This is a genomic window from Caballeronia sp. 11_S32 (assembly GCF_056930355.1).
The window spans coordinates 905850-963520 of the sequence record NZ_JBXOWH010000004.1; the positions used below are offsets into that span (position 1 = coordinate 905850).

At 64.1% G+C, this 57671-nt stretch carries 51 protein-coding genes (2 of these 51 cut by a window edge); 17 read left to right on the top strand and 34 right to left on the bottom strand.

All coding sequences use genetic code 11. From position 1 onward, the window contains the following. A protein-coding gene (locus tag AC1Z32_RS30280) for an amino acid permease (RefSeq protein ID WP_483483346.1) crosses the window boundary here: on the top strand, positions 1 to 1487 show its 3' portion. 22 nt of this gene lie to the left of the window's left edge; 1487 of the gene's 1509 nt are visible here — the last part of the coding sequence; its start codon lies off the left edge, out of view; the stop codon is at positions 1485 to 1487. 55 nt (positions 1488 to 1542) lie between these two features. Here AC1Z32_RS30280 and AC1Z32_RS30285 read toward each other — a convergent pair whose 3' ends face one another. The 9 genes from AC1Z32_RS30285 to AC1Z32_RS30325 all read right to left on the bottom strand — a co-directional run bounded on the left by AC1Z32_RS30285 (position 1543) and on the right by AC1Z32_RS30325 (position 14758). Further along, positions 1543 to 3543, bottom strand: coding sequence for an acyl CoA:acetate/3-ketoacid CoA transferase (locus AC1Z32_RS30285; RefSeq protein WP_483482516.1), 2001 nt, complete (start codon positions 3541 to 3543; stop codon positions 1543 to 1545). A gap of 97 nt (positions 3544 to 3640) precedes the next feature. Continuing rightward, positions 3641 to 5566, bottom strand: a complete 1926-nt coding sequence (locus AC1Z32_RS30290; RefSeq protein WP_483482518.1) for a potassium transporter Kup — start codon at positions 5564 to 5566, stop codon at positions 3641 to 3643. A gap of 99 nt (positions 5567 to 5665) precedes the next feature. Further along, complete coding sequence (locus AC1Z32_RS30295; RefSeq protein ID WP_483482519.1) at positions 5666 to 6502, bottom strand: shikimate dehydrogenase family protein; 837 nt, start codon at positions 6500 to 6502, stop codon at positions 5666 to 5668. A 98-nt stretch (positions 6503 to 6600) separates the two neighbouring features. Then, positions 6601 to 7335 carry an ABC transporter ATP-binding protein gene (locus tag AC1Z32_RS30300; protein ID WP_062604561.1) on the bottom strand — a complete coding sequence of 245 codons (735 nt, stop codon included), beginning with the start codon at positions 7333 to 7335 and terminating at the stop codon, positions 6601 to 6603. Positions 7336 to 8026: 691 nt separating this feature from the next. Then, on the bottom strand, positions 8027 to 9970 hold the full coding sequence (locus AC1Z32_RS30305; RefSeq protein ID WP_483482520.1) for a branched-chain amino acid ABC transporter ATP-binding protein/permease: 1944 nt from the start codon (positions 9968 to 9970) through the stop codon (positions 8027 to 8029). A 10-nt stretch (positions 9971 to 9980) separates the two neighbouring features. Beyond that, positions 9981 to 10853: a branched-chain amino acid ABC transporter permease gene (locus AC1Z32_RS30310; RefSeq protein WP_483482521.1), complete on the bottom strand. Its 873-nt coding sequence runs from the start codon at positions 10851 to 10853 to the stop codon at positions 9981 to 9983. Between the two features lie 894 nt (positions 10854 to 11747). Continuing rightward, complete coding sequence (locus AC1Z32_RS30315) at positions 11748 to 12959, bottom strand: ABC transporter substrate-binding protein (protein ID WP_483483347.1); 1212 nt, start codon at positions 12957 to 12959, stop codon at positions 11748 to 11750. Between the two features lie 397 nt (positions 12960 to 13356). After that, a complete protein-coding gene (locus tag AC1Z32_RS30320) occupies positions 13357 to 14097 on the bottom strand; it encodes an anti-sigma factor family protein (RefSeq protein WP_483482522.1) in 741 nt (246 codons plus the stop codon). Continuing rightward, positions 14087 to 14758, bottom strand: coding sequence for an RNA polymerase sigma factor (locus AC1Z32_RS30325; protein WP_483482523.1), 672 nt, complete (start codon positions 14756 to 14758; stop codon positions 14087 to 14089). Before AC1Z32_RS30325 ends, AC1Z32_RS30320 begins: the two co-directional genes overlap by 11 nt. 307 nt (positions 14759 to 15065) lie before the next feature. Between AC1Z32_RS30325 and AC1Z32_RS30330 the strand changes: the two genes are divergently transcribed. Together AC1Z32_RS30330 and AC1Z32_RS30335 are read left to right on the top strand one after the other, a co-directional pair. Next, positions 15066 to 16055, top strand: a complete 990-nt coding sequence (locus tag AC1Z32_RS30330) for a metallophosphoesterase family protein (protein ID WP_483482524.1) — start codon at positions 15066 to 15068, stop codon at positions 16053 to 16055. After that, on the top strand, positions 16052 to 16474 hold the full coding sequence (locus AC1Z32_RS30335; protein WP_483482525.1) for a cupredoxin domain-containing protein: 423 nt from the start codon (positions 16052 to 16054) through the stop codon (positions 16472 to 16474). Before AC1Z32_RS30330 ends, AC1Z32_RS30335 begins: the two co-directional genes overlap by 4 nt. A gap of 24 nt (positions 16475 to 16498) precedes the next feature. Here AC1Z32_RS30335 and AC1Z32_RS30340 read toward each other — a convergent pair whose 3' ends face one another. The 3 genes from AC1Z32_RS30340 to AC1Z32_RS30350 all read right to left on the bottom strand — a co-directional run bounded on the left by AC1Z32_RS30340 (position 16499) and on the right by AC1Z32_RS30350 (position 18562). Beyond that, complete coding sequence (locus AC1Z32_RS30340) at positions 16499 to 17596, bottom strand: 4-hydroxyphenylpyruvate dioxygenase family protein (RefSeq protein WP_483482526.1); 1098 nt, start codon at positions 17594 to 17596, stop codon at positions 16499 to 16501. A 179-nt stretch (positions 17597 to 17775) separates the two neighbouring features. After that, positions 17776 to 18024, bottom strand: a complete 249-nt coding sequence (locus AC1Z32_RS30345) for a hypothetical protein (protein ID WP_483482527.1) — start codon at positions 18022 to 18024, stop codon at positions 17776 to 17778. A gap of 37 nt (positions 18025 to 18061) precedes the next feature. Continuing rightward, the gene (locus AC1Z32_RS30350; protein WP_483482528.1) at positions 18062 to 18562 is read right to left on the bottom strand and encodes a lecithin retinol acyltransferase family protein; all 501 of its coding nucleotides are present in this window, start codon (positions 18560 to 18562) and stop codon (positions 18062 to 18064) included. 448 nt (positions 18563 to 19010) lie between these two features. On the opposite strand from AC1Z32_RS30350, the gene AC1Z32_RS30355 reads away from it, so the two are divergent. Then, positions 19011 to 19340, top strand: a complete 330-nt coding sequence (locus AC1Z32_RS30355; RefSeq protein WP_483482529.1) for a hypothetical protein — start codon at positions 19011 to 19013, stop codon at positions 19338 to 19340. Between the two features lie 104 nt (positions 19341 to 19444). Next, positions 19445 to 20215: a PP2C family protein-serine/threonine phosphatase gene (locus AC1Z32_RS30360; RefSeq protein WP_483482530.1), complete on the top strand. Its 771-nt coding sequence runs from the start codon at positions 19445 to 19447 to the stop codon at positions 20213 to 20215. A 6-nt stretch (positions 20216 to 20221) separates the two neighbouring features. Here the strand turns inward: AC1Z32_RS30360 and AC1Z32_RS30365 are convergent, their stop codons facing one another. The 11 genes from AC1Z32_RS30365 to AC1Z32_RS30415 all read right to left on the bottom strand — a co-directional run bounded on the left by AC1Z32_RS30365 (position 20222) and on the right by AC1Z32_RS30415 (position 33496). Beyond that, the gene (locus tag AC1Z32_RS30365; RefSeq protein WP_483482531.1) at positions 20222 to 20479 is read right to left on the bottom strand and encodes a BrnA antitoxin family protein; all 258 of its coding nucleotides are present in this window, start codon (positions 20477 to 20479) and stop codon (positions 20222 to 20224) included. After that, complete coding sequence (locus AC1Z32_RS30370) at positions 20457 to 20735, bottom strand: BrnT family toxin (protein ID WP_483482532.1); 279 nt, start codon at positions 20733 to 20735, stop codon at positions 20457 to 20459. The genes AC1Z32_RS30365 and AC1Z32_RS30370 overlap by 23 nt, the downstream gene beginning before the upstream one ends. 78 nt (positions 20736 to 20813) lie before the next feature. Further along, positions 20814 to 22127, bottom strand: coding sequence for a sigma-54 interaction domain-containing protein (locus AC1Z32_RS30375; RefSeq protein ID WP_483482533.1), 1314 nt, complete (start codon positions 22125 to 22127; stop codon positions 20814 to 20816). Continuing rightward, the gene (locus tag AC1Z32_RS30380) at positions 22124 to 25183 is read right to left on the bottom strand and encodes a peptidase domain-containing ABC transporter (protein ID WP_483482534.1); all 3060 of its coding nucleotides are present in this window, start codon (positions 25181 to 25183) and stop codon (positions 22124 to 22126) included. The genes AC1Z32_RS30375 and AC1Z32_RS30380 overlap by 4 nt, the downstream gene beginning before the upstream one ends. 22 nt (positions 25184 to 25205) lie before the next feature. Next, on the bottom strand, positions 25206 to 25958 hold the full coding sequence (locus AC1Z32_RS30385) for a peptidylprolyl isomerase (RefSeq protein ID WP_483482535.1): 753 nt from the start codon (positions 25956 to 25958) through the stop codon (positions 25206 to 25208). A 73-nt stretch (positions 25959 to 26031) separates the two neighbouring features. Beyond that, positions 26032 to 27405: a beta-barrel domain-containing protein gene (locus AC1Z32_RS30390; RefSeq protein ID WP_483482536.1), complete on the bottom strand. Its 1374-nt coding sequence runs from the start codon at positions 27403 to 27405 to the stop codon at positions 26032 to 26034. Beyond that, the gene (locus AC1Z32_RS30395) at positions 27383 to 29911 is read right to left on the bottom strand and encodes an FHA domain-containing protein (RefSeq protein ID WP_483483348.1); all 2529 of its coding nucleotides are present in this window, start codon (positions 29909 to 29911) and stop codon (positions 27383 to 27385) included. Before AC1Z32_RS30395 ends, AC1Z32_RS30390 begins: the two co-directional genes overlap by 23 nt. A gap of 230 nt (positions 29912 to 30141) precedes the next feature. Then, entirely contained in the window at positions 30142 to 31590 is a 1449-nt protein-coding gene (locus AC1Z32_RS30400) for an efflux transporter outer membrane subunit (protein ID WP_483482537.1), read from the bottom strand. Positions 31591 to 31906: 316 nt separating this feature from the next. Further along, positions 31907 to 32206, bottom strand: a complete 300-nt coding sequence (locus tag AC1Z32_RS30405) for a hypothetical protein (protein ID WP_483482538.1) — start codon at positions 32204 to 32206, stop codon at positions 31907 to 31909. 339 nt (positions 32207 to 32545) lie between these two features. Beyond that, complete coding sequence (locus AC1Z32_RS30410) at positions 32546 to 32947, bottom strand: DUF4399 domain-containing protein (RefSeq protein WP_374729460.1); 402 nt, start codon at positions 32945 to 32947, stop codon at positions 32546 to 32548. 111 nt (positions 32948 to 33058) lie between these two features. Then, a complete protein-coding gene (locus tag AC1Z32_RS30415) occupies positions 33059 to 33496 on the bottom strand; it encodes a DUF4399 domain-containing protein (RefSeq protein ID WP_483482539.1) in 438 nt (145 codons plus the stop codon). Positions 33497 to 33836: 340 nt separating this feature from the next. Between AC1Z32_RS30415 and AC1Z32_RS30420 the strand changes: the two genes are divergently transcribed. Then, a complete protein-coding gene (locus tag AC1Z32_RS30420) occupies positions 33837 to 35792 on the top strand; it encodes an SUMF1/EgtB/PvdO family nonheme iron enzyme (protein WP_483482540.1) in 1956 nt (651 codons plus the stop codon). Between the two features lie 6 nt (positions 35793 to 35798). Here AC1Z32_RS30420 and AC1Z32_RS30425 read toward each other — a convergent pair whose 3' ends face one another. Further along, positions 35799 to 37670, bottom strand: a complete 1872-nt coding sequence (locus AC1Z32_RS30425; RefSeq protein ID WP_483482541.1) for a DUF3857 domain-containing transglutaminase family protein — start codon at positions 37668 to 37670, stop codon at positions 35799 to 35801. Between the two features lie 207 nt (positions 37671 to 37877). Between AC1Z32_RS30425 and AC1Z32_RS30430 the strand changes: the two genes are divergently transcribed. The 8 genes from AC1Z32_RS30430 (at position 37878) to acuI (ending at position 44733) form a co-directional block, all read left to right on the top strand. Continuing rightward, positions 37878 to 39032 carry an HPP family protein gene (locus AC1Z32_RS30430; protein ID WP_483482542.1) on the top strand — a complete coding sequence of 385 codons (1155 nt, stop codon included), beginning with the start codon at positions 37878 to 37880 and terminating at the stop codon, positions 39030 to 39032. A gap of 34 nt (positions 39033 to 39066) precedes the next feature. Beyond that, positions 39067 to 39477: a MarR family winged helix-turn-helix transcriptional regulator gene (locus tag AC1Z32_RS30435; protein ID WP_483482543.1), complete on the top strand. Its 411-nt coding sequence runs from the start codon at positions 39067 to 39069 to the stop codon at positions 39475 to 39477. An 18-nt stretch (positions 39478 to 39495) separates the two neighbouring features. Beyond that, complete coding sequence (locus tag AC1Z32_RS30440; RefSeq protein ID WP_483482544.1) at positions 39496 to 41277, top strand: chloride channel protein; 1782 nt, start codon at positions 39496 to 39498, stop codon at positions 41275 to 41277. A gap of 155 nt (positions 41278 to 41432) precedes the next feature. Then, the gene (locus AC1Z32_RS30445; RefSeq protein WP_483482545.1) at positions 41433 to 42350 is read left to right on the top strand and encodes an aldo/keto reductase; all 918 of its coding nucleotides are present in this window, start codon (positions 41433 to 41435) and stop codon (positions 42348 to 42350) included. Between the two features lie 11 nt (positions 42351 to 42361). Next, the gene (locus AC1Z32_RS30450; protein ID WP_483482546.1) at positions 42362 to 42784 is read left to right on the top strand and encodes a DUF1810 domain-containing protein; all 423 of its coding nucleotides are present in this window, start codon (positions 42362 to 42364) and stop codon (positions 42782 to 42784) included. A gap of 55 nt (positions 42785 to 42839) precedes the next feature. Then, positions 42840 to 43055, top strand: a complete 216-nt coding sequence (locus AC1Z32_RS30455) for a hypervirulence associated TUDOR domain-containing protein (RefSeq protein WP_483482547.1) — start codon at positions 42840 to 42842, stop codon at positions 43053 to 43055. 155 nt (positions 43056 to 43210) lie between these two features. Beyond that, the gene (locus AC1Z32_RS30460; RefSeq protein WP_483482548.1) at positions 43211 to 43648 is read left to right on the top strand and encodes a PRC-barrel domain containing protein; all 438 of its coding nucleotides are present in this window, start codon (positions 43211 to 43213) and stop codon (positions 43646 to 43648) included. A gap of 92 nt (positions 43649 to 43740) precedes the next feature. Continuing rightward, positions 43741 to 44733 (top strand): acrylyl-CoA reductase (NADPH), encoded by a 993-nt coding sequence (gene acuI, locus AC1Z32_RS30465; RefSeq protein ID WP_483482549.1) that lies wholly within the window; start codon positions 43741 to 43743, stop codon positions 44731 to 44733. Positions 44734 to 44742: 9 nt separating this feature from the next. Here the strand turns inward: acuI and AC1Z32_RS30470 are convergent, their stop codons facing one another. Next, a complete protein-coding gene (locus AC1Z32_RS30470; RefSeq protein WP_483482550.1) occupies positions 44743 to 46401 on the bottom strand; it encodes a methyl-accepting chemotaxis protein in 1659 nt (552 codons plus the stop codon). Positions 46402 to 46653: 252 nt separating this feature from the next. Here AC1Z32_RS30470 and AC1Z32_RS30475 point away from each other — a divergent pair, with 252 nt between their 5' ends. Then, positions 46654 to 47910, top strand: coding sequence for an aminotransferase class V-fold PLP-dependent enzyme (locus tag AC1Z32_RS30475; protein WP_483482551.1), 1257 nt, complete (start codon positions 46654 to 46656; stop codon positions 47908 to 47910). A gap of 3 nt (positions 47911 to 47913) precedes the next feature. Here the strand turns inward: AC1Z32_RS30475 and AC1Z32_RS30480 are convergent, their stop codons facing one another. Beyond that, complete coding sequence (locus AC1Z32_RS30480; protein ID WP_483482552.1) at positions 47914 to 48744, bottom strand: NAD-dependent protein deacetylase; 831 nt, start codon at positions 48742 to 48744, stop codon at positions 47914 to 47916. A gap of 185 nt (positions 48745 to 48929) precedes the next feature. On the opposite strand from AC1Z32_RS30480, the gene AC1Z32_RS30485 reads away from it, so the two are divergent. Further along, positions 48930 to 49940, top strand: coding sequence for a zinc-binding alcohol dehydrogenase family protein (locus AC1Z32_RS30485; RefSeq protein WP_483482553.1), 1011 nt, complete (start codon positions 48930 to 48932; stop codon positions 49938 to 49940). 16 nt (positions 49941 to 49956) lie between these two features. On the opposite strand, the gene AC1Z32_RS30490 is transcribed toward AC1Z32_RS30485, so the two are convergent. From AC1Z32_RS30490 to AC1Z32_RS30500, 3 genes are all read right to left on the bottom strand, one after another. Next, positions 49957 to 50355 carry a GFA family protein gene (locus AC1Z32_RS30490; RefSeq protein WP_483482554.1) on the bottom strand — a complete coding sequence of 133 codons (399 nt, stop codon included), beginning with the start codon at positions 50353 to 50355 and terminating at the stop codon, positions 49957 to 49959. Between the two features lie 22 nt (positions 50356 to 50377). Beyond that, a complete protein-coding gene (locus AC1Z32_RS30495) occupies positions 50378 to 50938 on the bottom strand; it encodes a hypothetical protein (protein WP_483482555.1) in 561 nt (186 codons plus the stop codon). Between the two features lie 201 nt (positions 50939 to 51139). After that, positions 51140 to 51757: an OmpW/AlkL family protein gene (locus AC1Z32_RS30500; protein ID WP_483483349.1), complete on the bottom strand. Its 618-nt coding sequence runs from the start codon at positions 51755 to 51757 to the stop codon at positions 51140 to 51142. A gap of 228 nt (positions 51758 to 51985) precedes the next feature. Here AC1Z32_RS30500 and AC1Z32_RS30505 point away from each other — a divergent pair, with 228 nt between their 5' ends. After that, positions 51986 to 52279 carry a hypothetical protein gene (locus AC1Z32_RS30505; protein WP_483482556.1) on the top strand — a complete coding sequence of 98 codons (294 nt, stop codon included), beginning with the start codon at positions 51986 to 51988 and terminating at the stop codon, positions 52277 to 52279. 22 nt (positions 52280 to 52301) lie between these two features. Here the strand turns inward: AC1Z32_RS30505 and AC1Z32_RS30510 are convergent, their stop codons facing one another. The 5 genes from AC1Z32_RS30510 to AC1Z32_RS30530 form a co-directional block, all read right to left on the bottom strand. Beyond that, a complete protein-coding gene (locus AC1Z32_RS30510; RefSeq protein ID WP_483482557.1) occupies positions 52302 to 52835 on the bottom strand; it encodes a hypothetical protein in 534 nt (177 codons plus the stop codon). A 118-nt stretch (positions 52836 to 52953) separates the two neighbouring features. Beyond that, the gene (locus AC1Z32_RS30515) at positions 52954 to 53664 is read right to left on the bottom strand and encodes an extensin-like domain-containing protein (RefSeq protein ID WP_483482558.1); all 711 of its coding nucleotides are present in this window, start codon (positions 53662 to 53664) and stop codon (positions 52954 to 52956) included. Positions 53665 to 53673: 9 nt separating this feature from the next. Continuing rightward, positions 53674 to 54726 (bottom strand): NAD(P)/FAD-dependent oxidoreductase, encoded by a 1053-nt coding sequence (locus tag AC1Z32_RS30520; RefSeq protein ID WP_483482559.1) that lies wholly within the window; start codon positions 54724 to 54726, stop codon positions 53674 to 53676. Positions 54727 to 55764: 1038 nt separating this feature from the next. After that, positions 55765 to 56574 carry a c-type cytochrome gene (locus AC1Z32_RS30525; protein ID WP_483482560.1) on the bottom strand — a complete coding sequence of 270 codons (810 nt, stop codon included), beginning with the start codon at positions 56572 to 56574 and terminating at the stop codon, positions 55765 to 55767. Then, positions 56571 to 57671 carry the 3' portion of a cbb3-type cytochrome c oxidase subunit I gene (locus tag AC1Z32_RS30530; protein WP_483482561.1) on the bottom strand. Its footprint extends 525 nt past the window's final position, so only the last 1101 of its 1626 coding nucleotides appear in the window; its start codon lies beyond the right edge, outside the window; the stop codon is at positions 56571 to 56573. Before AC1Z32_RS30530 ends, AC1Z32_RS30525 begins: the two co-directional genes overlap by 4 nt.

Here is a 57671-nt window from a genome sequence, read left to right on the forward strand (position 1 = left end):
CGCTGCAAAGCGAAGCGGCCGAGACCGAGGAAGTTCTTCAGGAACACGGCGGCCACGCGCTGAAACGATCGCTCTCCGGGCTCGATGTCGTGTTGCTCGGCATCGGCTGCATCATCGGCGCGGGGATTTTCGTGCTGACCGGCCACGCGGCCGCGACCAACGCCGGACCCGCGATCATCCTCTCGTTCGTGCTGGGCGCGATCGTCTGCGCGCTCGCGGGCCTTTGTTATGCCGAAATGGCTTCCACCGTGCCGGTCTCGGGCAGCGCGTACACGTACGCCTACGCGACGATGGGCGAGCTGATCGCGTGGCTCATCGGCTGGGACCTGATTCTCGAATACGCGGTCGGCGCGACGACGGTCGCGATCGGCTGGTCGGGCTATGTCGTGAGCTTTCTGCATTCGCTCGGCATCGACATACCCGCGCAGCTTTCCCAGGCGCCCTTCGCCTATGAGCCGGGTCACGGCTGGAGCCACGTCGGCGCGATTCTCAACGTGCCCGCCATGGTCGTCGTCGGGCTCATCACGATGCTGCTCGTGATCGGCATACGCGAATCGGCGCGCGTGAACAGCTTCATCGTCGTGATCAAGGTGCTGATCGTGCTCGCGTTCATCGCGGCGGGCATCGCCTATGTCGACACGAGCCACTGGGTCACGGCGCAGAACCCGACGGGCGCGTTCATTCCGCCGAATACCGGCGAATCGGGCGTGTTCGGCATGAGCGGCGTGCTGCGCGGCGCGGCGGTCGTGTTCTTTGCCTATATCGGCTTCGACTCGGTGTCGTGCGTCGCGCAGGAAACGCGCAACCCGAGACGCGACATGCCGGTCGGCCTTCTCGGCTCGCTCACCATTTGCACGATTCTCTATGTGCTCGTCTCATACGTGCTGACAGGCATCGTGCCTTACGACAAGCTCAACGTGGCGGACCCGATCGCGGTCGGCGTCGATGCGATCGGCATGCGCTGGCTCTCGCCCATCGTGAAGCTCGGCGCGATCTTCGGCCTCACGTCGGTGATACTGGTGCTGCTGCTGTCGCAGCCGCGCATCTTCTATTCGATGGCGAAGGACGGCCTGCTGCCGCCGTTCGCATCGAAGATTCATCCGCGCTTTCATACGCCGTATATCACTACGATCATCACCGGCGTCATCGTGATGATTCTCGCCGGGCTGCTGCCGATAGGGCTAGTGGGCGAGCTCGTGAGCATCGGCACGCTGTTCGCTTTCATGGTCGTGTGCATCGGCGTGCTGGTGCTGCGCATCACGCAGCCGGATCTCGAACGCGCGTTCAAGACGCCGGCGGTATTCATCGTCGCGCCGCTCGGTGCGCTGTCGTCGCTCTTTCTGATGTCCGGCTTGCCCGCCGATACCTGGATACGGCTCATCGTGTGGATGGCGATCGGCGTCGTCATCTACTTCGTGTATGGCATACGCCATAGCAGGCTGCGCAATCAGCGCGAATCCGCCCCGGGCCGCGCCGCCCGCGGATGACATGCGAACGGGCCGCTCTCACTGAGGCGGCCCCTCCCGTCACTCCGTCACTTCGTCATTCCGACGCGCGCTTCGATTCGTGCTCGCGCGCTTCTTCCGGACTTTCGTAGATATAAGGCGCCACGCCGCGGCGCTTCAATGCGTCGCCGAGTTTCAGGCGCAGGAAACTGCTCGTCGTATAGCGCGTGACGCGTTCGTAATGGCCATCCACCAGCTTCGTGACCATTTCCGAATAGGCATCCAGCATATCAGGGCGAATCGAAAAGTTATCATAATTGACGATGGCGTGCGGCTTCGTCGTCACGCCCGACAACTGCTTCTCCACTTCGCGGCGTATCGCTTCGACATCGCTCAGGCTCTTTACTTCGTGCCCTTCGAAGTTGATGAAGAAAAGATTCTTCTCCGGGTCGTAGCTGAAGCGTTCCGACAGGTCGAGCCGCAGCAGGATATCGCGCAGCCCCATCGGCGCGTCGCGGAAGATGCGCTCGTCCATCAGGCGCGGCGGCGTGTCCATGATCGGCGCGAAACCCATCTGCCCGACGATGTCCCGCTCGATATCGATGCCCGGCGCCACTTCCGTCAGCGCGAGCCCCTTTTCCGTGAGCTCGAACACGCAGCGCTCGGTGACATAGAGCACGGTTTGTCCGCGCTCGGCCGCATAACGGCCGCTGAACGTGCGATGCTCGACCGCATCGACGAACTTGCGGCAATCGCCTTCGCGGCGGATTTCGAGCTTGCCGTTCCTGATCGCCACATCGAGCTTGCCCGCGTTGAACGTGCCGACGAACACGACCTTCTTCGCCGCCTGGCTGATATTGATGAAGCCGCCCGCGCCCGCGAGCTTCGGGCCGAACTTGCTCACGTTGAGATTGCCTTCGCGGTCGGCCTGGGCGAGACCGAGGAACGCGATGTCGAGACCGCCGCCATCATAGAAGTCGAACTGATATGGCTGGTCGATGATCGCCTGCGTGTTCGTCGCCGCGCCGAAGTTGAGGCCGCCCGCCGGAATGCCGCCGATCACGCCGGGCTCGGTCGTCATCGTGAAGAGATCGATCACCTGCTCCTCGTTCGCGACGCTCGCGATGCCCTCCGGCATGCCGATGCCGAGATTCACGACGCTATTGGCCATTAGCTCGAAGGCGGCACGCCGCGCAATGATCTTGCGCTCGGTGAGCGACATCGGCTGCACCGAGCTCGCGGCCACGCGCAACTCGCTGGAGAACGCCGCGTTGTATTGCTCGCCGAAGGTCTGCCAGTGATTGTCGGGCTTCGCGAGCACGACGCAATCGACCATCACGCCCGGTATCTTCACTTGCCGCGAGTTGAGCGTGTTCGATTCGGCAAGGCGCTCGACCTGCGCGATCACGATGCCGCCCGAGTTGCGCGCGGCCATTGCGATGGAGAGCGCTTCGAGCGTCAGCGCTTCCTTTTCCATCGTGACGTTGCCGTTGAGATCGGCGGTGGTGCCGCGCACGATCGCGACATCGATCGGGAAGGTCTTGTAGTACAGATAGTCCGTGCCGTCGATCGGCATGAGGCGCACGATATCTTCCGTCGTGCGCGGGTTGAGCTTGCCGCCGCCGTTGCGCGGATCGACGAAGGTGCCGAGTCCGACCGTCGACAGTTGCCCCGGCCGATGCGCGGCGATATCGCGAAAGAGCTGCGAGATCACGCCTTGCGGAAGGTTATACGCTTCGATGCGGTTGTCGATCGCCATCTTCTGCAGGCCCGGCACGAGTCCCCAGTGCCCGCCGATCACGCGCTTGATGAGCCCCTCATGCGCGAAATGATTGAGGCCTTTGGCGCGGCCGTCGCCCTGGCCCGCGGCGTACACGAGCGTCAGATCCGCGATAGGATCGGTGCCTTCGACAAAGCGCTCTTCCAGCGCGATCGCCACTTCCTCCGCGAAGCCGATGCCGACGAAACCGCTCGTCGCGATCGTGTCGCCGGAGCGGATGAGGCGCACGGCCTCGCGCGCGGACACGATCTTGCCGCGCTCGACGAGGCGCACGGTCGATGGAAACGGATGGCGGGTCGGCGTGCTGCTGGCGGTCATGGCGTCTCCTGGTTTGCCGCATTTCTTATCGTGAGTCTTGCTCAATCCTCTGCCGCTTGCTTGCGTCGAATGCACGTCCATCAGTTCAATTGCGCCGTCATATCTCGACTCGCGCGCCGAGCTCGATCACGCGATCGGCCGGCAATCGCAGATAGGCCGCGACGTTGCCCACATTGTGCAGCATGATCGCGAACAGCCGTTCGCGCCAAAGCGCCATGCCCGTGCCCGGCGTCGGCACGACGGTTGCGCGCGAAAGAAAATATGAAATGGTCGCGCGATCGAACTTGAGGCCCGACGAGCGGCATTTTTCCAGCGCCGCGGGCAGATCGACTTCATCCTTGAAGCCGTAGTTCACGGTCACCTGGAAGCAGCCGTTTCCGAGCGTTTGCAAGGTCACGCGCCGCGCTTCCTCGACCCACGGCACGGGCTCGGTCGCGACCGTCAGAAAGACCGTGTGTTCGTGCAGCACACGGTTATGCATGAGATTGTTCAGCAGCGAATGCGGCACGCCATTGGGATCGTTCGACATGAAGATCGCCGTGCCTTCCACGCGCGCGGGCGAACGCGCGAGCAGGCTCGTGAGGAACGGCTTGAGCGGCGTCTCGCCCGCGCGCACGCGCGCTTCCTGGATCATCATCTGCGCGCCGCGGCCCCACGTCGCCATGATCGTGAACATCACGAGGCCGATCGCGACCGGGAACCAGCCGCCGTCCGCGATCTTCAGGCAATTCGCGGAGAAGAACATCGCATCGATCACGAAGAAGAACGCCGTCGCGAAGACGCACAGCGCCCAGTTGTAATGCCATGCGTAGCGGATCACGAAGAAGGTCAGCACCGTCGTGATCAACATCGTGCCGGTAACCGCGATGCCGTATGCGGAGCCGAGCGCCGTCGACGAGCCGAAGCCGAGCACGGCCGCGACGACCGCGAGCAGCAGCGTCCAGTTGATGCCGGGCACATAGATCTGCCCGATCTCCTTCGCCGACGTGTACACGACACTCATGCGCGGCAGAAAGCCGAGTTGCATCGCCTGCTTGGTCATCGAGTAGGTGCCGGAGATCACGGCCTGCGATGCGATGACCGTCGCGATGGTGGACAGCACGACCATTGGATAAAGCATCCACGATGGAAAGAGCCGATAGAACGGATTCTGCAGCGCGGTCGGATCTGCGATCAGGAGCGCGCCCTGGCCGAGATAGTTGAGCGCGAGCGCGGGAAAGACGATTGCGAACCACGTGAGGCGGATCGGACGCGAGCCGAAATGGCCCATGTCGGCATAAAGCGCTTCCGCGCCCGTCAGCGACAGCACGACGGCGCCGAGCGCGACGAACGCGAGCCAGCGATGATGCAGGCAGAACGCAAGCCCTTCGATGGGATTGAGCGCCGCGAGAATATGCGGCGCGTCCTTGATGTTCATGATGCCCGACACCGCGAGCACGATGAACCACAGCACCATCACCGGCCCGAACACCGCGCCGATGCCGGACGTCCCGTGCTTCTGCATCACGAAGAGCGCGATCAGCGCGACGAGCGTCACGGGCACGACATAGGGCTGCAACATCGGCGCTGCCACTTCCAGCCCTTCGACCGCGCTCAGCACGGAAATGGCCGGCGTGATGACGCCGTCGCCGTAGAACAGCGCCGCGCCCATCACGCCGATCATCAACAGCACGTGTTTCAGCCGCTTTTTCGATTCGACCGATGACGCCGCGAGCGCGAGCAGCGCCATGATGCCGCCCTCACCGTGATTGTTGGCGCGCAGGATCAGCGTCACGTACTTGAGCGAAACGATGACGGTGAGCGACCAGAAGATCAGCGACACGATGCCGATCACGTTCGCGGGCTGCAGGGGCAAACCGCCTGCGGGATCGAACACGGTCTTGAGGGTATAGAGCGGGCTCGTGCCGATATCGCCGTAGACGACGCCGAGCGCCGCGAGCGAGAGCCCGAGCAATGCCGGATGGCCGTGCGGTTCGGGCGCGTGCTTGTCGTCCGCCGGAACGCCCGGTGCAGTCGATCCCATGATTCCTCCCTGCATTTTCCAGGCCGCCGCTTCTGCGCGCGGCCTATTTGTCAGAGGATGAGCGTCTGCCTTGCTGTGTCGATTGAAGTATAGGAACGGTTACGCGTACTTGATCTGGGCGACCGCGCGCAATTCGTCGGCGGTGGCGGTGCCGTAGCCGAAAAACTCCAGATACGCCGGGATCATTTCGAAAAGCATATCCGTGCCGACCTGCACGGCGCAGCCCTTGTCTTTTGCCGCGCGCAGGAGCGGCGTGTACTCCGACTTCATCACCACCTCGCCGACGAACGTGCCGGGCGCGATGCGCTCGATATCGAACGGCAGCGGGTCGGTGTCCTTCATGCCGAGCGGCGTCGCGTTCACGATGACGTCGAAGCCCGCGGGATCTTTCGTGTCGGTTCTGACGACGAGCTTCGAATAGTGCTCGCGCAGACGCGACGCGAGCCCTTCGACGGAGGCCGTATTGGTATCGAAGACCGCGAGCTCGGCGACGCCCGCCGCCGCGAGCGACGCGGCGATCGGCGAGCCGACGCCGCCGCTGCCGAGCACGAGCACGCGCGCGCCCGCGAGCTTGCGGCCCTTCCGCTCGACGCCGCGCACGAAGCCCGCGCCGTCGAACTGATCGCCGACCAGCGTGCCGTCGTCGCGCTTGAGGATCGCGTTGCAGGCCCCGGCGATGCGCGCGGTCGGGCTCACTTCGTCCATCAGGCCGACGGTCGTGATCTTGTGCGGCATGGTGACGAGCGCGCCGCGGATGTTCGTGAGCTTGAAGAGATGCGGCAGGAACGCGACGTAATCCTCGGGTTTGACGCCCATCGGCACGACGACCGCGTCGATGCCCTGCTTGTCGAACCACGGGTTGTAGATCATCGGCGCCTTGAACGCTTCGGTCGGGTAGCCGATGTGAGCAATCAGAGTGGTCTTGCCGCTGATCATGGCAGCTCCTTGTGAGGATGTCGGAGGCGCGCGTGTGTACGCACGCCGTAACCATGATAGTTCGGCCTGGCTTTCCGCACTGCGGCAATTGCCTCGGGCTAGTGACTCGCGCCCAGATAGGCTGCCTTCACCGAGGGATCGTTGCGCAACTGCTCGGCCGGGCCGTGCGTCGCCACGCGGCCGTTTTCGAGCACGTAGCCGTAATCGGCGACATTGAGCGCGGCGGCCGCGAATTGCTCGACGAGCAGCATCGTGACGCCATCGGCCTTGAGGCGCTCGATGATGCGGAACACTTCGTCGACGAGAATGGGCGCGAGGCCCATCGATGGTTCGTCGAGCAGCACGAGGTCGGGGTTGAGCATGATCGCGCGGGCCATCGCGAGCATTTGTTGCTCGCCGCCTGAGAGTGTGCCCGCCAGCTGGTTGCGGCGCTCTTTCAGGCGCGGGAACAGTTCGATCGCGCGTTCCAGGTCGGCGTTGACATCGCCTTTCGGTCTTGACCACGTGAGGCGCGGGAAGGCCCCTAGCAGCAGGTTGTCGGTCACCGACATTGTCGCGAAGACGCGGCGGCCTTCAGGGGAATGCGCTAACCCTAAGCGCGCGATCTTGTGCGAGTCCAGCGAGTCGATGCGCTTGGCGTTGCTTCCGACGCCCATCGTGATCTCGCCTTCGGTCGCTTTGATCATGCCGGAGATCGCGCGCATCGTCGTGGTTTTGCCTGCGCCGTTCGAGCCGATCAAGGTTACGACCTTCGCCTTCGGCACGTTCAGTGATATGCCATGCAGGACTTTGACTTTGCCGTAGCCGGCGTGGAGGTTTTTGATCGTCAGCATTATTGTCTTCCGCTTGCGCTTCGGTGATGTCTCTCGCTTGCGCTTCTATAGAAACCTGCTTTCGTGTCGGTCTATTTGCTCTGCCCCTATGCGGGGCGGCAGTCACTTTCTTTGCTGCTGCAAAGAAAGTAACCAAAGAAACAGCTATCCCCATCCAAAGTACTTCACACCGGCCCCGGCACAGAACTGCGCAAGTGGTCCGGCAGTAGCGAGTGCCCTCACAAAACTCACCGGGCTTGGATCGCGCACGGTCCGTCACATCGCACCACTCAACTGACTGGTAAGGCGCCAAATAGCTCCGGCCCGCTTCGCGGCCGACCGGTCCATCGGGTCCGCACGCGAATTCTTGCTAACGCTTCTATCTCTGCGCATTCGCCGCAAGTTGGTTTCCCTTGCAAACCCAGCGGCAGCGCGTAGCGCTGTGCCGGAACTCTTTGGTGCTGAACCAGCGCGCTTAGTGTTCTGGCTTGTCAGACCGTGCGCGGTCCACGCCCGGCTAGACCTACGAGGGCACTCGCTACTGCCGGACCACGTGCCATCTTCTGTGCCGGGGCCGGCATGAAGCACTTTGGATGGGGATAGCTGTTTCTTTGGTTACTTTCTTTGCAGCAGCAAAGAAAGTGACTGCCGCCCCGCATAGGGGCAACGCCAATAGACCGACACGAAAGCAGGATTCCACGTAAAAAAAGCCTCAAGCAGCCTGCTCAGTCTGCCCTCCAAGATAAGCCTCGATAACCTTCTCATTAGCCTGAATCTCGGCAGGCTTGCCTTCAGCAATCTTCTGCCCGAAGTCCAACACAGAAACGGTGTCACACACACTCATGACCACATCCATGTGATGTTCGATCAACACAAGCGTGATCCCATGGTTACGCACCTTGCGAATGATCGCGACAAGCTCGCGAATATCCGGCGCGGTCAAACCGGCTGCCGGTTCATCGAGCAGAAGCAACTGGGGATCCAGAGCCAAAGCCCGAGCGATTTCGAGCAACCGCTGCTTACCGTAAGGCAGGTTACGCGCTTCCTCCCCCGCGACACTTTCAAGCCCAACGAAACGCAGCATGTTGAAAGCCCGCTCGCGCGCCGCGCGCTCTTCACGCCGATAACGCGGACTCATCACCCCGACATCCGCGAAATTGGACTTGAACGTGTGATGCAACCCAACGAGCACATTCTCGAGCGCAGTCATCTCACCAAAAAGCTGCACGTTCTGGAACGTCCGCGCGATGCCCGACAGCGCAATCTTCGACGAGGTGCGTCCCGCGATCGAATGCCCTTCGTACTCGATCGCGCCGGCGGTCGGCACATAGATGCCCGTCAGCACGTTCATCATCGTGCTCTTGCCCGAGCCGTTCGGGCCGATCAAGCCGTGAATGGTGCCGCGTTTCACCGTCAGGTTCACATCGTTCAACGCCTTCAGGCCGCTGAACTGCATCAGCACGCCGCGCACATCGAGGATCGTGTCCGCGCCTTGCGTTCCGACGGCCGCGACCGCGTCGTCCTGACGCGTGTGGCTCGCGAGCTCATCGGTATCGACCTTGGTCACGCGCACGCGACCCAGATGGAGCGTCTTGCGCACGAAGCCGACAATGCCGTCCTGAAGGTAATACACGACCAGCAGAATCATCAGGCCGAAGATGGTCAGACGCCAGTCCGTCAGCGCTTCGATCCAGAACGAGAACACGGCGAGACCCGCCGTGCCGATGATCGGCACCGCGACACGCTGCGGCGTCGTGGTCTTGCGCACAAGCGCGAGCACGGCCCCCGCGACGACGACCGCCGCGAGCGCGGTCGCAACGACGCGGAAGTTCGAGATGTCGTCGAGCAGCTTCGGCAACAGCACGATGACCGTCGAGCCGATGATCGCGCCCATGCGCGTCTTGCGCCCGCCCATGATGATCGCGAGCAGGAACAGAATCGTCAGCTCGAAGTTATACGTGTTCGGCGAAATGTACTGCTCTGAGTACGAATAAAGGCAGCCCGCGAGCCCCGCGAAGCCCGCGCTGATCACGAACGCATACACCTTGTAGCGATACACCGACACGCCCATGCAGTCCGATGCGATCGGGCTGTCGCGCAATGCCTCGAACGCGCGTCCGAGATGCGACTTCAGCACGCGATGCACGACGATCAGCGACACGACGAGCAATGCGGCAACGAGCCAGTAATACTCCACTTCGTCGAGCCTGTGACCGGCGAACATCGGCTTCGGGATCTTCAGTCCCATTGGGCCGTTCGTCAGGAAATCCATCTCGTTGATGAGGATCTGGATGATCGTGCCGAACGCGAGCGTCACCATCGCGAGATAAGGGCCGGACACGCGCAAGGCGGGCAATGCGAGGATCGCGCCGAAGCCGGCCGTCACCAGAATCGCGAGCGGCGCGGTCACGAAGAACGGCATGCCGAGCTTCGCGAAGAGCACGCCCGCCGTATATGCGCCCACGCCGAACAGGCCCGCATGGCCGAGCGAAACCTGTCCGGTATAACCCACCACGATATCGAGCCCGAACAGCAGGATCGCGTAGATCATGATGGTTTCGACGAGGTGGATGTAGTACGGATTGCCCGACACCACCGGAAAAATTGCGAGTGCGGCGAGCCCGACCAGCGCCGCGATCCAGTTCTTTGCTTTCATCGTCGCCGCCTCAGACTTTCTTGATCGCCGTCTTGCCGAAGAGACCTGCGGGCTTGACCGCAAGCACGATCAAGAGCAGCACGAGCCCCGGCACATCCTTGTAGCCGGTGGAAATATAGAAGCCGGTCGTCGTCTCCGCGATGCCGAGAATCATCCCGCCAACGATGATGCCCATGCCGCTCGACAGGCCGCCGATGATCGCCACCGCGAATGCCTTGAGGCCGAGTACCGCGCCCATCGTCGCGCCCGTCAGCGTGAGCGGCGCGATCAAGACCCCTGCAAATGCAGCGGTCAACGATGAAAGCGCATACGAGAACGTGATGACGAGCCCCGTGTTGATGCCCATGAGCGAGGCCGCATCGCGATCATTCGCCGTGGCGACCACGGCCTTGCCGAAGATGGTCTTGCGGTTGAAGAACTCGACCGCGAGCATCATCACGAGCGCGCCGCCGACGACGAGCAGTTCCATCGGCAGCACGTTCGCGCCGAAGACCTGCAGCGGCGCCTCGGGCAACGGCGACGGAAAGCGCAGATCGTCGCGGCCCCAGATGTTTTCAGCGACGTTCTTGAAGATGATGCCGAGCGCGATCGTCGACATGATCCAGCCGAACTCGGACTTGATCTTGATCGCGGGGCGCACGCCAATGCGCTCGACGAAGGAGCCCTGCACCAGCCCGAAGAGGCACACGAGCGGAATCATCAACCAGTAATTGACACCCGCCGATACGAGCGTGAGGCCCACGAGCGCGCCGAGCATCAGCGCATCGCCCTGGCCGAAGTTCAGCGTGCCGGATGTGGCGAACGTCAGTTGGTAGCCGAAGGCGATCACGGCGTAGATCATGCCTAACGCGATGCCGCTGTAGATGAGTTGCAGGAGAATCATCGTGCGTGCTCTTCTCTTTTATTGCTCTTTTACGTGGAATCCGGAATTCGTTTCGGTCTGTTTGCTCTGCCCCTGTGCGGGGCGGGCCGGTAGTCGCTTTCTTTGCTGCTATGGAATCCTGTTTTCGTGTCGGTCTATTTGCTCTGCCCCTGTGCGGGGCGGGCCGGTAGTCGCTTTCTTTGCTGCTATGGAATCCTGTTTTCGTGTCGGTCTGTTTGCTCCGCCCCTGTGCGGGGCGGCAGTCACTTTCTTTGCTGCTGCAAAGAAAGTAACCAAAGAAACAGCTATCCCCATCCAAAGTACTTCACACCGGCCCCGGCACAGAAGAAGTCTCGTGGTCCGGCAGTAGCGAGTGCCCTCATAGGCCTAACCGGGCTTGGATCGCGCACGGTCTGTCACATCGCACCACTCAACTGACTGGTAAGGCTCCAACTAGCTCCGGCCCGCTTCGCGGCCGACCGGTCCATCGGGTCCGCGCGTGCTTCTTTACTTACACTTCCATCTCACTGCATTCGCCCACCGTTGGTTTCCCTTGTAGACCCAGCGGCAGCGCGTAGCGCTGTGCCGGAACTCTTTGGTGCTGAACCAGCGCGCTATAACTTCTAGCTTGTCAGACCGTGCGCGGTCCACGCCCGATTAGGCCTATGAGGGCACTCGCTACTGCCGGACCACTTGCGCAGTTCTGTGCCGCGGCCGGCCTGAAGCACTTTGGATGGGACAAGCTGTTTCTTTGGTTACTTTCTTTGCAGCAGCAAAGAAAGTGACTGCCGCCCCGCACAGGGGCAGAGCAAATAGACCGACGCGAAAACAGGATTTAACGAAAACCGAAGCGAAAGCAAACAAACCTTCGACGAAGCCGAAGAACCCGAAGGCTCTCCGGCCCAAGCAATAACCTCAGTTAGAAGCAGTCGTAGTCTGCTTGGCACGCAGCGTACTGCCACCCTTCTTATCCGCGTCGTACGCGTAAATCACGCGTCCACTCTTCACCTCACCGATCACCGGCACATTCGGCGTAATCGCCTCATGATCCGCCTTCGTGAAAGGCTTGTCGTAGACCATCACAACGCCCTCCACCTTCGTGTTCAGGCTCTCGAGTGCTTCCTTGACCTTCGGGCCATCCGTCGTGCCAGCCTGCTTGATCGCCGCCGCGAGCAGATATACCGAGTCATAACCTTGCGCCGCCGACACCGGCGAATCGATGCGATCGTTCTTCGGCTTGAACTCCTTCACGTAGGCATCGATGAAAGCCTTGCGCTTCGGCGTATTCGCTTCCTGAATGAAGGTCTGCGGCATGCGCGCGCCCTCTCCGTTCGTACCCGCGTTGTCGATGTAGTTCGCCATCGAAAGCGTCCAGCTGCCGATCAGCGGCACCTTCCAGCCAAGCTTGGCCATGCCGTTCGCGACCTGCGCGAGTTCCGGCCCGATGCCATACGTCAGCACCGCTTCGGCACCAGCCTGCTTCGCCTTAAGCAACTGGGCCGTCATGTCGACGTCCTTGATGTTGAACTTCTCGACGGCAACAGGCTTCACGCCCTTCGCGGCCAGCGCCTTCTCCAGATCCTCGCGGCCAAGCTGGCCATAGTTGGTCGAATCGGCCAGGATCGCAACCTTCTTGAAACCACGTTTGGCAACGGCTTCCTCGACGATCATCGGTGCCTGGATGCGGTCGGCGGCCGCGTTGCGGAACACGTAGTTATCGGGCTGATCGTCGAACTGCTTCGTCACCACCGTGCCGGTCGCGACATTGTTGAACACGGGAATCTTCGCTTCCTGGAAGAAGCGCTGCGACGCGAGCGCGACACCGGTATTGATATAGCCGACGACCGCGACGACCTTCTCCTTGTTGATGAGCTCCTGCGCGATCTGCACGCCGCGCTCGTTCTTCGCTTCGTCATCACGTTCGACCAGCACGATCTGACGGCCGAGCACGCCGCCCGACTTGTTGATCTCCGCGGTCGCGAGACGCACCCCGTCGCGCATGCTGACACCCATGGAAGACGAACCGCCCGTGAACGGACCATCGACGCCGATCTTGATCGGGTCGGCCGCGTGCGCCAACGAGAAAACGCCAAACGCGAGCGCGCTCGCAATGAGGTTCATCTTCATACCCATGTGTGTCTCCGTCGCCTGATTCGTTATTTGAAAGCCCATGCAACGCGGGAAATGCTTGCAATGCCTCTTTTAAGTGCACTGTGCGTTATCGATTACATAGGTTGTGAGCGAGTGTAGAAAAATGTAAGGATATGACCATATTCGGACATACCCGAAGAGCACGAGCGTTAGCGCACACCTGACGCATCGTAAGTGTGCAAGGCATGGAATAAGGCCGAAAACATGGATTACCAAGGCGGGATTTAGACAGCATCCCAAAGCGTTTTTTCAGGCTAGGGAAAGCGGAGAGACAGCGGGTATACGCGTAAAGAAGCGCGCGGCATCCCCTTGAGGACGACCGCGCGCAATCTTCATCTTTCCAGTCATGTAAAGCGTTTGCGCGATGCGTTTTTCAGCGCGGCGCGCCGGTTTCCATCGCATGCGCGAACTGGCGCAGCACCGCGCCGGATGCATCGGTGACGGCCCAGAACGTCATGCCATCGTGATTCCAACGCGCGAGCGCGTAACCGTCGTCGGATTGCGTGACGACCGGCGAGAACGCCTTGTCGTTCGTCCCGCTCTTCCCTTCGCCCTTGCGCTCGGGAAACACGTACACGTCGATCGGATGCTTCAGATAGCGATAGACGACGACCGCCACCGGCCGATGATCGATGTAGTCCAGCCGCCCGCCGACGAGCGCGAAGCCCGGCCCCGCCGGATCGATCACCGGCGGCGCATAGTCGATGCGGCCGTTGAACCACGGCTTCACGGTGTGCTTGTCGCTCGACAGCACATCGATCGGACGGTCCGACATCAACGCGCGCACGTGGCTCGACACGATTTCCTGCGCGATGGGCGAACCCGTCGATACAGTCGACATGAGCGGCACGGCCTGAAACCACAGCATCGTGCCGAGCACGAGCGCGGAAAGGGTCGCGCCCGCGAACGCGCCGCCGAAGAACGGCCACGGCGCGGCGAACGGATTGCGCGAGCCGCGTTTCGGGCGTCGTGCCGGCTCATGCCTGCGTGCTTCTTCTTCCGTTTCCGCGCGCACGCGCGCGAGCACCTGCGCCCGCAAATGAACCGGCGCACGCTGATACAGCGAGCCATCGGCGAGCCTCGTATCGAGCGAGGCGGTGTCGTTATTTTCCATTTCCCGACTCCTCTGAATGACCCGGTCCCGCGCGTCGCACGAGGCGCACGCTCGGCTTGTCCTGCCCGCCTTGCGCCGCGCGCACCGCCCCCGCCAGCATCTTGCGGCCGCGCGCGAGCCGCGACATCACCGTGCCGATCGGCACGCCGGTCACGGATGCCACTTCCTTGTAACTCATGTCTTCCAGCTCACGTAACACCAGCACCTCGCGAAAGGCGATCGGCAGCGCCTCCAGCGCGCGATGCACCAGATGAATCTCGTCGCGGCGCACGGCGAGCGTTTCCGGGTCGGCCGCGCCTTCCTCCGACCAGCCGGGCAAGGCTTCGTCGCCGCCCAGTTCCTCGTCGTAGGGCGTCGCGTCCGCGAGTTGCACGCGCCGCCGCCATTCCGTGAACCACGTGTTGCGCACGATCGCGAGCAGCCACGCCCGCGCGTTCGCTTCCTCGCCGCCCTCGAACCCGCCGAAGAACCGGAACGCGCGCAGATAGGCTTCCTGCACGACATCGTCGGCATCGCTCGCGCTGCCCGACAGCCAGCGCGCGAGGTTGTAGGCGGCGTCGAGGTGCGGCATCACCGTCGCCTCGAAGCGCGCGTGAACCGCCTCGGCGTCCGCCTGGCCGCGGCGCCCGGACCGGTCTTCTTTCGACTTGCCTGGCCACATCACGCGGGTCTCCTTTGGACAACCACGTTCGGGGAACATCGCCCGGGCGCAGCCGGATGCTGCTTTGCCGCGCCTTCCCCACCGATACTCCCGGCGCACCCGGTTTATTCCCGTTCGTGGCGGCGACTCAGAAAAATATAGCGGGAATAACGCACAGCCTTCACCGGTTCGATGAACGGATGCCGCAGCGACTGAGCCCTTCGGGACGATGTCGCGCCGGCCTCGCGCCCATGCATCGAGCCGCCATGCGCGTTTCTCGCCGACTAGAACGACACGAACCGCGGCCGCAATCATCAAAGGAACCGCCATGAAATCCGATCCCACTCTCCCGCCTCCCGCGCAGGAACGCGACGAACTCGACGATCACGGCAAGCGCCGCCGCACCGCACTTTCGTGCATGGCATGGGCGGGCGCGGGCGTGATCTGGACCGTGAGCGGCGGCGTGCCCGTGTCGCGCCTGATCTCGTCGGCGCAAGCTGCCGAGAAGACCAGCTCGTTCAGCTTCGTGCAGATCAGCGACAGCCATATCGGCTTCAACAAGGACCCGAACACCGAGCCTGCGAGCACGCTCGAAGAAGCCATCGGCCGCGTGGGCGCGATGGGCAAGCGTCCCGCCTTCATGATCCATACCGGCGACATCACGCATCTGTCGAAGCCCGCCCAGTTCGATACGGCAATGCAGATCATCGGCAAGGCGGGCATGGACGTGCACTACGTGCCCGGCGAGCACGATGTATTGGTCGAGGACGGCAATGCGTTCTTCGATCGTTTCTCCGGGCAATACGGCAAAGGCAGCAATCGTCACTGGTACAGCTTCGATCAGGGCGGCGTGCACTTCATCGGCCTGACCAACGTGATCGATCTGAAGGGCGGCGGCCTCGGCTTTCTCGGCGATGCGCAGCTCGCATGGCTCAAGGCCGACTTGCAGGACAAGTCGAGCAGCACGCCGATCGTCGTGTTCGCGCATATTCCGCTGTGGGCGCTCTATCCCCAATGGGGCTGGGGCACCGACGACAGCGCGCAGGCGCTCGCGCTCCTGAAGCGCTTCGGTTCGGTGACAGTGCTGAACGGCCACGTGCATCAGGTGGCGCAGAAGGTGGAGGGCGAGATGCGCTTCTATTCCGCGATGTCGACGGCGTTTCCGCAGCCCGCGCCCGGCGCGGCGTCCGGCCCCGGGCCGATGAAAGTGCCCGCCGAGCAATTGCGCACGATGCTCGGCCTGCGCGAAGTCACGCACATCGCGGGGCGCGGACAACTCGCGGTGACGGACACGTCGCTCGCCGGGGTGCAGTCATGATCGCCGCCCTCGCCCGCCGTGCTTCGCTCATCGTTACGCCCGCGAATCTGCGCCCGCTCGCCGGCAGGTTTCTGCGCAAGGCCGCGTTCGCGCTCGTCGTGAAGGGCATCGTCAGCGCCGCGATCCCGAGCGCGTGCGCGCAGGAACCCGCGCAACAGGTCGCGGCGGCGAGCGCGCCGACCATTTCCATCGACAACTTCTCGTTCAACCACGCGACGATCACGGTGCCGGCCGGCACGAAGGTGACATGGGTGAATCACGACGACATGCTGCACACCGTCACAGATGAGGGCAAGACCTTCAAGTCCGATCCGCTCGACAGCGGCGAAAGCTTCTCGCATGTGTTCGACAAGCCGGGCACGTACAAGTACTTCTGCTCGCTGCATCCGCACATGACCGGCACGGTCGTCGTGCAATGAGGCCGCGAGCGAAGGCGTGCCGGTTCAGCCGCGCGCCTTCGCGATCGCGGCGAGATTGCCCTCGCCGAACCCATGATGCCCGCGCCGCTCGACGATCTCGAAGAACATGTCGCCGGGCTTGCGCTCGACGAATGTCTGCAGGAAAAGCTGCGGCGTGCCATCCGGGAGAATTTCACCGTCGACGAGAATGCCGCGCGTGCGCAATTTCCCGATGTCGAGCCCGTGGCCGGGAAGCCGCTCGTCGATTTCATCGTAATAGCGCGGCGGCGGCTGCAGGAAGCGCACGCCGCGCGCCAGCAACGCATCGACGGAAGCGAAGATATCCGCCGATGCCAGCGCGATATGCTGCACGCCCTCGCCTTCGTGATCGGGCAAATACTGCTGCATCAGGTCCGTGCGATACGTGCCCTCCTCATACACCGGAATGCGGATCGAGCCGCACGGCGAGAGCGTGACGGCCGAATCCTGCGACACGTGCCAGTCCGGGTGCACCTGATGAATCTCCGAGAAGTGCAGCACCTCGCGGTAAAAGTCGAGCCATTCCTGGATGCGGCCCGCGCCGACCGTCTGCGTGAAGTGGTCCACCTCGAGCAGACCCGTGTCTTTCTGGTCCGCGCCCGCACCGGGAATCGGACGGAAATCGATATCGTAGATCGACGCCTCGCTTCCGCTGCCTTTGCCCGGCCAGTGATCGACGAAATAGATATGTGAATCGCCGATGCCCTGAATCGCCGGGATTGCCAACTCGTTCGGGCCGATCTTCTCGCCCTCGAAATCCCACGCGCCGTATTCGAGCGCGCGCTCATGGGCGACCTGCGCATCGAGCACGCGGATGCCGATCGCCGCGATGCCGACGCCGTGCGACTCGGCGAAGCGCGACGCGAACGAATCCGGCTCCGCGTTCAGCAGAAAATTCATGCTGCCCTGGCGAAACAGCGTCACCGCCTTGCTGATATGCCGCGCGGCGGGCACGAAGCCGAGCGTCTCGAACAGCCGGGCGAGCCCTTCGGGATCGGGACTGGAAAACTCGACGAACTCAAGCCCCGCGATGCCGAGCGGATTGTCGCCGAGGTTCGGATCGGGCGTCGCGCGGGCGGAGGAAGAGGAGTCGGGCTGGGTCATCGGCAATACCTCGAAAATGTACGATCTGGTTCACGGACGCCAAACTACCACGACCTGCCGCATCCGTGCGACCCGGCGACTTCATCGAACAGCCGGAAATGTTGCACCTAGAGTAGCGGCAGCGGGATCGCCGTGTCAAAGCCGGGGCGGCCCGACGCCCCCCGGCTGATCGTAAAGCCTCAGGCGGCGAGGCGTTCCGCGCTCATCGACGGACGCCTGGCTTGAGGCGGAAACACGTTCCAGGTGCCGTCGTCGTGGCGGAAGAAGATGATCGCGAGCGGGCCGCCCGGATGCTGCGCCTCGATGCAGACATAGCGCGCGCCGGTGACATGCGAGCGGCATAGACGCACGACGCGTGCCGGATGCGCGGGTGTCGGGGCGAGCCATTTGTCCACGGCCCAGTGCAGCGAATTTTCGGTGGTTTGCATGATGGTCTCCTCGGGATGCGGCTTCCTGGCGTGGGGTTCAGGCGGCGAGCGCCGCGTTCATGCGGCGGCGGCGCTCGGCGGCGACATAGGCGCGAAACAGTCCGGTCACGGCGCGCAGCGCTGCCTGCGGATGCACGAAGCAGGCTTGCACCTGACGGCTGCGGGCACGGCCGTCGATGCACCATGTGACGAAGTGCTCGCAATTGTTGGTGAGCAGGCGATACTGGTCTTCGCCGAGGCGGCTGCGCGCGCGGCGCACTGCTTCCATGCCGACGAACTTCGCGGCCGGGTTCTGGCGGATCGTGACTTCGTGGCCGGCGGCGAACTGCTCGATGGTGACTTCCTCGACCGGGCCGCGATGCAGCGACTTCGCGAAGCCCGCATAGTGAATGACCATGCCGTTGCCGGCGTAGAGGCCGTGATGTTCGTAACCCGAGCGGCGCGTGACGAGTTCGGTGCCGAGCGCCGGTTCGTCGTCGAGCGAGAAACCGCACACGGCGGCTTGCTGGTCGATCAGTCCGGATTGGTTGGTTGACATGGCTGGCTCCGATTTTTTGCTGCTTGGCGCGATGTGTTTGTTTGGCGCCGGGTTGCCATGCCTTTTGCATCTTTCTTGCCAGCTTCTTTAAGCCATTGAATTTGTTGAGTTTCAGTCGACTGGCGAGCCCTTCGCGACCAATTGATGTTTTTTCTGGACCAACAGTTTTCCGATGTGTTTGTTGGGTTCGATGCGCCAGATTCGGAGTCGCCGCCATCCCACGGATCGATGGCCAATGTGTTGGTTCTTCCGCGAGGCGCCGACATCGCTTGTTGGCGCCGATCCAACTGATGCGGGAGCGGGCGCTTCGCCGCTGGCATCGGCCGATGCCGCCGAAACCCCGCCAGATCGGCCACGCGGCGAAAAGCGCGAGCCGGGCGTGCGCATCGGCACAGGCCTTGCATTGACTCCGGGCGTCCTGCTCGCAGGCCATCCACGGAGAAACGACATGTGCGCTCTCAGCGTCACCGATCTCGACTACGACCGCGAACTCGATCACGCAGCGATGTCGGCCATCAGCGGCGGAGGCGGCGCGCCATGGATATTCGGCTGGATCACGCCGTTCATCGACCGTCCGCCGGTCAGCGCCGGTGGCGGCGTCGGCGTGGTGAATCTCATCGATGTGACCAACAACATCTACGAGGTCACCAACAACATCACCAACATCACGGTCGGCCAGATGATCAATCAGTTCCAGAGCGTCGCGGTCAGCAACACGGGCAACGGCGCGACGCTCACCGTCAGTCCGAACTCGGTGGCGGGGAATCGGGCGGGCTGAGCGTGCACATCAAGATTCGATTCGGACGCGCGCGGGTACACAATGAGCGGGATCGCCCGCCTTGTCCGCCCGACGCCGCGCCACCCAGAACGCCGGAGGTTGCCGTGACCTTCACCACTGAGTTTCGATGGACTTCCGCCGCCCGCACCGACACCGGCTGCGTGCGGCAGATCAATGAAGACGCATTGCTCGATGCGCCCGAGCGCGGCCTGTGGGCCGTCGCGGACGGCATGGGCGGGCATGCGGTCGGCGACCTCGCGAGCCGGATGGTGATCGACGGTCTCGCGAAGGTGCCAGGCACGAACGGGCTCGCGAGCGTCATCGCCGATGCGCGCGCGCGGCTCTTCGAGGTGAACGAACAGTTGCGCGCGGAAGCGGCGCGGCGACAGGTATCGCGCATCGGCAGCACGGTGGTGGTGCTCGCGGCGCGTGACCGCGCGTGCGCCTATCTTTGGGCGGGCGACAGCCGCATCTATCTGTTCCGGCACGGCCGGCTCATGCAGATCACGCGCGATCACAGCCATGTCGAAGAACTGAAGGCGCGCGGGCAACTCACGGCGGAGGAAGCGCTGCATCATCCGGCGCAGCACCTGATCACGCGCGCGGTCGGGGCGCTTGATGTGCTCGAACTCGACGAAAACACGCTCGAGCTCAACGACGGCGATACCTTCCTGTTATGCAGCGACGGGTTGTCGAACGAAGTGAGCGAAGCGGAGATGGCGAACGAGCTCGCGCCGGGGAATTGCGAGGCGGCGGCGCAAAGGCTGCTGGAGATCGCGCTGGCGCGCGGCGGGCGCGACAACATTTCGGTGGTCGTCGCGCATGCGGAGGATCTGGTGGCGAGCGATAAGACGCAGGTGAATCCAGGGGTGTAGCGTCGCTTAGGAATGACGGCGCTGTTGCGTCTGCATATAGGCGCGCAGAAGCCGGTTGATTCGCGTCTGGTAACCCTTTCCTTGTTGGCGAAACCATTCCAGTACGTCGGCATCCAGGCGCATCGTCACAGCTTGCTTCGGCGGCACGTGTAGTTCCGCGTTTTCGAAGAAGGCGTCATCGAGTTCCGGGATATCCGAAAAATCGATCTCGGTGTCCTTCATCTTGGCCAGCCGCTTCCAGTCAGTTCCCGATTTCTTGCTCATATCGTCTTGCCTCGTGTCTCGCTGCCTTGCGCGCCGATACGACCCGGATCACATCCGCATATCGCTCGACATACACCACGACGCCGATCAACTCCTTCATCCAACCCAGCGCTATCCACCTTTCCTCTCCATACGCTTCCCGCGTATCCGGCCACATCAATACCGGGTGATTGAATACGTCGACTGCATCTCGAAAATCGATTCCGTGCTTTCGAATGTTGGTTTGATTTTTCTTTTCATCCCACTCGAAATGCACACATCATCCGTATTGACGTTTGTATGTACATTTTGGCTCAATTCCACAGATGCAGTCAAGAGACTGCGGGCAGACGCATCACCCCCCCTCCTCCCGATTCTTCTGCGCCGCCGCCCGAAACTCCTTCGAATGCAGGCCGTGCTTCTTGAGCAGCATCTGCAGATGCGACCGGTTCATCTCATACCGTCGCGCGAGTTCGGCAACCGTGCCGCCGGTTTCCTGCAGCCCGCGCTCGAGAAACGCGCGCTCGGCCTCATCGCTTGCAACGCGCTTCGCTTCGGCCAGCGAACTCGCCGTCGCGATACCATTGCCGCTCGCCGCAGGGCCGCCCATCGCCAGCGAAAGCGATGACTTCGGCCGGATATCGATCGGCAAATGATCGATGTCCGCCATGTCGCCCGCAAGACACGCGAGCCGATACACCACGTTCCTCAACTCGCGGATATTCCCCGGATAATCGTAGTTGCGCAGAAAATCGCGCAGCCTCGGCGACAGCTTCACCGGCCGGCGCTTCAACGTCGCCGCGGCTTCATCGCCGAAATAGGCGAGCAGCAAGGGAATCTCGTCGCGCCGCTCGCGCAACGACGGCAGCGTCAGATGAATCACGCTCAGCCGATAAAACAGATCCTCGCGAAAACGCCCTTCATCGCAGAACTTCCGCAAGTTGCGATTCGTCGCCGCGACGATGCGCGTGTCCACCGCGATCGGCTCATCCGAACCCACGCGCTGAATCTCGTGCGCTTCGAGCACCCGCAGCAACTTCACCTGCCCCGACAAAGGCAGCTCGCCGATTTCATCGAGAAAGATCGTGCCCGTATGCGCGCTCTCGAATTTGCCCTTGCGATCGTTGGTCGCGCCCGTAAACGCGCCCTTGCGATGCCCGAATAGTTCCGACTCCAGCAGATTCTCCGGAATCGCGCCGCAGTTCACGGAGATATACGGCTTGTCCGCGCGCGAACCGTTCGCGTGAATGACCTTCGCCATCAGCTCCTTGCCGGTGCCGCTTTCGCCGTCGATCAACACGGGCAAATCAGTCGGCGCGGCTTTTTCCGCGATTTCCAGCGCTTCCAGCAACTTCGGGTTATCGCCGAACGTGCCTTCGAACACGAAGCTGCGTTCGATCAGCGCCTGACGCCGCGCACCCGGCGACATGTCGCGCTTGGGTTCCGCGGCCGCCGCCTGCACGAAGCGCTCCTTGTGCGACATCTGCATGACTTCGTCGCGCAAGGTGCTCGCCTGCCGCAGGAGCTTTTCGATTTCGGGCCGTTCGAGACGCGAGGTCCATCTGAGCGTCGAGCGCAGAATCTCGATCTTCTCGATGAGCCCCGCATAGGAAATCGCCGATGACGCGGGCGTGCTGCTGTCGCTTTCAGGTTGGTCGAGTATCTTCATGCTGCGCTCAGTTGCTTTTGCACGAGTTGGTAGTACATGCCCTTTCTCGCGACGAGCTCGTCGTGCTTGCCCTGCTCGACGATACCGCCTTCGTACAGCACGAGAATCTTGTCGGCGCGCATGATCGTCGAAAGCCTGTGCGCGATGATCACCGCGGTGCGCCCCTTCAATATCTCCTGCATGTTGCCGAGGATATTGCTTTCCGATTGCGTATCGAGCGCGGACGTGGCTTCATCGAACACGAGCAGACGCGGATCGTGATACAGCGCCCGCGCGATGCAAAGCCGCTGAATCTGCCCGCCCGACAGCCCGACGCCGCGCTCGCCGACAACCTGCTCGTAACCGAGCGGCATCTTCGCGATGAACCCGTGCGCATCGGCCATCTTCGCCACTTCCTCGATGCGCCTTCTGTCGGGCGCTTCATCGCCGCTCGCGATGTTCTCCGCGATCGTCCCCGAAAACAGCAGGTTGCTCTGCATCACATAGCCGATCTGCGCGCGAAAGAAACCTTTATCGACGACATTGATATCGTAGCCATCGACGGTCATCCGGCCTTCGCTCGGTGCATAAAAACCTACGAGCAGTTTCGCGAGCGTCGTCTTGCCCGAACCGCTGCGCCCGACGATCGCAATCAGCTCGCCCGGCTTGATATCGAAGCTGATGTTTTCCAGCACATAAGGCGCGTCGCCTTCGCCATAGCGGAAGTACACGCCATTGAAGCTGATGTCGCCCTGCAGGTCGGGCAGCATCACGCGCTGCTGCATCTCTTCGGGCTTCTGCTCCGGCTCTATATCCAGCACATCGCCCAGGCGCTCCATCGCGACGCCCGCATCGTTCAAGAGGCTCCACAAGTTGATGAGGCCCATCAACGGCGCGAGCACGCTGCCCATGTACGCGTTGAACGCGATCAGTTGCCCGATGGTGAGTTCGCGCGCAAGCACGAGGTTCGCGCCGACCCACAGCACGCCGATGGTCGTCGCCGCATTCAGCAACTGGCTGCACAGCCCCACGACGATATTGAAGCGCTGCGACTTGTACTGCACTTCCAGCGACTTCGCGTACTTCTTCTCCCACTTCATGCGCACCGCGCGCTCGATGCCCATGCCCTTCACCGTCTCCACGCCGCCGAGCGCTTCCATCAGATAGGAACGCGCATCGGTGCCCGCGGAGAAGGTCTCGCGCGCGTTCTGCTTGATGCGCGGTGTCGCGACGATCGTGAGCACCATCATCGGGATCACGAACGCGATGAGCAACAACGTGAGCTTCACGTTGTAGAGAAACATGATCGTGAAGTAGATGAAGAGCATCAGCAGGTTCAGGACGGTCGAGACCGTGGATTCCGTAAGGAACGCGCGGATCGTGTGATTCTCCTGAAAGCGCGCGAACACGTCGCCGGTCTTGCGCTTCGCGAAGAAGCCGAACGGCAGCGAGAACGTGTGCCTGAAGAACTGCGACATCATCGCGAAGTCCATGTTGCGGACCATGAAGTTCGCGAGGTAGGCGCGTATCGTCGTCATCAACTGCGTGAAGAGGCTCGCAATCACCAGCCCGGCGATCAGCACATGCAGCAAATTGACGTTCTGATGCACGATCACGCCGTCGAGTATGTTCTGGATGATGAGCGGCGGTATCACGCCCAGCACCTGAATGACGAAGGTCGCGAGAAAGAGATGCAGCAGGATCTTCTTGTACGGCTTCAGATAGCCTACGAAGCGCAGCCACGGCGAGCGCGACACGGCTTTCTGCGTCAAGTCCTGCCCCGGCGTGAAGAGCAGGCACGTGCCGCTCCAGCCGCGCTCGAACTCGCCGACGGTCATCTTCCTGAAGCCGATGGCCGGGTCCGCGACCCACACGTTCTCGCTCGAAACGCCGTAGATGATGATGTAGTGGTACCCCTCCCAGTGCGCGATGAACGGCATCTCGAAGCCGCGCAGCGATTCGAACGTGCACTGCACGCCGCGCGTCGTGAAGCCGAGCGACTCGCCCGCGCGCGCGAGCGAATCGAGCGTCGCGCCCGACGTCGTCACGTTGGCGAGCTCGCGCAGCTTGCCGAGCGTCATGTTGATGCCGTAGTGGCGGCAGATCATTGCGAGACAGGCGGCGCCGCAATCCATCTCCTCCGCCTGCTCGACCCACGCGAAACGCTTGATGACGCGCTCGCCGAGTTCGGGCTTCGTGTGCAGATCGAGCATCGCCGGCAGCTTGCGGCGCTCGGCGAGCTTCTTCTGGCGCTGCAATTCGCGCTCGGTGAAGCGGATGCGCTCCTCCAGCACTTCGCGCAGCTTCACGTTGCGCTCGATGATGAAGTGCACCGTCTTCTCGGGGATCACGAGCAGGCGCGTATCGGCGCTCGCGATGGCCGAAGCCATCTGCTCCTGACGCATCACGCAGGCTTTCTCGCCGAAGATTTCGCCTGGGCCGAGCGTCGCGAGCACATGATGTTCGCCGCCCTCTTCGCGCACGATACGCACTTCGCCTTGCCGCACGACATAAAGACGCCGGTCGTCGCGCGAGTCCTGCTTGAGAATTTCCTTGCCTTCACCGACGCGCTTCACGCCGACGCTGCGCACGCATTCCTCGAGCTCCGCCTTGTTCAGCTTGCCGCGCAGATCGAAGAGCTTCGCGACGAAACCGCCCGCCGAATTGATCGCGACATAGCTCGTGACGAAGGCGAGCGCGGCGGGATTCTTCGCGATGACCGGTTCGATCGCGACACGCGGGATATACAGAAGCTCGGTCTTGCCGGAGGAACGCACCGACGACTCATGGCGGTAGTCGCGCAGCATCGCGATATCCGCGAAAGTCTCGCGCTCCTTCTTCACCCCCATGCTGATTTCCTTGCCGTGCTCCTCGGTGAAGATGCGCACGGACCCCGCCTTCACGATATAGAGCCCGTCGGCCGCATCGCCCGCATTACACACGGTCTCACCGAAACCGAAGCGGCGCGATTCGGCGTGCGCGGCCAGTTGCTCGATTTCCTCGCGCGTGAAAGGCGAAAGGATCTCGACCGACGAGAGAAAGTCGGCGGGCGAATCAAGGCTCGATGGAGCGTCCATGTTCTGTCGCGTGTCCGGTCGGTCAGCGTGCTTCGATGACGTGCTCCTGCGCGCGCGCCATCATCCATTCCTCGCGCAGCAGGCGGCGGATTTCCGCGGACACATCCTCGTCGAGCTTCGCGGGATATTTCGCCGTCACCGCGAAGATTTCATACGAGGTGCCATCCACCGATACGAACGGTCCGAGCAGATCGCCGACTTCCGCGTTGAACACCTTCGCCTCGACATCCGGCTTCATTTGCCCGCGCATCACGCGCCCTATCCTGCCGCCTTCGTCGCGCGTGTCGGCAAGCGAATGCTCGCGCGCCATCTCGGCGAAGCTGTCGGGATCGTCGTTGAGATACGAGATCATTTCCTTCGCGCTGCCTTCGGTATCGAGCAGGATGTGGCTCACTTCGATGCTGTCGAACTTCGGCGAATTGAGCTGGAAGTATTCCTCCACCTCGCGCTCCGTGCCCACCTTGTCGAGCATCTTTTCCTGATAGAGCGTGTCGGTGATATAGACCTCGAACTCGTCGAGGCTCACATGCAGCGCGTCGAGATAATTATTCATATCCGCCGCGCGATGCAGCCCGCGAATCCGGCGGAACTGGTCGGCGCGGTTCTGGATTTCATCGTCGCTCACCGCCACGGCGGATTTCTTCGCCGCGCGCACGGTCAGCTTGTCGCGCACGAGCTGCTCGATGAGACTGTCGAACTGACCGTTCAACTTCAACAACCTGATGAATTCGCCGACGTCGACCACTTCGTCGTCGATACGCACAATCGCCGTCATATCGTTCTCCGTTCGGTTCCTTGTTGAATTGCGCATCTTGTCCGCGTTACGGCTCTCCTGTAACCCTCCATCCTTACCCCGCGATATTGCGGAACGGATCGAGCCCGAGATCGATCAGGCGCCGCTCGCGCACCACGATTTCAGCCGTGGCCGTCATGCCGTAGCGCAACGGATACTTCGTGTCCGCGACCTGATAGAAATCGCGATCTAACGTCACGCGTCCTTCATAGACCGGCTGCTTGGTCGTGGGGCTCGGCTTTGTCGCGGGCGAGATGAACGCGAGCGTGCCGTCGATCACGCCGTAGCGCTGATAAGGAAACGCGTTGAACTTGAGCTTCACGCGCTGCCCTTCGCGCAGGAACGCGCGGTCGTGCTCGGCGATCTCGATCTTCAGCACCGGCTTCGCATTCGCCGGCGCGATGCCGCCGAGCGGCGTGTTCGCCTGAATCTTGTCGCCGGGCTGCGTCGATGTCACGTCCGTGATCACGCCCGATACCGGCGCGAGAATCAGCAGAAAGTTATCCTTGTCGATGTTCTCGAACTTGATGCGCGCGGCCGCATCCGCGACGAGGCGCGCCGTCTGCAGTTGCAGACGCAACTTGTCTTCCGTGCTCGCGACTTCACGCATCGCGGCTTCGTATTGCAGACGCAGGTTCGTCGCTTCCTGGCCGCTCGTTTCGAGCTGGCGTTTCGCCTGCGTGAAATCGTGGCTCAGGCGGAAGTCGAGTTCCGCGAGCCGCGATTGCTCGATGCGATACGCGCCGTCCGCTTCGAGATACGCATTGCGTTTCTGATCGACCTGAGCTTCCGCAATGCCGCCGCCGCCCGGCAGCGCGAGCAGGCGCTGAAAACGGTCCAGTTCGACTTTCGCGGCGTCGCGCGCGCGCCGCGCGTTTTCCAGCGTGCTGCGCGCTTCCTGCAACTGCGCCTTCTGGCCTTCCGCGAGCTTGCTCGTGCCTTCGGCCACGCGCTGCTGATGCTGATGCTCCTCCACATCCATCTGATCCTTGAGCGCGGCGATCTTGCGCTCCATCAGCAGCTTCTTCTCGGGAAACTGCTTCCATTCGCGTTCGGCGTCGTCGAGCTTCAATTGCGCTTCGAGCGCATTGGTGGCCGCCTCGATCGCGCCGCGCGCATTCAGGCGCGCGACGACATCGTCCTTGCGCACGGGCTGCCCCTCGGCGATATAGAGATCGGCCAGCTCGCCGTCGATCGGCGCGTAAAAGCGGCGCACTTCCGACTCGGGCGCGAGCGTGCCCTGCGCATTGACCATCACGTCCGCATGACCGACGAAGGACCACACGAGCGCCGACGCGACGAGCGCCACCATCGCGAAGACGAGTGCCTGCGTGAGCCGCGCCGGCTCGGCCGTGAGGATCGCGATGCCTTCGGCGCCGTGCTCTCCGAGCGCCTCCGACAGCGGCTTAAGGTGTGCGTCTCTCTTCACTGCTCGTGCCTCCGCCGATCAGACTCAGCTTGGTGTTGAGAAGTCCCGGTTCGAGCACCATGCGCAAGTCCTGCAGCGAGCGACGCTGCAAGTCCGCTTCGGTGTCGATCTCATTGGCGAGCGCGGCCCACTTCGCCGTCGCGCTGTCCGCCTTCACTTGCCTGAAGATTCGCATGCCGCGCGCCGCCGCATCCTGCGCGTCCGACAAAAGCCGCGCCTGCGTCCTGAACACATCCGATACGCCCGATTCGAGCCGCTGCGACCCGCCGATGCCGCCGTTGGTCCGATACTGCTGCCACAGCGTCTGCGCCTGCGTCATCAGCGTTTGGGCGCGGCCGATCGCCTTGTCCTTCAGCGATGCGACCTCGGGCCCGACCGCCTTCGCGTAGAACGTGTCGGCATCGAGATCGAGCATTTCGTAGAAGGAGAGCAGCGCGTCTTCGTAGCCCTTCGTGCCGCGCGCCTTCTGAAGATCGGCGAATTGCGCGGCCACGGCCTTCTTGTGCGCGAGTTCCTTTTGCACCGTCGGCGACCACGAGCCTTGCGGCAGCTTTTGCAGGCCGTCGATCGCCTGCGCGCTCTGGCCGCGGTTCCACGCGTCGGCGACGCTCGCGTATTGCGCGAGCACATCGGGCGGCGGCAACTGGCCCGTGCCCATCTGCCTGAACTTTTCCTGAAACGGCGGCGTCGAGAATTTCGCCTTGCTCACCGATCCCGCGAGCGGCGCGAGGCTCCCGCTCGTGAGACTGCGGCGCAGGCCGGCATAGGCATCGAGATCGGCGCGCACGCGATCGAGGCCCGCGAGGCGCGGATATTTGTCCGCGTATTCCTTGAGCGTCACGTTGATGGAATCGAGATCGTCCTGGCCGAGACTTTTGACGATGCTCGCATTGAGCCTGTCGATGGCCGCGAGATACACGGAATCGTCGCTCTGGAGCTTGCGCAAGTGGCTGAGCGCGAGCGCATACGGATCGCGGAACTCGGGCACGTAACCCGCGATGCGGTCCAGATCGCGCTGATGCCCTGACGCGTCCGCTTCCCAGTGCTTAAGGATCGCATCGATGCGCGGCTCGTCGCCGTACATGCGGATCGGCGCATCGGAGCCGCCGCGCCCCATCACGAAGCTTTCGAGCTTGCCGATCCATTCGAGCTCGTCGACGAGCGAATGCACATCGGCGTTGTGCTCGCCGAGCGTCCTCATCTGCGCGATGATCGCGTCCGCGTTCGCGAAGTCGCCCTTCTTCAACGCGGCGAGCCAGCGCGGCACGTTCGACTTGAGCACGGCTTCCGTGTTCATCGACGCGAACTGCGTGTCTTTCGGATGCGTCTTCAGATAATCGTTCGTGACGCTCGCCGCTTCCGCGAATGCGCCGTCCGCCATCAGCGCTTTCGCCTGACGCTCCGACGAGCCGCTAAAGAAGAGCGCCGCACCGCCCGCGACGAGCACGGCCAGCACGCATGCGACGATGAGGCGCGTGCGTCGCGCGGCGTGCGGATCGTCGCTAGCGAGCACCCGGCGCAATTCGGACACGAAGAGCGCGAACTTGCCGCGCTTGGCGGCGCGCGCATCCTGACGCTTCTCCTCGGCGGGCAAAGGCTGCGCTTCCTCGTTGACTTCGTCCTCGCGCGCGGCGGCCTGATCGACGCAAAAGATGTCCAGAAACGAATGCGCCGAGCCGACGAAGGTGGTCTTGTCGCTGTCGAACTCTTCGTCGCGGGCCGTCTGCGCTTTGGCTTGCGCAACCATCTCGGTGAGCGTCGACTCGCCTTCGTCGCCGTGCAGATGCACCTTGTACGCGAAGTGCGTGCCGCCGAATGCGACCGTGTCGCCATTCTTCAGCTCGACCGCGGACGCGCCGAGCCGCTCGCCGTTGACGAACGTGCCGTTGGTGCTGCCGAGATCCTCGACGAAAGGCGCGCCGCCCTTGATGAACACATGCGCGTGCCGCCGCGACACGTAATTGACCTGATGCGGATACTGCTCGCGATAACGCGAGAACGTTTCGTCGGTCTTGCTGACGAGAAACGGAAACTGCGCGAGCTCGACCGGCTGCAGGCCGAGGTCGTCGCGCTGCGGCGTGAGCGTGATGCCGATGGACTTCGGCACGTTCAGACGCCGGGCGCGCGGCGCGAACTGCACGCGATACGACAGCCGGCTGCCGAATGAAATGATGTCGCCGTTTCTCACGCGCGCGGGCGTCTCGCGCACGGGCGTGCCGTTCACCGCGGTGCCGTTCTTGCTGCCGAGATCGGCGATATAGACGAGCCCATGCTCGATGAAGATGCGCGCATGACGGCGCGAAAGCTGCGCGACGGCTTCGGGCGGGCTCGTGTCGAACGGCGCTTCGGCGCGGCCGATGGCGAAGAGATTTTCGTCGATGCGGATATCCGTGAGCCGGTCGGCCAGTTCGCCGGCAAGCTCGGCATGCGGCGCGGGCTTCAGGATGACGTCGAACGCCTCGCCCACGCCCGGCTGTTGTTCCGCAACGGAAAAGCCTTGAGCCATGTCCATGTCACGAGGTACGTCCAGCCGCTGCCGCCGACGCGCCAGAGGAATGCCCGGCAAGCTCGGGCGCATGGACAGGTTGGACCGCGCCGTGATTCACGTCATTCATGACCGGCGGCTGTTGAGAGTTTAAGTCACGCATCGTCGTAGTCAATCGCGCCATAAGTCATCGATTTTGAACGATCGTTAGTCATTCACATCATTGAAGCCGATGCAATTCATGGAGTGCTTCACTTCAGCCCGTCCTTGCTCGCGCTCTGCACGTCGACGGTCGGCCAGCCGCCGCCGAGCGCCTTATAGAGCGTCACCGTATCCGACAGAATCTGCTGATGGTTCGCGAGCAGCGCGAGTTGCGCGGCGAGCAGCGTGCGCTCGGTCTCGAACACCTGAAGCTGCGAGATCACGCCTTCCTTCAGTTGCGCATTGATCTGCGCGGCCACGATGGTCAACTGATCCACTTCCTGCTGCAACTCGACGCGCTGCTTCGTGTGCGAATCGAGATTGACGAGCGCGTTCTCCACTTCCTCGAAAGCGTTCATGACGGTGCTGCGATATTGCTGTTCCGCGACCGTCGTTTGCGCTTCGGTCGTCTTAACGTGCGCACGCACGGACGGATCGAGAATCGGGATATTGATGCTCGGCACGAAGCTCAGCGTGAACATCTTCAGCAGATCGGTGAGCTGAAAGCTCGCGGTGCCCGCGCGTCCGGTCAGGTTGATGGTCGGGAGTTGCGCGAGCTTCGCCTGGCCGACGAGATCGTAAGCTTCGAGCACGCGATACTCCGCCGCGATCAGATCGGGACGGCGCGACAGCAATTGCGACGGCAATCCGCTCGGCACCGCCGGAATCTGCACGCGCTTTTGCAGCTTGCCGTCGGGCACCTTGAATTCGCCCGCGGGCACGCCGATCAGCGTCGAGAGCGCGTTGTTGGCGAGATCGCGCGAGCGGCGCAGTTCCAGCAATTCACGCGTCAGGCGATTGAGCTCGGCGCGCTGCGTGAGCACCTGCGTCTTCGGCACGAGACCGTTCTTCTGCATGCCCTCGAAGATCGTCAGGATCTGCTGGTTCGTCGCGATGGTCTGGCTCTGCTGCGCGATCTGATCGTCGAACTGGAGAATCTGGAAGTACGTCGTCGAGACGAGCGCGACGAGCTCGAGATAACCCGCGCGCCAGTCGGCCTCGGTCGCGCGGAACTCGGCCTTCTGCGCCTGCACGCCCTTCTCCACCGTGCCCCAGATGTCGATGTCCCAGCTGACCTGCGTCGCCAGGTTGTACTGCTTCGAGAACGGCTGACCCGTCGTCTTCTCGAAGCTCGCGCCCGCGCCGAGATCCATCGACGGCAACGCGCCCGCGCGCGCCTCGGCGATCTGCGCGCCCGCCACGTGGGTGCGCGCGGCCAGCACCTTGATGTCGAAGTTGCCGCTGATGGCTTTATCGACGAGCGAGTCGAGGTATGGATCGTTGAACTGCTTCCACCAGTCGGGCTGAATGGTGTCGGCAGCGGCGACCTTGGGGGCGTCGATCTTGGTGAAGGCGGTTTTCTCGGGCGTGTCGGGGCGCTGGTAGGTCGGCACCTTCAGGTCGATGCAGCCGGAAAGCAGCGTGGCCGCAATGAGCGAGGGCAGCACGGCCCATTTTCGCCCGATGGTCACGCGCAACGATGGCAACGAGGCTTGCACGATCTCACTCCCGGTGAACGCGCACCGACGGTCTGGTTTCGATGGTGAGAAGCGCGGCGCCAGCCGTTCGGTTCATCAAGTAAATCACACGGCGCGCCGGGACTCCATACGGGTTAAATCACGTGGCGCGCGCGTGCTCTGTGGCACGTCGCGCGTCTCGTGACGCGGTCCGGCGGCGGATGCGACCCGCGCGCGAACCACTGCGCCCGATGCTGCGGGCGGTGTTACAGCAGAGCTCCCCGTGCCCCGCTTTTGCTGCTGACTGCTTCGATGCTTACTGCATCGACATCCGGTTCATTCCTCGCGGTATGTCGCTTTACGCGAGATCGCCCGCCACGCCGAAGTTGACGTTGGCGATATTCTTCGCGTTCTGCGTCGGCGTAACCGTCGATTGCGATTTGAGCGCTTCAGCGAACGCGATGTTGCTGCCGTTCTGGTTGAACGTGTTCTGCGTCTGATTGATGATCTGCTGCGGGTTGAACGGCATCGAAAGCGTGGTCCCCTCGAAGGAGATGAAGCCGGGGAACAGGACCGCGGAGCCGCCGCGAACCGCCGACATCGCGCGGCGATCGAGTTCTTCGGTGACGGGAAGGTCCTTGATGATCAACGTCTTCATTTCTGCTCTCCTTGCTTGCGCATCGCGCATCCGGTGGTGGCTTCGAACAGCTTGTCTGCTTGCCACCATTAAATGCATAGGGTGTGCCAGTTGCGTCAGGCACCTGCCGCTTCGCGCTGAATCCCTTTTGCGGCAAGGCTTTCATCGATTCCTGCCGCGTGCGCCCGCCGTTGCGCGTGATGCTGCTCGCCCAACACACCGCCTTTTAACTGTCGGTCCATCGACGACACCTCGTTGCGGCGCAGGGACGAACGTTTCCCTCCGCGAACCAAGCGCGGAATCGAACTCGATGAATGAAACGGGAAAAGGCGCCGCTCGACCCGCAGGCAGCGCCCTAACTTACTTGACGTAGATCGTGATCTTCCTGGAATACACCGGCGGGTTATGCGGTATGTGCTTGTCGTCGCCCATCAGAAGCTGAATGGTGTGCTTGCCCGGCGGAAGCTCGAGCATCGTTTCGGTTTCGCCGGCGCCGTAGTGCAGGTGATTGCGGTCCGATGGAATCTCCTGATCCATCGGCGGCAGGTCCACGTCGATCAGCAAATGATGATGCCCCGTGTTCGGAAACTTCACGCCGCGCGGCGCCACGCCCATGTAGCGCAGCCCGAACCAGACCTTGAACGGCTTGCCCGCGGGCAAGGTCTGACCATCGTTCGGATAACCGATGTACGCATAGGCGTTGGCGGGCGCGGGCGTCGGCCCGGCGAGCGCGGAAGGCGCGGCGAACGCCGTCGCCAGCATGGCGGCGACGAGGAGCGAGCGCGGGAGCGCGAGCGCGTCAGCGGATCGATTCTTCATGTCGTATGCCCTCGGCAAATGCGCGGATGTCGGCCGCGAGGCTCATATCGCCGCTCATTTCACGGTGATGGTGATCTTCTTCGAATAGACCGGCGGATCGTGCGGAACGTGGTTGTAGTCGCCCATCAGCAACTGCAGCGTGTGCTTGCCCGGCGGCAGTTCGAGACGCGCATCGGTTTCGCCCGCGCCGTAGTGCAGATGGTTGCGATCGGACGGGATCTCCTGATCGAGCGGCGGCAGGTCCGCGTCGACGATGAGATGGTGATGCCCCACGTTCGGCAGATCGACGCCCTTCGGACAGACGCCCATGTTGCGCAAGCCCATGCGCACCCACAGCTTGCCGCCGGAGATCACGGCGCCGTCGGGCGGCCAGATGATGTACGCCTCGGCGTTCGGCGGCGCGGGCGTGCGCGCACGCGCGGCGGAGAACGACGAATCGGCGGCCAGTGCGGCCAGGGAAGCCAACGCGCCAAGCACGGTTCTTCTCAGCATGTTATGCACGCCTCTCTCGTTGAAAGGCCTCGCGGATGGGCCGGGAAATCGCTTCATGCACGCGCGAACGCTCGTGCTCGAAGCGTGATGCAACGCTGTGTGATGCATCGTCTTCGGCTTTTAGATTAGGACGTAACGTTTAAAAAAGATACGTACGCACGCGGGTGCTTCGCACCCCATGACCGATACCTTCTTTCGGGGGATTAAGCGCTGCGTGAGCGCGTGCTATCGTTGTTGGTGCTGGACACAGAGGGCGTGGACCTCGCCCCGAAGCCTCGGCATACAGGCGCGCATGCGGCGCCATGCCCTCCACTCAAAGCCGGACGGACAGGGTGTGAATATGTGGCGAACTCTTCTCATCGCGGGCGTGTTCCTGATGGTCGGCGAGGCGCTCGCGCCCGGTTGCGCGGCAGCCGTGACATCGCCGCCTTCTTCTTCCATCACAGTCAACCCGCAAGCGAACGCACACGCACAGCAGCGCTTCGCGCTCGTGATCGGCAATGCCGATTATGCCGACGAACCGCTCGCCAGCGCCTCGCGCGACGCCGATGACATGAGCGCCGCGCTCGCCTCGCTCGGCTTTCACGTTACGCGCCGCGCGAATCTCGATGCCGCCGCGCTGCGGCAGGCGCTCGATGCATTCGCCGCGCGTCTCGGCCCGCACGATACGAGCCTCGTCTATTTCGCCGGTCACGGCGTGCAGGCGGGCAGCGATGCGCTGCTCGTGCCGCTCGGCGCACGCGCGCGTCAGCCCGCGACACTCGTGCGCGACACCCTCTCCGCGAAGGATATCGTCGAGCGCCTGACGCGCGCGCGGCCCGATGCGGCGAACATCGTCGTGCTGGACATGTGTCTGACGGCTCCCTTCGGGAAAACGCACGCGCAAAACTGGGCGCTGCCGCCGCGCACGCTCGTCGCCTATGCGGCGGCGCCGGGCGATGCAGCCGTCGAAAGCGGGCGCAACGGGCGCTACACGGCGGCGCTGCTGCATGCGCTGGATGCGTTGGGCCAGCGCTCGCCGATGACACCGGCGACATTCGAAGCCGCCGCCTCCGATGTCGCGCGTCGATCGCAAGGCGCGCAGCGGCCGTGGATCGCATCGACGCTGGACGCGGACTTCGCCATCGCCGATACGTCGGCGCATGTGCACGTCGCGGACGCGAATCGTATTGATCGCGATCAATTCTCCGATACGACGCGCACGCGCGGCATACTCCCGAAAGACAGCAGCGAGCAGTACGAACTGACGTTCTGGGATTCGATCAAGGACAGCACCTACGCGAGCGATTACGAGGCGTATCTGAAGGCTTATCCGAACGGCCGGTTCGCGGCGCTCGCCAAAGCGCGCATCGAGCGCCTGCGCGCCTCGGGTGCTGCGAATGCGAAGCCCGCCGCATCCGCACCATCGGCGCCGCCCGCGGCAACGGCCACGCCCGCGGCCCCGGCGCCGAAGCCCGCGCCGTCCACCGCCGCCGCGCCGGAAAAAGCGCGCCCGGCGACACCGGCCGCCACCGCGCCCGCCGCTCCCGCTGCTGCTGCCGCGACCGCGAAGCCCGCCGCGAAGACAGCCGCCGGCGGCGAAATCAAGGACTGCCCGTCGTGCCCCGTGCTGATCCCGATCTCGCCCGGCAGTTTCACGATGGGCAGCAACAGCGACGATCCGGCGGAGAAGCCGCCGCATCGCGTATCGATCGGGCATGCGTTCGCCATCGGCAAATACGAAGTGACGGTCGAGCAATGGAACGCCTGCGCCGATGCGGGCGCGTGCACCCGCATTTCGATGGACGGCGAAGCGGCGCCCCAGGGCAACGCGCCAATGCGCAACGTGAGCTGGGACGACGCGCAGGTGTACGTCAAATGGCTGAGCAAGGTCGGCGGGAAGGCGTATCGCCTGCCGACGGAAGCCGAATGGGAATACGCCGGGCGCGGCGGCACGCAGTCGACCTACTGGTGGGGCGATCAGATGAAAAAAGGCACCGCCGACTGCAAGGATTGCGGCGATCCGTACAAGCCCGAAGCGCCGACGCCCGTTGGATCGTTCGCGGCGAATCCCTACGGCCTCTACGACATGAACGGCAGCGTGTGGGAATGGGTCGCCGACTGCTGGCACAGCTCATACAAGAACGCGCCAGCCGATGGCCGCGCCTGGGACGACCCCTCCTGCTCCGTGCGCGTGATTCGCGGCGGCTCGTGGCGCGAGGGCGCGGCCTACATGCAATCCGCGACGCGCTTCAAGTACAGCTCGAGCGTGAGGCAGTCGCAGAACGGCTTTCGCGTCGCGCGGGATCTGGAGTGAAGACCTTCATCGGCCTGCGGCTCTGACGATGATCTGCGCCTGCGTATCGCGCTCGATCCTCCTGAGCGCGGGCGCCGCCGCCCGGAAATCCTCCGGCGAGCAGACCTGCCTGCCGAAGCGCGCTTCGAGCGTGCGCGAGATCTGAATCACATTGGTCGACGGATCGAAGAGGTAGCGCGAGCGGTAGCGGAAGAAATCGCTCGTGAAATCCACATCGTCGGGCACTTCGGAGACGCGCATCGCCTTCGGCAGCGTGATCTGCGCGACCTCGTCGAAGCTGCCGCCGATGCACAGATACGGCTGCGTGCGCGTGCGCTCGGCGAGCCAGTTGCGCGCCGTCGTCGCGATGCCGCCCGACAGGCTCGTCAGCGCGGGCAGCGCGGTCGTGCCCGTTGGCCAGACGATATCGTCGAGCGTGCCGCGCAGGGTCGTCGCGAACGGGCCCCCGCTTGCATCGACATTGCTCGTCGTCAGCGCGCCCGCGCCGCGCAGGTTCGTGAAGCGCAGCCGGTCCGCCGCGATCTGGTCGCGCCGCTGCGCGTTCGCGAGCCGCAGGTTCATGCGCTCGATCTCGGCGCTCCATCCCGCATCCTCCACCCAGTAGGCGAAGCTCGCCTCGCCTTGCGGCGCGACCTCGATCTGCAGGCGCGCCGTGCGCGCGAGCGCCTGCGTCGCGGGCGTGCGGGCAAGCGCGCCGGTGTTCACGAGCAGCGCGGGCCGGTCCATGTCCGCGAGCGGCAGAAACCCGAACTCGACGCTCGATGCCGTGCTGTCCGCATACACGTTCAGATCCGGCAGCCACGTGACGATGTGATTGATCGCGCCCGAGCCGTAACCCGGCACGGACGGCAGCGTATAGACCGCGCCCAGCCCGATCAGCGCGGGCTCGTTGCGGATGCCCACGGCATCGAGCAGCGCGCCGAAAAGCGCGACGTGATCCTTGCAATCGCCGTAACGGTTCGCGAGCACCTCCGTCACGCGATGCGGCACGGCGGGGCTCTGGCCGATGAACATCGCGACATAGCGGATATTGCGGCGCACCCAGTCGTAGAGCGTCTTTGCTTTCGCGCGGTCGTCGGCGTCGTTTTGCGTGAGCGACAGCGCGAGCGCGCGAATGGCGGGATCGGTGGCGGACGGATCGGCGGCGGCGTCGCGATAACTCTTCGCGAAGCTCGCGTAGTCGGGAAAGGTCGTGACGACGAGCCGGTCGCCGTACTGCGCATAGCCGACCGAGCCGCTTTCGATGCGCGCGATGTGCTCACGCCGGTACACGAACGCATAGCGCGTGCGGCCGTTCTCCGTGACGGGCGGCTCGGCGGCATAGCCGCGCGCATCGGCGTAAAGCGGCTTGCCGGCGGGCAGATCGAAGACGAGCCGCTGATGCAGCACGGGCCGCTGCCCCGGATCGACGTAATAGTTGAATTGCCCGGGAATCACCGCCGCCGCCTGGCTCTTGCGAAAGCGCAGATGCACCGTCGAGCCGACGCCCACAGCCGGAAAGATCACCGCGCGCAGCTTCGCGTCCTGAAACGTCGGCGCGCCCGCCGAGCGCGGCTCCTGGATGTCGCGCATCTGATCGGGCGAGACGTCGTGGCGCACGCCGTTCGCATCGACAGAATAAGCCTCGACGATCTCCACGTTCGACACGCTCTTGTCGTACCAGACGTAGCGCTGCGCGATCTCGTCGATGCCCGCCGACGTGTTCGCGCGCAGCACCGTGGTGTCGTCCTCGGTGAGCGAGCCGTCGTCGGCGACGACGAACGCGTGAACGTCGCTGACGATGGTCGAAGGGTCGTCGTTCGTGGCCGCAACGGCGCACGACCACGCGCACACGCCGGCGATGACGCACGCCACGAGAGGAATGAAGCGACGAGCCATGTCGAAGTGTCCGCGCCGCGCGAAGGAAAGTTCATCGTACAGGAGGACGCCACGGCTGAGCACGCCCGTTCAGCCGCGGCAAATCGAAACGCGCGACAATTTGTATCATACTGCGATATAATTTTACGATTGACGCACGCTTGCTCTCGCGCGACCGCCCGGCCAGCCAGTGTGTACCTCCACTGACTCTCCCGGAACGCTGAAAAAGTGTCGCGTATCGCATTGCTTCGCTGGCTGCATGGCTTCCTCCCCGCTCCCGTCACCCTGCGCTGGACCGAGCGTTTGCGCGCGGGTCTCGGCGCGCTCATCGGCATCGCGCTTACGGGCGGGCTTGCGCATCTGCTGATCGGCGATGCATCGGCGATGCCGTATCTCATCGCGCCGATGGGCGCTTCCGCCGTGCTGCTCTTCGCCGTCCCCGCCAGTCCGCTCGCGCAGCCGTGGTCGATCATCGGCGGCAACATCGTCTCGGCGACGGTCGGCGTGACCTGCGCGATGCTCGTGCACGATCCTGTCGATGCCGCCGCGCTCGCCGCCTGTCTCGCGATCTGCGCGATGTTCGCGCTGCGCTGCGTGCATCCGCCCTCGGGCGCGGTCGCGCTGACGGCCGTGCTGGGCGGCCCGTCGATCCACGCGCTCGGCTACGGCTTCGTGTTCGCGCCGGTGGCGATCCAGTCGATGGCGCTGCTTTCGTCGGCCATCGCGTTCCATGCCCTGACGGGGCACCGCTATCCGCACGGCCATGCCGCGCCGCAGCCGGCGACCGCGCCGCCCGATGCCTCATCGTTCACGCGCGCCGATCTCGAAGCGGTGCTCGCGCGCCGCAGCGAAATGCTCGACGTCGATCCGGACGATCTCGAAGCGCTGTTGCGCGAAACCCAGTTGCAGGCCTACGCGCGCCGCTTCACGGAGTTCACGTGCGCGGACATCATGTCGCGCGCGGTCGTCTCGGTGTCCCCGGACACGAGCGCGCAGGCGGCGCTCGCGCTCATCGACAAGCATCACGTGAAGGCGCTGCCGGTGATCGACGCGACGCGCCGCGTGTGCGGCATCGTCACGCGCGCGGACCTGGCGCCGGTGCGCCGTGGCGGCTTCGCCGAAGGCATGAGGCACGCGATCGAACGGCTCATGCGCGGCCCGTCGACGACCCCAGCGCGCGTCGCCTCGCTGATGACGACGGACGTCTGCACCGTGAAGTCGAGCACCGCGATCGCCGAACTGGTGCCGATGTTCGCGCACTTCGGGCACCACCATATTCCGGTGGTCGGCGCGCACGATCAGCTCGCCGGCATGATCACCGAAGCCGACCTGATTTCGGGCCTCTATCGACAGTCGTTCGCGGGCGAGCGCAAGAGCGCCTGATGCCGCCGATCCGCCCGACGCTTTCCGACATCCGATGAATACCCCGCGCAATCTCAACAAGCCGGACTTCGAGCAACTGTCCGAATTCCGCTATCAGATGCGGCGCTTCGAGCGCTTTTCCGAGCGCGCCGTGCAGGACGAAGGGATCACGCCGCTGCAATACCTGCTGCTGCTGCACATCAAGGGTTATCCGGGCCGCGACTGGGCGACGGTCGGCGAACTGGCCGAGCGGCTGCAATCGCATCATCACGGCGTCGTGGCGCTCGTCACGCGCTGCGAGGCGGCCGGGCTCGTGCGCCGCAAGCCGAGCGAGGAGGATCGCCGCCAGGTGCGCGTGCATCTCGAAGCGCGCGGCGAAGACGTGCTCGAACGCCTCGCCGCGCTGCATCGCGCGGAGCTCAAGTCGCTCGAAGGCGCGTTCCGCGTGCCGCAAATCGATCTCTGAAATTCCCGGGAGTACACCATGGACCATCACAAACGCGACTTTTCGGTCAACGACCGATTGCTGAAAATATGCGGGCTCGCCGCCATCATCGGCGCGATCGCCACGCTCGCGGCCGTCCTGCTCCTCGGGCTCATCCATCTCTTCACGAACCTGTTCTTCTTCGGCACGTTTTCCATCGAGGACCGCTCGCCCGCGCTCAATACCCTCGGGCCGTGGGTCATCGTGATTCCGGTGATCGGCGGATTGATCGTCGGCATGATGGCGCGCTTCGGCTCGGAGAAGATTCGCGGCCACGGCATTCCCGAGGCGATCGAGGCGATTCTCTTCGGCAAGAGCCGCATGTCGCCCAAGGTGGCGATTCTCAAGCCGCTGTCGTCGGGCATCGTGATCGGCAGCGGCGGGCCGTTCGGCGCGGAAGGCCCGATCATCATGACGGGCGGCGCGCTCGGCTCGCTTATCGCGCAGTGCATCGACGTGACGGCCGCCGAGCGCAAGACGCTGCTCGTCGCGGGCGCGGCGGCGGGCATGACCGCCGTGTTCGGCACGCCGGTCGCGGCGGTGCTGCTCGCGGTCGAGCTGCTGCTGTTCGAATGGCGCCCGCGCAGCTTTCTGCCGGTCGCGCTCGCGTGCGCGGTCGCGGGCTTCGCGCGCGCGGCGGTGTTCGGCACGGGCGCGCTGTTTCCGCTCGAAACGCAGCCGCCGCACATGATTTCGCTGCTGTCGTGCCTCGTCGCGGGCTTGCTGTCGGGCGCGCTGGCGTCGGGTTTGTCGGCGGCGCTCTACAAGCTGGAAGACGTGTTCCACAAGTTGCCGATCCACTGGATGTGGTGGCCGGCGATCGGCGCGGTGTTCGTCGGCATCGGCGGCTATTTCGAGCCGCGCGCGCTCGGCGTCGGCTATGACGTGATCGGCGATCTGCTGCATCAGCACATCGCGATTCAGGTGGCGCTGTCGATTCTCGCCGTGAAGGCGATCATCTGGGTCGTGGCGCTCGCGTCCGGCACCTCGGGCGGCGTGCTCGCGCCGCTCCTGATGCTCGGCGCGGGCCTCGGCACGGTGCTCGGCGCGGTGCTCCCCGGCCACGATGCGGCGCTCTGGCCGCTCGTCTGCATGGCCGCGACGCTCGGCGCGACGCTGGGCGCGCCGCTCACCGCGATCGTCTTCGCGTTCGGCCTCACGCACGACGCCAACGCCCTCCTGCCGCTGCTCGCCGCGACGCTCGTCGCGCACGGCTTCGCGACCGTCGTGATGAAGCGCTCGATCATGACGGAGAAGATCGCGCGGCGCGGGTATCACATCTATCGCGAATACGGTGTGGATCCGCTGGAGCGCCATCACGTCGATGAAGTCATGTCCCGCGACGTGCTGACGATCGACGCCGCCATGCCGCTCTCCGACGTGCTCGCGAAGCACTTCGGGCCGCAGCAGGTGCATCGCGCGTATCCGGTGGTGCGCGACGGCGTGCTCGTCGGCATGCTCGACCGGGCGTCGCTCGGGACGCTGATCGGCGGTTCGTCGGTGCAGGAAGCGGGCGTGGGCATCGGCGATGCTCTGCAGCGGCAGGCGCACGGCGCGCCGGCGTTCGCGCTGCCGGGCGAGCCGTGCCGCCTCGCCGCGACGCGCCTCGCCGTGCATGAACTGGAGCGCTTGCCGGTGGTCGCGGACAAGCAGTCGTTGCGGCTCGTCGGCATCGTGTCGAGAAGCGATCTCGTGAAGCCCGCGCGCGCGCACTTCGACGAGGAGCATCGGCGGGAAAGGTTCAGAGGGTTTCGCAGGACGCCCGCGTTGAGGAAGCATTGAGGAGGCGCTGTGCGCGAGACGGCGAGGAACTTTGCGCCGTCTCGCGTTTCCGAGAGCATTAGGTTCGCGCCGCTCACTCTCCGGAAGGAGCAGGAAAAAATGCGCCGTTTCCGTGTCAGGCTCTCCACGCGCGGCCTTTGCCGCGCGCAACGCGTATGACCACGCGCCGCGCCGTTCTGCGCGCGGCCGCCGCCGCAACGCTCGCGGCGCAAACCGGCCGCGCGGCATTCGCCGCCGACGCGCCGCTCCAACCGATGCACAAACGCCCCATCCCGTCGACGAGCGAAGGCTTGCCCGTCATCGGCTGCGGCACCTGGCGCACCTTCGACGTCGGCGACGACGCCGCCCGCCGCCGCGAGCTCGCCGAGGTCCTGCGCGTGCTGTTCGCCGCGGGCGGCTCGGTGATCGATTCATCGCCGATGTACGGCTCGTCCGAAGCCGTCGCGGGCGCGCTGCTCGCCGAAGCGCACACACGCGGCAAAGCCTTCATCGCCACCATTGTCTGGACCGATGGCCGCGCCGCCGGCATCGCGCAGATGGAGCAGTCGATGCGCCTGTGGCAAACCGATCGCATCGACCTCATGCAGATCCACAACCTGCTCGACTGGCGCACGCATCTCGCGACGCTGCGCGACTGGAAAGCCGCCGGAAAAATCCGCTACATCGGCGTCACGCACTACACCTCGGGCGCGTTTGCGCAAGTGGAAGCGGTGCTGCGCGCCGAGCGCATCGACTTCGTGCAGATCAACTACGCCGCGAATGACCGCGATGCCGAAACGCGCCTTCTGCCGCTCGCCGCCGAGCGTGGCGTCGCGGTGATCGTGAATCAGCCGTTCGGCGGCGGCTCGCTGCTCTCGAGCCTGAAGAACCGCCCGCTGCCCGCATTCGCGCAGGAACTCGGCTGTACCTCGTGGGCACAGCTTCTGCTGAAGTTCGTGCTGGGCAACCCGGCCGTCACGTGCGTGATTCCCGGCACCGGACGGCGCGAATACATGATCGACAACGCCCACGCGGGCGTCGGCGTCTATCCCGATGCGGCCATGATGAAGCGCATCGCCGACGCGGTCGCATAAAGGAGTCCACCATGAGCGATCCATTCAACCTTCAGCGCTTCGTCGACGCCCAGGACAGCGTCATCGACGATGTGCGCGCCGAGCTCTCCGCCGGCCGCAAGCGCACGCACTGGATGTGGTTCGTCTTCCCGCAGATCGCCGGTCTCGGCCACAGCGCAATGGCGCAGCACTACGCGATTTCATCGCGCGACGAAGCAAAGGCGTATCTCGCGCATCCGGTGCTGGGCGCGCGGCTCGTCGAGCTGACGCGCATCGTCACTGGCGTGCAAGGGCGCGGCGTCGATCAGATCTTCGGCTATCCGGACGACATGAAATTTCATTCGTCGATGACGCTCTTCGCCCACACCGCCGATGAGCCCGAGGTCTTTCAGGAAGCGCTGCGCCGCTACTTCGGCGGCCAGGCCGACGACGCGACGCTCGCCCGCCTGCAATGACGGGCATAGCGGTTGCGCTTCCCGAAACATCGACGTTTCACGGGAGCCGGGCGCCATGAGCAAGTCCTTCAAGCTGCACGATCACGTCCGCTGGAACACGCCGCAGGGCGAAACGACGGGGCATATCGTGCGCGTCGTCACCGAACGCACGACGCTCGACGGTCATACCGTCGACGCATCGCGCGACGATCCGCGCTTCGAGGTCGAAAGCGACAAGAGCGGCAAGCGCGCCGTGCACAAGGCCGAAGCGCTCACGCGCGTATCGCGGTAAAGCGCGCCGCACGTTCGCACTATTGCAGTGCGCGCGCGGCATCCTTACACCGTTCCTGCAGAAACCACGATTAACGTTCAAACTTCTACCGCGCCGGAAGCTTGAATCGCGCATTCCATTGAACCGGTTTGCCAATCTTTTGAGGAATCGAACCAATGAAATCGAAACTCGTGGCACTGCTCGTTGCATCGTCGGCACTCGGCCTGACTTCCACGGCATCGTTCGCCCAGGTCGCGGGCGCGCAGCCGCTCGGTGTATCGGTCGAGGTGTCGACCGCCATCATCGACGGCTGGAGCGTCAAGAAATCCGTTCTCAACAAACCCGTCGTGAACGAACAAGGACAGCGCGTCGGCGTGATCAATGACATCATCGTCGCGCCCGATAAATCGGTTTCGTTCGCGATCATCGCGGCGAGCAAGTTCCTCGGCGTGGCGCGTCACGATGTCGCCATTCCGATCGAGCAGCTCGACGTGAAGGACGGCCAGTTCGTGCTCGCGGGCGCGACGAAGGACGCGATCAAGGCGCTGCCCGAATTCCAGTACAACAAGGTGAAGGCGACGCCCAAGCCGCGCGCGGAATTCGAGCATCATTGATGCATCGTTTCATATAAACCGGGGCGGCCACGTTCTCGTGCGCCGCCTCGTTTTCGTTCAAGCGCCGCTCAACCCTCAACCGGAGCCCGCCGATGTTCAACGCCCTCATGCTCGAAAAGCAGGACGACCGCACGGTCGCGTCCATCCAGTCGATCGACGAATCGAGCCTTGCTTCATCAGGTGACGGCGACGTGCTCGTGCGCGTCGAATTCTCGACGCTCAACTACAAGGACGGACTCGCGATCACGGGCAAAGGCCCGGTCGTGCGCAAGTGGCCAATGGTGCCGGGCATCGATTTCGCGGGCGTCGTCGAGACGAGCGCGCACCCGGACTATCAGCCCGGCGACAAAGTGGTGCTGAACGGCTGGGGCGCGGGCGAAACGCATTGGGGCGGGCTCGCGCAGAAGGCGCGTGTGCCGGGCGATCATCTGATTCCCCTGCCCGCGAAGATCACGACGCGCCAGGCGATGGCCGTCGGCACCGCGGGCTATACGGCCATGCTGTGCGCGCAGGCGCTGGAGAAGCACGGCGTGAGCGCGAAGGACGGCGACGTCCTCGTGACGGGCGCGAACGGCGGCGTCGGCAGCTTTGCCGTCGCGATCCTGGCGAAGCGCGGGTATCGCGTGATCGCGTCGACGGGGCGCCCGGAGGAAGCCCAACGGCTGCGCGAACTCGGCGCGGCGGATATCGTCGAGCGCGCGACCTTGTCCGAACCGGGCAAGCCGCTGCAGAAGGAGCGCTGGGCGGCGGCGGTCGATTGCGTCGGCAGCCATACGCTCGCGAACGTCTGCGCGAGCCTCTGCTACGGCGGCGCGGTGGCCGCCTGCGGCCTCGCGCAAGGCATGGATCTCCCGGCGACGGTCGCGCCGTTCATTCTGCGCGGCATCGCGCTGTTGGGCGTGGACAGCGTCTACGTGCCGCGCGCGCGGCGCATCGCGGCGTGGCAGGCAATCGCCGATGAAGTGCCGGTCGCGACCATCGAAAGCGTCGCGACGGCCATTGCGCTCGCCGATGCGCCCGAAGTCGCCGCGCGCCTGCTGCGCGGCGAGGTGAAGGGGCGCGTGATCGTCGACGTCAACGCCTGAGCCGGCGTCTCAGAAGGCGCTCCATCCGTCCGCGTTGACGGGATTGCGCGCCGCCACGGGCGCCGCGCGCGGCGCGGGCTTCGCAACCGGCGCATGCACGACCGCCGAGCCTTTCACCGTGAAGAACGCCACCGCTTCGTTGAGCCTGCGTCCCTGCTCCTCGAGCGATGTGGCGGCCGCCGCCGCTTCTTCGACGAGCGCGGCGTTCTGCTGCGTGACTTCATCCATCTGCGCGATGGCGTGGTTCACCTGCTCGATGCCGCGTCCCTGCTCCGCCGATGCCGCGGCGATCTCCTGCATGATGTCCGTCACGCGCGCGACGGCCTGCGTGACTTCGGCCATCGTCGTGCCCGCAACGCCAGCCAGCGCGGAGCCGTCGCGCACCCTTGTCGTGGAATCCGCGATCAGCTCCTTGATCTCCTTCGCCGCCGTCGACGAACGCTGCGCGAGGCTGCGCACTTCGCTCGCCACGACCGCGAAGCCGCGGCCCTGCTCGCCCGCGCGCGCGGCCTCGACCGCCGCATTGAGCGCGAGGATGTTCGTCTGAAACGCGATGCCCTCGATGATCCCGGTGATCTCCGCGATGTGGCCGGCACTGTCGCTGATGCCGGTCATCGTCTCGACCACGCGGCTGACGACATCGCTGCCCTTCTTCGCGATCGCCGACGCGTTCGACGCCAGCGTGCTCGCCTGCTGCGCGTTCTCGGCGTTCTGACGCACCGTCGACGTGAGTTCTTCCATGCTCGCCGCCGTCTGCTGCAGGGACGCGGCCTGTTCTTCGGTGCGCTGGCTCAGATCGGTGTTACCGGTCGCGAGCTCCTGCGCCGCGCCGCCGACCGCGCCGCTGCTCTCGCGCACGCGGCTCACGGTTTCGGTGAGGCGCGCGTTCATCGTCGCGAGCGCGCGCAGCAGATCGCCGGTTTCATCCTTCGTGTCCGCGACAATGCGGCTCGTCAGATCGCCGCGCGCCACCGTCCGCGCAATGCCGACCGCCTCGCCGATCGGCGTCGTGATCGAGCGCGTGACCATCACGCCCGCGATCACCGCGAAAAGCGCCGCCGCCGCGCACAGTGCGATCAACACGTTGCGCTGCGTCTGAAAGCTTTCCTGGTCGGCGCGCACGATTTCCTCTCGGCGTGCGGCGGTGTAGCTCGCGTAATCGTCGGTGGCCTTGACGAGTTGCGCGAGCAGCGGACGGCACTGGTCGTCGAGCGCCTGCACCGCCTCGTCGTGCCTGCCCGCGAGCGCAAGGCCGACGATGTTCGTCGCGACGGGCCCGTACAGCGCCTCCACGCGCCCCATCTCGGCGGCGAGGTTTTTCGCCTTTTCGCTCGTGTCGGTGGCGGTCGCGAGCATGTCGTCCAGTTGCTTGAGGCGCGAGCGGACGTCCTCGTGCGCGCGCGTGACTTCGGCCTTTTCCAGTTCGAGATCGGCGGGCTTCGTGACGAGCACCAGATTACGCGCCGCGATCGCGCGCCGGTCGACGGCCGTGCGGATCTGGCCGGCGACATCGGCCCGTGCGTTGATGCCGTTCACGTAACGAGCGAAGCCATCGGTCGCATCGGACAGCGCGCGCAACGACACGCCCGCCACCAGCACGACCAGCACGGCCAGAATGCCGAAACCTGCGATCAGCTTGTTTCTGATCGTGATGTTCTTGAAGTTCATGTTGTGGGTTCTCTCAGGGGACATATGGCGCCAGGACGTTTCGCACGCGCGAACGTTTGCCTTCGTGCGAGGCACGGCGCTCTTGTTACTGATTACGGCGAGCCCGATCGCGGTCTTAAGGGCAACAAGGGGCAAAAAGGGGCAAAGATTCGGATCGGCCGCGCGGCGAATTCACACGGCGATGGCGGATCGGCGATACTGAACGTTCGTGCTCGTCTCCTCAACTCGTCGATTACTCAATATTCCGAACCGATGTCCGATTCCCTCGACTACCGCACGCCCGAATTCGAAGCCGCGCTCGCCGCGCTGCCGCCTACGCCCGCGACCGGCCTCGCCGCCGACGAGCACTATTGGGACGCCGTGCGCGGCCTGTGGCGCCGCTCGGATGCGCTGATCAATCTGGAGAACGGCTTCTGGGGTGCGATGACCGAGCCGGTGAAGGCGATGTTCCAGCACTGGACCGAACGCGTGAATCACGAGACGACGCTCCTGATCCGCCCGCATCTGATGTCGCTGTATCAGGGCTTGCGAGAGCGGCTCGCGGCGGCGATGGGCTGCGCGGTCGAGGAAATCGAGCTGACGCGCAACGCGACCGAAGCGCTGCTCGCGCTCATCAGCGGCTACAACCGCCTGGCGCCTGGCGATACCGTGCTCTACAGCGATCTCGATTACCCGTGCGGCAAGGACGCGATGGAATGGCTGCGCGAGCGGCGCGGCGTCACCCCGGCGCGCATCACGATGCCCGAGCCCGCCACACGCGAAGCGGTGCTGGATGCCTACGCGAAGGCGCTGCGCGACCATCCGCGCACGAAGCTCGTGCTGCTCTCGCATGTGTGCTTCGCGACCGGCCTCGTGCTGCCCGTTGCGGAGATATCGGCGATGGCGAAGAAAATGGGCGCGGACGTGATCGTCGATGCCGCGCATTCCTGGGGACAACTCGATTTCGACGTGCCCGACCTCGACGCCCCCTTCGCCGCACTGAATCTGCACAAGTGGATCGGCGCGCCGCTCGGCTGCGGCGCGATCTATATCCGCCGTGGACACGTCGCGTCGATCGATCCGTATTTCGGCGACCGCACCTGGCCCGCCGACGACATCCGCGCGCGCGTGCATACCGGCTCGCCGAACTTCGCCGCATGGTTCACGCTGCCGTCCGCGCTCAATGTGCATGGCGCGATCGGGGCAAAGGCGAAGGAGGCTCGCCTGCGTGCGTTGCGCGACGCCTGGGCCAAACCGGCGCGTGAACTTCCCGGCGTGCAGATCATGACGCCCGACGACCCGTCGATGACTGCGGGCATCACCGCGTTCCGGCTGAACGGTCACACGACCAAAGCCGCCTGCGATGCGATCGTCGCCGCGTTGCGCGATCGCTTCGGCGTGTTCACCGTGACGCGTCCCGGTCCCGACGCGGGCGAAGTCGTCCGCGTGACGCCCGCGCTCTTTTCGCGCATGTCGGATGCGAAGCGTCTCTACGAAGGCATCGAAACGCTATCGCGCGAATCGAAGTAAGCGCTAGCCCGCCACCGGCCGCGCGTCGAGGCGCTCGATCAAGCCTGCGAGCGCCTCCGAACACGGCGCTTCGATCTTCAGCGCGAGGAGCGCGTCGGCGCGCGTCTTGCCCATGTTGATCGCCGCGATCGGCTTGCCGCTTTTCGCGGCCCACTCGCAGAAGCGATAGCCCGAATAGACCATCAGCGACGAGCCGACGACGAGCATCGCGTCAGCGGCTTCGAGCGAGCGCGCCGCGTCGTCGACGAGCGCGCGCGGCACGCTTTCGCCGAAAAACACCACGTCGGGCTTGAGCACGCCGCCGCAACGCGTGCAGCCGGGCACATCGAACGAGGCGAAGTCGAGGTCCTCGATGTGCGCGTCGCCGTCGGGCACCGCGGGCGCCGTATAGCCGACGAAATCCGGATTCGCCGCTTCCAGCATGCGCTGCACCGCCGCGCGCGTATGGCGCTCGCCGCATTCGATGCAGCGCACGCGCCCGATATTGCCGTGCAGCTCGATCACATCGGGATTGCCGGCGCGTGTGTGCAGGCCGTCGACATTCTGCGTGACGAGCCGATGCACCCGCGAACGCGCCGCCAGCGCCCGCAACGCGTGATGCGCGGCGTTCGGCTCGGCTTGCGCCACGACCGGCCAGCCGATCAGGCTGCGCGCCCAGTAGCGGCGCCGCGCGTAGTCCGAGCCGAGAAAATCCTTCAGCAGGATCGGCGCGCGGCCGGTGCGCTGGCCCTCGCGGTCGCGATAACAGGGAATGCCCGATTCCGTGCTGATGCCCGCGCCCGAAAGCACGAAAAGCCGCGGATGCCGTTCGACGAATTCATGAAGCTGCTGCACGTGGGTTCCTTATGACGCGCGTCACGCGCGGTTCGTCCTCGTCGAAATATAAGGTGAAACCGCGCGCGCCGCTGGCCGCACTTCTGGCCTTACCACTTTTTCAATATTGAAATTGGCTTGACCAAATCGGCTGGCGTCGTTAGATTGTCGGACGCCCCACTCCAACGACACCACGAGACACGAGCATGCTGACCGTCATTTGCGAAACGCCCGGAACCCTGAAAGCCGAACAGCGCGAGAAGCCGCAGCGCGGCGACAACGAAGTGCTGCTGCGCGTGAAGCGCGTCGGCGTGTGCGGCACGGACCTGCACATCTTCACCGGCAATCAGCCGTACCTTTCGTATCCGCGCGTGATGGGCCATGAACTCTCCGGCGTGATCGAGGAAGCGGACGCGTCGAGCGGCCTGAAGGCGGGCGACACCGTGTATGTCATGCCCTATCTCTCGTGCGGAAAATGCATTGCGTGCCGTCAGGGCAAGACCAACTGCTGCGTGAACATCCAGGTGCTGGGCGTGCATCGCGACGGCGCGTTCACCGAATATCTGAACCTGCCCGCGCAATTCGTCCACAAGGCTGAAGGCGTCACGCTCGATCAGGCCGCGATGGTCGAATTCCTCGCGATCGGCGCGCACGCCGTGCGCCGCGCGGATGTGCAGCCGGGCCAGCGCGTGCTGGTGGTCGGCACGGGTCCTATCGGCATGGCGGCGATCACCTTCTCACGCCTGCGCGGCGCGAACGTCACGGCCCTCGACACGCGCGAAGACCGCCTCGCGTTCTGCAAGCGCGAACTGAAGGTGGATGCGACCGTGCAGATCGGCGAGCACGACAAGGACGAACTGTCGAAGCTCACGAACGGCGAATTTTTCGATGTCGTGTTCGACGCGACCGGCAACTCGCGCGCGATGGAGCGCGGCTTCGAGTTCATCGCGCACGGCGGCAAGTATGTGCTGGTGTCGATCGTGCCGGACCGCATCTCGTTCGCCGATCCCGAATTCCACAAGCGCGAAGCGACGCTGCTCGCGAGCCGCAACGCGACGCCCGAGGACTTCGAAACGGTGCTCGCCGCAATGCGCAAGGGCGAAGTGCCGACGGACGCGCTCAACACGCATCGCCTGACGCTCTCGGACGTGCCCGAGCAGTTCTCTTCCCTGCTCGATCCGAAGGCGGGCGTCGTGAAGGCGATCGTCGAGTGCTGATGTGCTGATCGCCTGATCAGGGCGCGCCGCGTGCAAAGCGCGGCCGCCCGTGCGCGTCGTGCCACGGCTCGGCGCTCTTGCACCAGATTTCATACTGCGGCGGATAAAGCCCGGTTTCATCGAAGATGCCGGTCGGCACTTCGATCTCGTCCACGCCGTCGAAGGCTAAGTAAATCGGCGAGCCGCATGCCGGACAATGGTGCCGCTTGCCGGCCGGCGAGCTTTCCCACGCGACCGTGTCGCCCGTTACCTGAAACGCATCGCGCGGGAAGATCGCATACACGCCGAACGGCGCGCCGTGAATGCGGCGGCACGTCATGCAGTGGCACAGATTCACTTCCTTCGGCTCGCCCGCGACGCGCACGCGCACCGCGCCGCACGCGCATCCGCCTTCGTGGACGGGCTGGGCGTTCATGCGGCGGGCGCGCGTCGAGGTTTCATCGCACGAAGTAACCGCGGTTCTGCATGCAGTCGCTATAGGCGCGCCAATAACGCGCCATCGGCGGTTCGGGCGGCGGCAGCGGCGGCATCTTCATGTCGCCGCCGTAGATCGCATCGGAGGCGCCGGATGCTCCGGCCGCCATCGATGCCGGCATCGCAGGTATGCCGGGCATTGGACCGGACGCGCCGGGCGGCATGGACGCGCCCGCCATCGGCACGGCCGATGCGCCCGAAGCCGCAATTGCCGCCGACGCACCCGATGCCGCCACCGCGGCTGAAGCCCCGTGCGCGCCCGATGCTGTCGGCGGCAGCGGCGGCTCGACCGGACGCGGCGGCGTGAGCACGCGCGTTTCGCGCTGCGCATCGCGCGGCGGCGTCTGCGATTCGCGCGCCATGTTCACTTTCGTCGTCTGATTGGCGTAGCCGTAGCACGCGGCGTTATCGATCGATTGCTGCCACGCGCTCTGGCTGCGGCCGGGCACGGTGAGCGGCTGTTGCGCGAAGGCGGCGCCACACGCCGCGAGCAAGGCGATTCCCGCGTAAGTGGAAGGTCTCATTGGCTTGCGGTTCCCCGATGCGGTTTTATTAGTCGTTGCAGGCCGCGCCGTCACGAATGATCGAACGGCGCGAGTCTGCGCCGGGCCTGCTGTCAAGGATACCGCGAGCGCGTGACGGTCCACGCCAGAAGCACCGGCATCTTCCGCCAATTTTTCAGACATGGAGCGAGTCCGCTCACATGGAGCGGGAAACGTCGCGCGTCAGAACTTCATGCCGACGCCGAGGCCGATGACCCACGGATCGATCTTCAGCGAGCCGAGATCGGCGCCGTCCGCCGACGCGCTCGTGCGCATCCAGATCTTCTTGAGATCCGCATTGACGAAGACGTTCTTCGCAACCTGCACGTCGACGCCCGCCTGCAGCGCCGGGCCGAAGCTGCTGTGCTTGATCGAGACCGGCGTATCGCCCGCCTTCAGCTTGTCGTTATAGAAGTACGTGTAGTTGATGCCCGCGCCCACATACGGACGCACGCGCCCCGCGTGATTGAAGTGGTATTGCAGAAGCAGTGTCGGCGGCAGCACGCCCACGCCGCCCAGCCCGCCGATGCTCGATGTCACCTGATGCCGCGACGTCGCGAGAATCAGCTCCACGCCGATCTGGTCGCGGATCATGTAGGTGAAGTCGAGCTCGGGCACGATCGCGTTGTTCACGCCGACGCCGAGCGTGCCGAGCGCGCCGCCCGCTGTCACATCGGGCTGAATGCTGATCGCGCGCAACCGCACGAGAACGTCGCCCGCATGGATGCCGCCCATCGAATCGTTCGACGATGCATCGCCCGCCGCGTGCGCGGCGCCTGCGAACAACGCCGCGCATGCCATCGCAGTAGCCCCCAAAGCTTTTCTCATCGCTGTCTTTTCCCTATTGAAAGTAGGGATTTTCCCGGGTGCCCGCGCAGGCGCCCTTGACTGTGGTCAACGCTTAATTGCGCGCTCGCAGCCCTATGCGACAACACTTGAGAAACGGCAAGCATGCGGGCGAAAGCCGCATGCTTCCGGGTCCGCAGCTTGCTAGCCAGAAAGAAAGTGCAGAACAAAGGGAGGCAACAGATGAGACCCAGACTCGGCACACTCGGGCGAATCGCGGGGATTCTTCTCGGCGGCACACTGGCCGTCGCGGCAAGCGCCCAGCAGGGGCAGCAAAAACCGAACAAGCTCGATTACGACAGCACGCCCGCGTATCAGGAGAAAAACGTCACGCCGCCGGCGGCGGCCGCCGCGAACGCCAGCGACGCGCTGAAGACACGGCCGGGCCAGGCATCGCCGGGCAAGGGTGCGGCGCCCGAGCGGCCGAATGGACTCGGCTTCGACGCGGGCGCGAGCAGCATGGGCAAGAAGCAATAAGGCGGCGCGTGGCCGCCTTCGCTCAAGCGTTATCGGCGCCGGCGGGTTTATCGGGCCACGGCCACGTCGAATAGCGCGACGGTTTGTCGGACGCGGCCTTGCCTTTCTGTTTCTGCGGCGCGGCGGCGGGCGCCGCCTCGTGCGCCGGGGCCGCGCTTTTCGCGACGTCCGGCAGATCCTCGCCGAACCACGGCGCGTCCTTGCGCCGCTCCACTACGTACGCCTCCCAGCCCTTCGCGTTGTCCGCGAAGAGATCGTGCTTCACCGTGTTGGCGAGCAGCGGGCGATTCAGCGTTTCGTCGAGCAGCGCCTTCGGCCACACGAAGAACGCACCCGATGCGCGGCGGATGAAATCGCGCGGCGCCATCTTTTCGTCGATGAAGCCGAGCAGCGTGAAGCCCGCGAGCGCTTCGTTGCCCTTCACCGCTTCGCCGATGCTCGCGTAATCGTCGGCGCATTGGCTCAGGCAAAACACCGACTCCAGCACATCGCCGAGATGCAGCAGCAATGCGCGTCGTTCGTAGGGATCTTGCGTGGCGGTTTGTTGTTTCGTCATTCGCTGTTCCGATATGTCGAGGGTGGATTCTGCGGCGCGCACATGCCGCACGTGCCGCGTTCATCTCGATTTTAGCGAACCCGCCGCGACACGTCGGCGCGCGAGCGCTCCAATCGCGCTAACGGCAGACGCGGTACGGGCCCATATCGACGTGAAAATGCGTCTTGTGCAGTGCGTTGTAGTCCGGGCCGAGGGTCGTGTCGAAAGAACGGCAGGCGCCTTCGTGAACGCGCCGCAGGAACAGTCCATCGGGCGATGCGGCATCGTCCCAGCGCGCGAGCGTGATGCGCCGTCCGTCGTCGAGCACGAAGCCCGTCAGGTCGATGGCGTTCGCGCTCGCGTGCTGACTCAGCGCCGTGTCCTGCTGATGATTCACGTTGCGGCACGCATAGCTGCCCACGTGCTCGATGCGCGCGACGCGCTCGCCGAAGCTTTCGAGCGCGGCAGGCTGAAGATACTGATGCTCGAAATACGCCATGCCGAGCGCGAGTGGGCAGGTCGCGAGAAAAGGCGCGCTGAAGCGGATGTCCTCCGACTGCGTGACGCGCACCACGTCCTTGAGTTCGCAGCCGCCCGCCCCTGTTGCATCGGCCATTTCACGATAGACGAGACCGGAGCGCGCGAGCGACGCATCGCAGAGATGCGCGTCGTGCATCGTGCGCCATAGTTTGAAACGCGTGAGCGGACCTTGCGGCGCGCGCACGTCGAGCGGCGTGAACGGATCGTAGCGCTCGGGCACCACGATGCGCTTCGAGTACACCGCATAGCCGAACGCGATCGCGCCGGCGAGCGACGCCAGCACCAGCCATCCGGCGATGCGTGCGATCACGCGCGGCGCTCACGCGTTGTCGGCCGCGTGCGCGGCAATCACGCGCTCTGCGAGCTTGGTGTCGTAGCTCGAATGCACATGCACGCGCTTTTTCTCGGGATACGCGTACGAATACGCCTTGCGCAATGCGAGCGATGCTTCGTGAAAGCCCGACAGAATGAGCTTCTGCTTGTTCGGATAGTTGGCGATATCGCCGATCGCGAAAATGCCGGGCCGCGACGATTCATAGTTCGACGTATCCACTTCGATACGCCCGCCGCGCACATCCAGATTCCATGCGGCGATCGGCCCCAGCTCCGAGACGAGGCCGTACATCGCGACGATCTTGTCCGCGGCGATATCCGTCGCGCCTTCGACCTGCTTGATGCGCACGCCGCGCAGCTTGCCGTCGGGCGCATCGAGCGACTCGATCATGCCGACGACGAAGTCCATTTCGCCCGCATCGACCGCGCGTTTCATCGTCGCGACGGAGTTCGCCGTCGCCGAGAAGCCATTGCGCCGATGCACGAGCGTGAGCTTCCTCGCGATGCCCTTCAGCGCGAGCGCCCAGTCGAGGGCCGAATCGCCGCCGCCCGCGACGATGATTTCCTTGTCCGCGAAATCCGCCGCGCGCGAGACGCTGTAGTGAATGTCGCTTCCTTCGAGCGCGGCTGCTTCGGGCAACTGCAGGCGTTGCGGCACGAACGCGCCGTTGCCCGCGGCAATCATGATCGCGGCGCAGTCGAACGTCATGCCGCGCGCGGTCGTGACCGTCCAGCGGTGATCGTCGCGCTGGATCACGGACTCCACGCGTTGATCTAGATGGATCGGCACATCGAAGGGCAGGATCTGCTCCAGCAGACGATCGACGAGTTCACGCGCGGTGCATGACGGGATCGCGGGGATATCGTAGATCGGCTTGTCGGGATAGAGCTCGATGCACTGCCCGCCGATGCGCTCGAGCGTATCGACGATCTGGCATGTGAGGCCGATCACGCCAGCCTCGAATGCGGCGAATAGGCCTACGGGGCCCGCGCCGATGATCAATACGTCGGTTTTGATTGCTTCGCTTTGGGGTTCCATTTGGGATTTGCTTTCCTTTGATCTGCCGGTTTTTTCAGCATTCTTCGGGCCACGATACAGAAAGCGTCGTGAGGGGGCAATGAAGCCCCTGTTCGCTTAGCAGCGGTTGGCTTTTGGTTTTCGCTTGCCTGCGCTTTCTTGGAATTCTGCTTTCGTGTCGGTCTATTGGCGTTGCCCCTGTGCGGGGCGGCAGTCGCTTTCTTTTGCTGTCGCTGGTGTTTCGGGGGCCGGCCGCTGTCTATCTGCGCTTCTGTGCAATCCTGCTTTCGTGTCGGTCTATTGGCACTGCCCCTGTGCGGGGCGGCAGTCGCTTTCTTTGCTGCTGTCGCTGGTGTTTCGGGGGCCGGCCGCTGTCTATCTGCGCTTCTGTGCAATCCTGCTTTCGTGTCGGTCTATTGGCACTGCCCCTGTGCGGGGCGGCAGTCACTTTCTTTGCTGCTGCAAAGAAAGTAACCAAAGAAACAGCTTGTCCCATCCAAAGTGCTTCAAGCCGGCCCCGGCACAGAAGATGGCACGTGGTCCGGCAGTAGCGAGTGCCCTCATAGGCCTAACCGGGCGTGGACCGCGCACGGTCTGACAAGCTAGAACATTAAGGACGCTGGTTCAGCACCATATAGCTCCGGCACAGCGCTACGCGCTGCCGTTGGGTCTGCAAGGGGAACCAGCGAGATACGGATGCAGTGAGATAGAAGCGTTAGTAAGGAAGCACACGCATCCCCGGTGGACTGGTCGGCCGCGCAGCGGGCCGGAGCTATTTGGCGCCTTACCAGTCAGTTATGCGGCGCGATGTGGCAGACCGTGCGCGATCCAAGCCCGATTAGACCTTTGAGGGCACTCGCTACTGCCGGACCACATACCATCTTCTGTGCCGGGGCCGGCCTGAAGCACTTTGGATGGGGATAGCTGTTTCTTTGGTTACTTTCTTTGCAGCAGCAAAGAAAGTGACTGCCGCCCCGCATAGGGGCAACGCTAATAGACCAACATGAACACGGGATCCGGCGAAAACCCACCCCGACCACACCCAGGCCCCAACCCTAATCACTTCGCCCCGGCATTCAACTCCCTGGCGTAATACATCGCCGCGGCATCGATCTCCTCAGGCGTCATGTTGCGCGCAACATTGCGCATGACTTCATTGATATCGTTCGTCCGGGTGCCATTGGAGAACGCAACCAGTTGCGCCTTGGTATAAGACGCCGGCAACCCATCGAGCCAGGGACTGCCCGCCTTGTTATCGATGCCCCCATGACACGCCGCACAAGGCGCGATATTGCGCATCGGCGCGCCATGCGCGACGATCGGCGGCGCAAGCGAATCGCTCACCTTGCGCTGCGCGGGCGGCCTCGGCAAGCTCGCATAGTAAGCCGCGAGATCGCGCATGTCCTGATCGCTCAGGTTCATCGCCATCGGCGACATCACCGCATTGGTCCGCGCGCCCTTCTGAAAATCGATCAGCTGCTTGTAGATCACCGACGCATACTGACCCGCGAGATTCGGCGAGTTGGCCTCGCTCATGCCGCGCTCGCCGTGACACATCGTGCAGCGCAAGGCCAAGGTCGCGCCGCGCCCGATCGAGTTCGCGCTCGCATTCGCAAGCAGTTGCGGCGTGACCTCGACGCTCGTCAGCTTCATCTTCGGCTCGACCGTCGTATCGCCCGAATACCAGCTGCGCGGCACGCCCGCCGCGCTGCAGATCGCGTTCCAGATGCCGGTGAACTGCGCATCGCGATGCACCGAAGGCAACCACACGAAGCCGATCAAAATCGATATCACCGCAAGGGCGATCGTCCCCAATACGCTGACCGAGAACCAGCGGTTGCGGAATGTGAAGAGGCGTTCGTCGCTCATCGCTGCGCTCCGATCGGCACCGCGGGCACCGCCGTGTCCGAACGCGCGAGCAGTTGCGCGATCGGAAAGCCGTAGTTGACGAGCGTGAGGCCGATCATCAGCACGAGCCACAACGCGAAGCCGTTCAATGCAACCGGTATGGTGCGCGGCTCATGCACCGCGCGGCTGAAGCTGAACTCCTCGACCGCGATCTTCGGCGCGCGATGCGCCTTGATCAGCACGATGAAGAACAGCACCGCCGACACAACCAGGATGAATCCGCCCACCACCGAGATCACGACCGACAGCGCCTGCGCCGCGATCTCCGGGTCCTTGTAGTCGTAGAACGCCATGCGCCGCGGCATCCCCAGAATGCCGACGAAATGCCACGGGAACGTCAGCACGATCATGCCGATGAACCACAGCCACAACTGCCAGCGCATCAGCTTCACGCTTTGCAGCGCGCGGCCCGTCAAGTGCGGCCACAGGTCATACGCGATCACGAAGTACATGATGACGATCGCGCCCGCGAAGATCAGATGGAAATGGCCCGTGATCCATTGCGTGTTGTGCACGGTGGAGTCGAGCTGATAGCTCATGTTGATGAGACCGCCCGCGCCGCCGAAGCCGAGCATCACGAAGGAGAACGCGACGGCGAGCATCATCGGGTTGTCCCAGGGCAGCGCCTTGATCCAGCCGAGCGCCCCCTTGCCGCCGCGCAGGCGCGCCGCGATCTCCACCGACGCCGAGATCGTGAACACGGTGAGCAGCGTCGGCACCGAGACGAGCGCGGTGAACACCGAATGCAGGAACTTGAAGCCCGAGCCCACTTGCGGATCGGCGAACAGATGGTGGATGCCGATCGGCATCGACACGACGAGGAACAGGATGAACGAGATGCGCGCCATCGCATCGCTGTACAGGCGGCCGCCGATCGCGCGCGGAATGATCGTGTAGTACGCGATATACGCCGGAATCAGCCAGAAGTAGACGATCGCGTGCAGCGTCCACGAGAAGAACACGCGCGCGAGGCCCGCGTCGATAGTGGTCTTCCAGCCGATCGCGACCGGCAGGATCATGAAGATCACCTCGATCGCCGCGCCCACCGCCGTCCAGCC

Coding starts and splice junctions, on each gene's coding strand:
- AC1Z32_RS30375 (WP_483482533.1), bottom strand. CDS start 22,127: ATGAAGATACTCGACCAACCTGAAAGCGACAGCAGCACGCCCGCGTCA.
- AC1Z32_RS30495 (WP_483482555.1), bottom strand. CDS start 50,938: ATGAGACCTTCCACTTACGCGGGAATCGCCTTGCTCGCGGCGTGTGGC.
- AC1Z32_RS30295 (WP_483482519.1), bottom strand. CDS start 6,502: ATGATCAGCGGCAAGACCACTCTGATTGCTCACATCGGCTACCCGACC.
- AC1Z32_RS30355 (WP_483482529.1), top strand. CDS start 19,011: ATGTGCGCTCTCAGCGTCACCGATCTCGACTACGACCGCGAACTCGAT.
- AC1Z32_RS30445 (WP_483482545.1), top strand. CDS start 41,433: ATGACCACGCGCCGCGCCGTTCTGCGCGCGGCCGCCGCCGCAACGCTC.
- AC1Z32_RS30520 (WP_483482559.1), bottom strand. CDS start 54,726: ATGGAACCCCAAAGCGAAGCAATCAAAACCGACGTATTGATCATCGGC.
- AC1Z32_RS30385 (WP_483482535.1), bottom strand. CDS start 25,958: ATGACGGCGATTGTGCGTATCGACGACGAAGTGGTCGACGTCGGCGAA.
- AC1Z32_RS30415 (WP_483482539.1), bottom strand. CDS start 33,496: ATGCTGAGAAGAACCGTGCTTGGCGCGTTGGCTTCCCTGGCCGCACTG.
- AC1Z32_RS30525 (WP_483482560.1), bottom strand. CDS start 56,574: ATGAGCGACGAACGCCTCTTCACATTCCGCAACCGCTGGTTCTCGGTC.
- AC1Z32_RS30305 (WP_483482520.1), bottom strand. CDS start 9,970: ATGAAAGCAAAGAACTGGATCGCGGCGCTGGTCGGGCTCGCCGCACTC.
- AC1Z32_RS30440 (WP_483482544.1), top strand. CDS start 39,496: ATGGACCATCACAAACGCGACTTTTCGGTCAACGACCGATTGCTGAAA.
- AC1Z32_RS30285 (WP_483482516.1), bottom strand. CDS start 3,543: ATGACCGCCAGCAGCACGCCGACCCGCCATCCGTTTCCATCGACCGTG.
- AC1Z32_RS30350 (WP_483482528.1), bottom strand. CDS start 18,562: ATGTCAACCAACCAATCCGGACTGATCGACCAGCAAGCCGCCGTGTGC.
- AC1Z32_RS30500 (WP_483483349.1), bottom strand. CDS start 51,757: ATGGCATGCGCGGCGTTGTTCGCAGGCGCCGCGCACGCGGCGGGCGAT.
- AC1Z32_RS30330 (WP_483482524.1), top strand. CDS start 15,066: ATGAAATCCGATCCCACTCTCCCGCCTCCCGCGCAGGAACGCGACGAA.
- acuI (WP_483482549.1), top strand. CDS start 43,741: ATGTTCAACGCCCTCATGCTCGAAAAGCAGGACGACCGCACGGTCGCG.
- AC1Z32_RS30475 (WP_483482551.1), top strand. CDS start 46,654: ATGTCCGATTCCCTCGACTACCGCACGCCCGAATTCGAAGCCGCGCTC.
- AC1Z32_RS30290 (WP_483482518.1), bottom strand. CDS start 5,566: ATGGGATCGACTGCACCGGGCGTTCCGGCGGACGACAAGCACGCGCCC.
- AC1Z32_RS30345 (WP_483482527.1), bottom strand. CDS start 18,024: ATGCAAACCACCGAAAATTCGCTGCACTGGGCCGTGGACAAATGGCTC.
- AC1Z32_RS30450 (WP_483482546.1), top strand. CDS start 42,362: ATGAGCGATCCATTCAACCTTCAGCGCTTCGTCGACGCCCAGGACAGC.
- AC1Z32_RS30300 (WP_062604561.1), bottom strand. CDS start 7,335: ATGCTGACGATCAAAAACCTCCACGCCGGCTACGGCAAAGTCAAAGTC.
- AC1Z32_RS30485 (WP_483482553.1), top strand. CDS start 48,930: ATGCTGACCGTCATTTGCGAAACGCCCGGAACCCTGAAAGCCGAACAG.
- AC1Z32_RS30315 (WP_483483347.1), bottom strand. CDS start 12,959: ATGAAGATGAACCTCATTGCGAGCGCGCTCGCGTTTGGCGTTTTCTCG.
- AC1Z32_RS30435 (WP_483482543.1), top strand. CDS start 39,067: ATGAATACCCCGCGCAATCTCAACAAGCCGGACTTCGAGCAACTGTCC.
- AC1Z32_RS30510 (WP_483482557.1), bottom strand. CDS start 52,835: ATGACGAAACAACAAACCGCCACGCAAGATCCCTACGAACGACGCGCA.
- AC1Z32_RS30460 (WP_483482548.1), top strand. CDS start 43,211: ATGAAATCGAAACTCGTGGCACTGCTCGTTGCATCGTCGGCACTCGGC.
- AC1Z32_RS30405 (WP_483482538.1), bottom strand. CDS start 32,206: ATGAAGACGTTGATCATCAAGGACCTTCCCGTCACCGAAGAACTCGAT.
- AC1Z32_RS30310 (WP_483482521.1), bottom strand. CDS start 10,853: ATGATTCTCCTGCAACTCATCTACAGCGGCATCGCGTTAGGCATGATC.
- AC1Z32_RS30470 (WP_483482550.1), bottom strand. CDS start 46,401: ATGAACTTCAAGAACATCACGATCAGAAACAAGCTGATCGCAGGTTTC.
- AC1Z32_RS30395 (WP_483483348.1), bottom strand. CDS start 29,911: ATGGCTCAAGGCTTTTCCGTTGCGGAACAACAGCCGGGCGTGGGCGAG.
- AC1Z32_RS30340 (WP_483482526.1), bottom strand. CDS start 17,596: ATGACCCAGCCCGACTCCTCTTCCTCCGCCCGCGCGACGCCCGATCCG.
- AC1Z32_RS30320 (WP_483482522.1), bottom strand. CDS start 14,097: ATGGAAAATAACGACACCGCCTCGCTCGATACGAGGCTCGCCGATGGC.
- AC1Z32_RS30335 (WP_483482525.1), top strand. CDS start 16,052: ATGATCGCCGCCCTCGCCCGCCGTGCTTCGCTCATCGTTACGCCCGCG.
- AC1Z32_RS30410 (WP_374729460.1), bottom strand. CDS start 32,947: ATGCTGGCGACGGCGTTCGCCGCGCCTTCCGCGCTCGCCGGGCCGACG.
- AC1Z32_RS30365 (WP_483482531.1), bottom strand. CDS start 20,479: ATGAGCAAGAAATCGGGAACTGACTGGAAGCGGCTGGCCAAGATGAAG.
- AC1Z32_RS30505 (WP_483482556.1), top strand. CDS start 51,986: ATGAGACCCAGACTCGGCACACTCGGGCGAATCGCGGGGATTCTTCTC.
- AC1Z32_RS30425 (WP_483482541.1), bottom strand. CDS start 37,670: ATGGCTCGTCGCTTCATTCCTCTCGTGGCGTGCGTCATCGCCGGCGTG.
- AC1Z32_RS30420 (WP_483482540.1), top strand. CDS start 33,837: ATGTGGCGAACTCTTCTCATCGCGGGCGTGTTCCTGATGGTCGGCGAG.
- AC1Z32_RS30380 (WP_483482534.1), bottom strand. CDS start 25,183: ATGGACGCTCCATCGAGCCTTGATTCGCCCGCCGACTTTCTCTCGTCG.
- AC1Z32_RS30490 (WP_483482554.1), bottom strand. CDS start 50,355: ATGAACGCCCAGCCCGTCCACGAAGGCGGATGCGCGTGCGGCGCGGTG.
- AC1Z32_RS30325 (WP_483482523.1), bottom strand. CDS start 14,758: ATGTGGCCAGGCAAGTCGAAAGAAGACCGGTCCGGGCGCCGCGGCCAG.
- AC1Z32_RS30455 (WP_483482547.1), top strand. CDS start 42,840: ATGAGCAAGTCCTTCAAGCTGCACGATCACGTCCGCTGGAACACGCCG.